General features: G+C 47.3%; 40 protein-coding genes and 1 pseudogene (2 of these 41 only partly in view). 21 read left to right on the top strand and 20 right to left on the bottom strand.

Annotated elements, in window-relative coordinates:
• Positions 1–282, top strand: the end of a protein-coding gene (locus RQM65_RS10765; protein WP_314014888.1) for a TonB-dependent receptor family protein. The gene continues 1,797 nt to the left of window position 1, outside the view; 282 of the gene's 2,079 nt are visible here — the last part of the coding sequence; its start codon lies off the left edge, out of view; the stop codon is at positions 280–282.
• A gap of 94 nt (positions 283–376) precedes the next feature.
• Here RQM65_RS10765 and RQM65_RS10760 read toward each other — a convergent pair whose 3' ends face one another.
• Both RQM65_RS10760 and RQM65_RS10755 read right to left on the bottom strand, forming a co-directional pair.
• Positions 377–1,924: a glycine--tRNA ligase gene (locus RQM65_RS10760; protein WP_314014886.1), complete on the bottom strand. Its 1,548-nt coding sequence runs from the start codon at positions 1,922–1,924 to the stop codon at positions 377–379.
• Between the two features lie 108 nt (positions 1,925–2,032).
• On the bottom strand, positions 2,033–2,929 hold the full coding sequence (locus tag RQM65_RS10755) for a DUF8428 domain-containing protein (protein ID WP_314014884.1): 897 nt from the start codon (positions 2,927–2,929) through the stop codon (positions 2,033–2,035).
• A gap of 45 nt (positions 2,930–2,974) precedes the next feature.
• Here RQM65_RS10755 and RQM65_RS10750 point away from each other — a divergent pair, with 45 nt between their 5' ends.
• Positions 2,975–3,694 (top strand): ComF family protein, encoded by a 720-nt coding sequence (locus tag RQM65_RS10750; RefSeq protein WP_314014883.1) that lies wholly within the window; start codon positions 2,975–2,977, stop codon positions 3,692–3,694.
• 286 nt (positions 3,695–3,980) lie between these two features.
• A complete protein-coding gene (locus RQM65_RS10745; protein WP_314014882.1) occupies positions 3,981–5,606 on the top strand; it encodes an Ig-like domain-containing domain in 1,626 nt (541 codons plus the stop codon).
• 173 nt (positions 5,607–5,779) lie between these two features.
• Here the strand turns inward: RQM65_RS10745 and RQM65_RS10740 are convergent, their stop codons facing one another.
• A complete protein-coding gene (locus RQM65_RS10740; RefSeq protein ID WP_314014880.1) occupies positions 5,780–6,553 on the bottom strand; it encodes an amidohydrolase in 774 nt (257 codons plus the stop codon).
• Positions 6,554–6,577: 24 nt separating this feature from the next.
• A complete protein-coding gene (locus tag RQM65_RS10735) occupies positions 6,578–7,051 on the bottom strand; it encodes an ankyrin repeat domain-containing protein (RefSeq protein ID WP_314014879.1) in 474 nt (157 codons plus the stop codon).
• Between the two features lie 212 nt (positions 7,052–7,263).
• On the opposite strand from RQM65_RS10735, the gene RQM65_RS10730 reads away from it, so the two are divergent.
• Positions 7,264–9,897 carry an MGH1-like glycoside hydrolase domain-containing protein gene (locus RQM65_RS10730; protein WP_314014877.1) on the top strand — a complete coding sequence of 878 codons (2,634 nt, stop codon included), beginning with the start codon at positions 7,264–7,266 and terminating at the stop codon, positions 9,895–9,897.
• A gap of 134 nt (positions 9,898–10,031) precedes the next feature.
• Here the strand turns inward: RQM65_RS10730 and RQM65_RS10725 are convergent, their stop codons facing one another.
• Positions 10,032–10,691 carry a metal-dependent transcriptional regulator gene (locus tag RQM65_RS10725; RefSeq protein WP_314014875.1) on the bottom strand — a complete coding sequence of 220 codons (660 nt, stop codon included), beginning with the start codon at positions 10,689–10,691 and terminating at the stop codon, positions 10,032–10,034.
• Between the two features lie 79 nt (positions 10,692–10,770).
• On the opposite strand from RQM65_RS10725, the gene RQM65_RS10720 reads away from it, so the two are divergent.
• The 4 genes from RQM65_RS10720 (at position 10,771) to RQM65_RS10705 (ending at position 20,518) form a co-directional block, all read left to right on the top strand.
• Positions 10,771–11,925 carry a lycopene cyclase family protein gene (locus tag RQM65_RS10720; protein ID WP_314014873.1) on the top strand — a complete coding sequence of 385 codons (1,155 nt, stop codon included), beginning with the start codon at positions 10,771–10,773 and terminating at the stop codon, positions 11,923–11,925.
• A 94-nt stretch (positions 11,926–12,019) separates the two neighbouring features.
• Positions 12,020–15,202, top strand: a complete 3,183-nt coding sequence (locus RQM65_RS10715; RefSeq protein WP_314014871.1) for a SusC/RagA family TonB-linked outer membrane protein — start codon at positions 12,020–12,022, stop codon at positions 15,200–15,202.
• A gap of 12 nt (positions 15,203–15,214) precedes the next feature.
• A complete protein-coding gene (locus tag RQM65_RS10710; RefSeq protein WP_314014869.1) occupies positions 15,215–17,065 on the top strand; it encodes a RagB/SusD family nutrient uptake outer membrane protein in 1,851 nt (616 codons plus the stop codon).
• Between the two features lie 75 nt (positions 17,066–17,140).
• Positions 17,141–20,518: a VCBS repeat-containing protein gene (locus tag RQM65_RS10705; protein WP_314014868.1), complete on the top strand. Its 3,378-nt coding sequence runs from the start codon at positions 17,141–17,143 to the stop codon at positions 20,516–20,518.
• 181 nt (positions 20,519–20,699) lie between these two features.
• Here RQM65_RS10705 and RQM65_RS10700 read toward each other — a convergent pair whose 3' ends face one another.
• Positions 20,700–21,674: a polyprenyl synthetase family protein gene (locus tag RQM65_RS10700; RefSeq protein ID WP_314014867.1), complete on the bottom strand. Its 975-nt coding sequence runs from the start codon at positions 21,672–21,674 to the stop codon at positions 20,700–20,702.
• Positions 21,675–21,805: 131 nt separating this feature from the next.
• Between RQM65_RS10700 and RQM65_RS10695 the strand changes: the two genes are divergently transcribed.
• From RQM65_RS10695 to RQM65_RS10675, 5 genes are all read left to right on the top strand, one after another.
• On the top strand, positions 21,806–22,411 hold the full coding sequence (locus RQM65_RS10695) for a TetR/AcrR family transcriptional regulator (protein ID WP_314014864.1): 606 nt from the start codon (positions 21,806–21,808) through the stop codon (positions 22,409–22,411).
• Positions 22,412–23,758: a TolC family protein gene (locus RQM65_RS10690; RefSeq protein ID WP_314014862.1), complete on the top strand. Its 1,347-nt coding sequence runs from the start codon at positions 22,412–22,414 to the stop codon at positions 23,756–23,758.
• 23 nt (positions 23,759–23,781) lie between these two features.
• Positions 23,782–24,966 carry an efflux RND transporter periplasmic adaptor subunit gene (locus RQM65_RS10685; protein ID WP_314014861.1) on the top strand — a complete coding sequence of 395 codons (1,185 nt, stop codon included), beginning with the start codon at positions 23,782–23,784 and terminating at the stop codon, positions 24,964–24,966.
• A gap of 93 nt (positions 24,967–25,059) precedes the next feature.
• Complete coding sequence (locus RQM65_RS10680) at positions 25,060–25,326, top strand: four helix bundle protein (protein ID WP_314014860.1); 267 nt, start codon at positions 25,060–25,062, stop codon at positions 25,324–25,326.
• 135 nt (positions 25,327–25,461) lie between these two features.
• The gene (locus tag RQM65_RS10675; RefSeq protein ID WP_314014858.1) at positions 25,462–28,971 is read left to right on the top strand and encodes an efflux RND transporter permease subunit; all 3,510 of its coding nucleotides are present in this window, start codon (positions 25,462–25,464) and stop codon (positions 28,969–28,971) included.
• Positions 28,972–29,045: 74 nt separating this feature from the next.
• Here the strand turns inward: RQM65_RS10675 and RQM65_RS10670 are convergent, their stop codons facing one another.
• A complete protein-coding gene (locus RQM65_RS10670) occupies positions 29,046–30,371 on the bottom strand; it encodes a RagB/SusD family nutrient uptake outer membrane protein (RefSeq protein WP_314014856.1) in 1,326 nt (441 codons plus the stop codon).
• An 11-nt stretch (positions 30,372–30,382) separates the two neighbouring features.
• The gene (locus tag RQM65_RS10665; protein ID WP_314014854.1) at positions 30,383–33,388 is read right to left on the bottom strand and encodes a SusC/RagA family TonB-linked outer membrane protein; all 3,006 of its coding nucleotides are present in this window, start codon (positions 33,386–33,388) and stop codon (positions 30,383–30,385) included.
• A gap of 214 nt (positions 33,389–33,602) precedes the next feature.
• Here RQM65_RS10665 and aspS point away from each other — a divergent pair, with 214 nt between their 5' ends.
• The 3 genes from aspS (at position 33,603) to RQM65_RS10650 (ending at position 37,904) form a co-directional block, all read left to right on the top strand.
• Positions 33,603–35,360 carry an aspartate--tRNA ligase gene (gene aspS / locus RQM65_RS10660; RefSeq protein WP_314014853.1) on the top strand — a complete coding sequence of 586 codons (1,758 nt, stop codon included), beginning with the start codon at positions 33,603–33,605 and terminating at the stop codon, positions 35,358–35,360.
• A gap of 303 nt (positions 35,361–35,663) precedes the next feature.
• Entirely contained in the window at positions 35,664–37,364 is a 1,701-nt protein-coding gene (locus tag RQM65_RS10655; RefSeq protein WP_314016826.1) for a chloride channel protein, read from the top strand.
• A 285-nt stretch (positions 37,365–37,649) separates the two neighbouring features.
• A complete protein-coding gene (locus tag RQM65_RS10650; RefSeq protein WP_314014852.1) occupies positions 37,650–37,904 on the top strand; it encodes a hypothetical protein in 255 nt (84 codons plus the stop codon).
• 120 nt (positions 37,905–38,024) lie between these two features.
• Here RQM65_RS10650 and RQM65_RS10645 read toward each other — a convergent pair whose 3' ends face one another.
• The 7 genes from RQM65_RS10645 to RQM65_RS10615 all read right to left on the bottom strand — a co-directional run bounded on the left by RQM65_RS10645 (position 38,025) and on the right by RQM65_RS10615 (position 45,339).
• On the bottom strand, positions 38,025–38,474 hold the full coding sequence (locus RQM65_RS10645) for a nucleoside deaminase (RefSeq protein WP_314016824.1): 450 nt from the start codon (positions 38,472–38,474) through the stop codon (positions 38,025–38,027).
• A gap of 249 nt (positions 38,475–38,723) precedes the next feature.
• Positions 38,724–40,088, bottom strand: a complete 1,365-nt coding sequence (locus RQM65_RS10640; protein WP_314014851.1) for a DUF5723 family protein — start codon at positions 40,086–40,088, stop codon at positions 38,724–38,726.
• Positions 40,089–40,240: 152 nt separating this feature from the next.
• Positions 40,241–41,776 (bottom strand): LytR/AlgR family response regulator transcription factor, encoded by a 1,536-nt coding sequence (locus RQM65_RS10635; protein WP_314014849.1) that lies wholly within the window; start codon positions 41,774–41,776, stop codon positions 40,241–40,243.
• A gap of 2 nt (positions 41,777–41,778) precedes the next feature.
• Positions 41,779–42,264 (bottom strand): hypothetical protein, encoded by a 486-nt coding sequence (locus RQM65_RS10630; RefSeq protein ID WP_314014847.1) that lies wholly within the window; start codon positions 42,262–42,264, stop codon positions 41,779–41,781.
• 38 nt (positions 42,265–42,302) lie between these two features.
• Positions 42,303–43,706 (bottom strand): hypothetical protein, encoded by a 1,404-nt coding sequence (locus RQM65_RS10625; protein ID WP_314014845.1) that lies wholly within the window; start codon positions 43,704–43,706, stop codon positions 42,303–42,305.
• Between the two features lie 292 nt (positions 43,707–43,998).
• On the bottom strand, positions 43,999–44,478 hold the full coding sequence (locus tag RQM65_RS10620; protein ID WP_314014844.1) for a hypothetical protein: 480 nt from the start codon (positions 44,476–44,478) through the stop codon (positions 43,999–44,001).
• An 18-nt stretch (positions 44,479–44,496) separates the two neighbouring features.
• Entirely contained in the window at positions 44,497–45,339 is an 843-nt protein-coding gene (locus RQM65_RS10615) for a zinc metalloprotease (protein WP_314014842.1), read from the bottom strand.
• Positions 45,340–45,604: 265 nt separating this feature from the next.
• Between RQM65_RS10615 and RQM65_RS10610 the strand changes: the two genes are divergently transcribed.
• Both RQM65_RS10610 and RQM65_RS10605 read left to right on the top strand, forming a co-directional pair.
• The gene (locus RQM65_RS10610) at positions 45,605–47,410 is read left to right on the top strand and encodes a 1-deoxy-D-xylulose-5-phosphate synthase (RefSeq protein WP_314014840.1); all 1,806 of its coding nucleotides are present in this window, start codon (positions 45,605–45,607) and stop codon (positions 47,408–47,410) included.
• 51 nt (positions 47,411–47,461) lie between these two features.
• Positions 47,462–48,637, top strand: a complete 1,176-nt coding sequence (locus tag RQM65_RS10605) for a DUF3078 domain-containing protein (protein WP_314014838.1) — start codon at positions 47,462–47,464, stop codon at positions 48,635–48,637.
• Positions 48,638–48,659: 22 nt separating this feature from the next.
• Here the strand turns inward: RQM65_RS10605 and dgt are convergent, their stop codons facing one another.
• Positions 48,660–50,000 carry a dGTP triphosphohydrolase gene (gene dgt, locus RQM65_RS10600; RefSeq protein WP_314014837.1) on the bottom strand — a complete coding sequence of 447 codons (1,341 nt, stop codon included), beginning with the start codon at positions 49,998–50,000 and terminating at the stop codon, positions 48,660–48,662.
• Positions 50,001–50,336: 336 nt separating this feature from the next.
• Here dgt and RQM65_RS10595 point away from each other — a divergent pair, with 336 nt between their 5' ends.
• The 3 genes from RQM65_RS10595 (at position 50,337) to RQM65_RS10585 (ending at position 55,009) form a co-directional block, all read left to right on the top strand.
• On the top strand, positions 50,337–51,539 hold the full coding sequence (locus RQM65_RS10595) for a porin (protein ID WP_314014836.1): 1,203 nt from the start codon (positions 50,337–50,339) through the stop codon (positions 51,537–51,539).
• Between the two features lie 87 nt (positions 51,540–51,626).
• The gene (locus RQM65_RS10590; protein WP_314014835.1) at positions 51,627–53,918 is read left to right on the top strand and encodes an inorganic phosphate transporter; all 2,292 of its coding nucleotides are present in this window, start codon (positions 51,627–51,629) and stop codon (positions 53,916–53,918) included.
• Positions 53,919–54,070: 152 nt separating this feature from the next.
• Positions 54,071–55,009, top strand: a complete 939-nt coding sequence (locus RQM65_RS10585) for a CAP domain-containing protein (protein ID WP_314014834.1) — start codon at positions 54,071–54,073, stop codon at positions 55,007–55,009.
• 251 nt (positions 55,010–55,260) lie between these two features.
• Here RQM65_RS10585 and RQM65_RS10580 read toward each other — a convergent pair whose 3' ends face one another.
• From RQM65_RS10580 to gmk, 4 genes and pseudogenes are all read right to left on the bottom strand, one after another.
• Positions 55,261–56,169 carry a transposase gene (locus RQM65_RS10580; protein ID WP_314012501.1) on the bottom strand — a complete coding sequence of 303 codons (909 nt, stop codon included), beginning with the start codon at positions 56,167–56,169 and terminating at the stop codon, positions 55,261–55,263.
• A gap of 150 nt (positions 56,170–56,319) precedes the next feature.
• Positions 56,320–56,481, bottom strand: a pseudogene (locus tag RQM65_RS19000) (hypothetical protein); the annotation flags it as partial.
• 312 nt (positions 56,482–56,793) lie between these two features.
• The gene (gene nadD, locus RQM65_RS10570) at positions 56,794–57,378 is read right to left on the bottom strand and encodes a nicotinate (nicotinamide) nucleotide adenylyltransferase (protein WP_314014833.1); all 585 of its coding nucleotides are present in this window, start codon (positions 57,376–57,378) and stop codon (positions 56,794–56,796) included.
• Positions 57,379–57,460: 82 nt separating this feature from the next.
• Positions 57,461–57,671: the end of a guanylate kinase gene (gene gmk / locus RQM65_RS10565; protein ID WP_314014831.1), read on the bottom strand. Its footprint extends 371 nt past the window's final position; 211 of the gene's 582 nt are visible here — the last part of the coding sequence; its start codon lies beyond the right edge, outside the window; its stop codon occupies positions 57,461–57,463.

Below are 57,671 nucleotides of genomic sequence, written 5' to 3'. Positions count from 1 at the left end.
TGGAATATCGCCCACCGCCACGTTTCCGAAATACCATTGACCGATGCCAACAGCCTACAAAGCGAAGCCTTTACCGTTTTTACAACTAGAATGGGTTATCGCAAACCCTTGTCGGAGAAATTTACTATCGGAATAGATTTCGGGATTAACAACATCTTCGATGAACACTACGCGGAATCGGTTCTGATCAACGCCGGCAGTTTTGGCGGGGAACCCCGATACTATTATCCAGGGAATCCTAGGAATTTCTATGGGAGCTTACGATTAGGGTACCAGCTGTGAAAAATAGCTATTGGTCAATGATTCTTTGATGAATTTTGAATAACCCTCAAGCTATCGGATCAACATCACTGCCAACCGCTACCGCCACTGCCCCCTAATCCACAATTCGCTTCAACCACGCCTTCATGTCAACCTCCTTGTGAATGATTCCTTTTAGATCCTCGATGGCTACCCGCTGCTGTTCCATGCTATCGCGGTGCCGAATCGTGACGCTGCGATCTTCGACGGTTTGATGGTCAACGGTAATACAGAAAGGGGTTCCGGCGGCATCTTGTCGACGGTAACGTCGGCCTACGGCATCCTTTTCGTCGTATTCGACGTTAAAATCCCACTTCAGATCGGCGACAATCTCCCGAGCGATTTCAGGGAGCCCATCTTTTTTTACTAAAGGAAAAACGGCGGCCTTGGTCGGGGCCAGCACCGCGGGTAGTTTTAATACCGTTCTTGTACTCCCGTTTTCAAGTTCCTCTTCTTGTAGGGATTTTGAGAACACCGCCAAAAACATCCTATCGAGTCCAATAGAGGTTTCTACCACATAGGGCACATAGCTTTCGCGGGTCTCGTGATCGAAATACTGCAGTTTTTTGCCGGAGTATTCCTCATGACTGGCCAAATCGAAATCCGTTCTGGAGTGGATTCCCTCCAGCTCCTTGAATCCGAAGGGGAAACGGAACTCGATATCGGAAGCGGCATCGGCATAGTGCGCTAATTTCTCGTGGTCGTGGAAACGGTAGTTCGCTTCGTCGAAGCCGAGGGATAAGTGCCATTTCATACGGTTCTTCTTCCAGGTTTCGTACCACTCCATCTGGGTTCCGGGCTTGATGAAATATTGCATTTCCATCTGCTCGAATTCGCGCATCCGGAAGATAAATTGCCGGGCGACGATTTCGTTGCGAAAGGCTTTTCCGGTCTGGGCGATACCAAAAGGAATCTTCATGCGACCGGTTTTCTGAACGTTCAGATAGTTGACAAAAATACCTTGGGCCGTCTCGGGCCGCAGATACAGGTCCATTGCACTACCCGCACTAGCACCTAATTTGGTGCCGAACATAAGGTTGAACTGTTTCACATCCGTCCAATTTTTTGAACCTGACATGGGGCAGGCGATGTCCAGCTCCTCGATTAGTTTTTTTACATCCTCGAGGTCCTCCTTTTCGAGGGATTTCCCCAGTCTTTTTAAGATTGTGGTAGCCCGTTCCTGATAATCGACCACCCGGGGATTGGTAGCGAGAAACTGCGCTTTATCGAATTTATCCCCGAAGCGTCTGGCGGCCTTGGCGACCTCCTTTTCGATCTTGTTCTCCAATTTGGCCACATAATCTTCTACCAGCACATCGGCGCGGTAGCGTTTCTTTGAATCCTTATTGTCGATAAGGGGGTCGTTGAAAGCATCTACGTGCCCTGAAGCCTTCCACGTAGTGGGATGCATAAAGATGGCCGCATCGATTCCAACGATATTCTCGTTGAGCTGCACCATGGCCTTCCACCAATAATCGCGTATGTTCTTTTTGAGCTCGGCGCCGTTCTGTGCATAGTCATAGACGGCGCTCAGCCCGTCATAAATTTCACTTGATTGGAATACGTAGCCATACTCCTTTGCGTGGGATATTACCCGCCTGAAATCGTCGTCTTGTTTTGCCATGCGGCAAAAATAGAATAATTAACCCCTGTCGGAAAATTTATTTGGGTTCAATTCGGAAGTGGAGAAAGTGATATTTCTATTCCGATTTACCGATGAGAGCAGAACCTCTTATTTCAATTCAAATTCGGAAGTGGAAAGCAATTTTTGGTTCTCGAAAATATTGATTCGGTAATTGCCCTCCTCCAAAGAACCTCGCGGAAGCGTAATATTATCGCAAACCTCGGTGTACTCGCCCGTGAATAGAAACTCCACCCGCTTACTGTACACGTTGCCGTTGACCGTAATGGTGTTGGCATTGTCTTCCAAAACGCGCATATTCGGATTCAAAAATTGAAAATAGATTACCTTTTTCGTATTTATGGCGGCAGAATCGCCAATAATCGTGACACAACCTCTAAGCTTTTCGATAACAGAGGCCTTATCGCTCTTTATGGGTCGGCCTGCTCGTAAGCGAAATCCACTGCCCTCTATATTGCTAAGCTTTAGGTAGGTTTTTTCCTTCAATTCTTCGTTCAGTTCCTTTACTTTCTCGCGCTGCAAGGCCTCGGCTTTGGCCAAAGAGCTGCTCTTGCGCCTGAGTTCCCTGATCTTTTTTTGTGCCTTACTATTTTTGTCTTCGAGCAGCAAATTGTTGTCATTCAATAAATTGTTCTTGAGTTTCAGGCTATCGTTCTTCGCCTCGAGCCTGCGGAGCTCGGATCTAAAACTCCGCAACCTTTTTACCGAAAAATTCAATCGCCCTATGGAATCCATCAACCGCTGCACGCGGTATTTAGAGCTCTCAAGTTCTATTTCGTTGACCTCGTTAAGGGCGGAAAGCCGGTCGACATCGGCTTTCATCATCGTAAGGTCCTTTACGAGCAGCTCTTTTTCGTGCTCCAGAAAACCAATCTGACTTTCTGATTGGGCGTAACTATAGTAGAACGCGATGAGTATGCCGATAATCACTATAACCATGACGGTCAGGACTATCTTAGCATTGAATTTCTTATCTTGACCATTCATACAGTGAAAGTAGGCTTTTAGGTAGGATTTTAAAGGCAAGTTATTATGGTCGGCAAAATTGCGTTAAATATACTGAACGATATCCATTCGGTCTTGATGCCACGGAGCTGTTTCGGCTGTTCCGCGCATCTATTTCGAGGAGAGAATGTTCTCTGTACCCTTTGTCGAAACGACATTCCGCTAACTGGATATAGCTACAACGAAGAAAACCCCGTCGACCGTATATTTTACGGCAGAATTAACATCAAAAAGTGCAGTTCATTCCTTTTTTTCTCGGAAAAGAGCAATGTACAACGGCTGATCCATCAATTAAAATATAAAAACCAAGAACGTGTGAGCGGTTTTTTGGGAGATTGGTACGGACAGCTTCTAAAGGGGAAGCGCGAATTGGAAAAAACCATCGATGTGGTGGTTCCAGTTCCTTTGCATCCTAAAAAATCGAGGATAAGAGGCTACAATCAAGTGGCGGGATTTGCCCGAAAATTGGCACTTCACCTCGAAGCGGAATATGTGGACCACATCCTCATTAAGACAGCAAATACCAAGACCCAGACCAAAAAGGGAAGAATTGGAAGATGGCATGACGGCAGGAAGCTGTACACCTTGTCGGATTCCGATTATATTAAAAATAAGAACATCCTTTTGGTAGATGACGTCATCACCACTGGCGCCACTATGGAAACCTGCGCGCGGACGCTGCAACAGGGCTCCGGCACAACCGTTTACCTGGCCAGTATGGCGGTCGTGCCGAAGTTGTGGAATTAGTTTTCCAATAGTAGTAGGTTTAAATAGAGCGAAGAGACCTTGAACTCATTTAGACTTTTTGTTCGGAACCGATCCCGAAAGCTTTCGGGAGGCTTCTGTGCCCTAATCAAGGTTTTTTTGAGCGGCATAGCGATAGCTACGGTGCGGTAAAACGCAAAATTAGGATATAAAATGTGAAATTTGCAGGTAAAAGAGAAAGTCTAAACGAGTTCTTTGTTAAAAAACCCTTTATCGTCTCGAACCCCTATCAAAATTATCGTTTCTTTGTTCCGAATTCGTTCAGATTATGGCCTGTATCCTCCGTCGTTTAACGGTGATTCTCTTTCTAGTGCTTTTGGCATCCGCCCTCTGGCAATGCGCACGACGTGGAAGTCCCAGTGGGGGACCCAAGGACATAACCCCGCCCCAACTTCTAAGGACAGAGCCCAACAGCATGACGGTCAATTTCGACGCCAATCGCATCCGACTTTACTTTGATGAGTTTATTAAGCTGCAGGACGTTCAGAATCAACTAATCGTCTCCCCACCTCTTAAATACCAGCCTGAAATCAAGCCCCAGGGGGCCGCAAGTAAATTTCTCGAACTAAAATTCAAGGATACCCTTCGGGAAAATACGACCTACACCATCAATTTCGGGCAGAGCGTACAGGACAATAACGAAGGTAACCCCAGCAGTTTTCTGACCTACGTGTTTTCTACGGGAGACTATATCGATTCATTGGATGTGGCGGGGGTTGTCAAAGACGCCTTCAAGAGAAAGGCAGACGAGTTTATCAGTGTGATGCTCTACGAAATCGATACCTCTTACACCGATTCGACCATTTTTAAAAGGCCGCCGAACTACATAACCAACACGTTGGACAGCACCGTGGTTTTCAGGCTAAAAAACCTAAAGGAAGGCCAGTATAAGCTATTCGCCCTTAAGGACGAGGCCAAAAACAACGTCTTTGACCAAAACGTCGATAAAATAGCGTTTATGGAAGATACTTTGACCCTGCCCACCGATTCGACCTATCTATTGACCCTTTTTAAGGAAGTACCTAACTACAACATGGCCGTGCCCAGTCTCACGGCCAAAAACCGCATTCAGTTCGGTTACTTTGGGGATGCCTCCGAGGTTGAGATCGAGCCGCTGACCCCGCTTCCCGATACGGTACGCACTAAAATACTGAAAGAGCGCAACAAAGACACCCTTAATTATTGGTTTACTCCTTTTGAGATGGATTCAATTCTTTTCAAGATAACCAATGAAAAGGCGAAGGTCATCGATACCTTTACCGTGAAAACTCGTAAAGTAGATATAGACTCTTTGCAATTGAACCCTAGCCAAAACGGTTCCCTTAATTTCCACGACCCATTTTATATCGCGGCCAATACCCCGCTGACAAATGTTGATACGACCAAGATCAGTATGATGGACCAGGACTCCTTGTCGGTGTCCTTTACAGCAGCCCTGGATACCCTGGAAAACCGGGTGGATTTCGACTTTAAAGTCGCTCCCAATCAAAACTACCAGATCGACCTGTTACCCGGGGCGATTACCGATTTCTTTGGGGAGACCAACGATAGCCTGTTGTACAATTTGACGACCCAAAGTTATGCCGACCTCGGTAATTTGAAATTCAACATCGAGGCCGATAGTTCGGCGTACCCTTTGATAGTTGAACTGACCGACGAACAGGGGAACCTCAAACGCGAAAGCTTTGCGACGGACCCAAAACCCATCAGTTTCAATAACATCGAACCGGCCAAGTATTTCATCCGCGTAATCTTCGACGAAAACGGAAACCAAAAATGGGATACCGGCGATTTCCTAAAGAAGAGGCAGCCCGAAAAGGTGAGCTACTACCCCGATACCGTAGAGGTGCGGGCGAACTGGGAGCTGGAGGAGACGTTTACGTTCAGGAACTGAAACTGTGCCGACGGGAGACGGCACAGGTGACCGCTGACGGAAGATGGAACTATGGTGATGGGTGACCCATGACGAGATACGGGAACACTGTGACTGTTGACTGGAATAGGTATTGCCCAGCTTTTTTAAGTCGGAACAACGGAGTGAATTCCAAACGCCTGTTCATATTTCGTTCAAAGAAGTTTAAAATGATCTCTATCCTCCAGAAACCGCAGCTTCTTTCTGACCGATCCGATATGGGCTTTGGATAAGATGGTATGGACAATTTCCTCCTTTTCGGAAAATGCCGTCCGCTCCCCCAACGGGTCATATACCGCGGAATGTCCGTTATACGCATGGCCGGACCCGTCCGTTCCTACCCGGTTGACCCCGATGCAATAGGCCATATTCTCGATGGCCCTCGCTTTCAAAAGGGCGTCCCAGGCCGTAATACGCACTTCAGGCCAATTGGCGACATAGATAAGTACGTCGTAATCGTCGGTGTTTCGCGACCAAACGGGAAAGCGCAGGTCATAACAGACAAGGGGGCAAATCCGGAAGCCCCTAAAATCCACAAGCATCCTATCCGCGCCTGCGTCGTAAACCTTGTCCTCCCCGGCCAAGGTAAAGGTATGCCGTTTGTCGTAAGAAGCGGTCTTTCCATCGGGCTGAACAAAAAAGAGGCGGTTCGTAAACGCTCCGTTCTCGTAAAATGGAATGCTTCCGGCGAGGGCGGCGTTGGTTTCCAGGGATTTTTGTAGCATCCAATCCACGGTCTTGGGACCTTCCTCTTTGGCCACGTTTTCGGGGGTCATGGTAAAACCGGTATTGAACATTTCGGGAAGCACGATAATATCGGTATCCGGGGAAACATCCTTCAAAACCTCCGAAAAACGGTTTCGGTTGGCTTCGGGATCTTCCCAGACCAAGGGGTATTGCAAGAGCGCAGTTTTCAAGATACCTTTCATTCGTTTGAGGGTTTCATTGATAGATCAATTGTTATTTTCCAGCAACGCGATCAGCTTGAGGTTTCCATGAATCCTGGCGTAATCCAAAGCGGTGTTGCCGCGGTTGTCCTTGATCGTGGTATCGGCACCTGCTTCCAACAGCAGCTTGGCGATCCTTGGCCGGTCGAAGTTTACGGAATAGATGAGGGAAGTAGCCCCCATGGCATTCTGCGCATTGATATCGGCCCTATTGTTTATCAGTTTTTCGGCACAATCTTCATAGCCTTTAAAACAAACCCCCATCAGCGCTGTGTTGCCCGCGGCATCTCGAGCTTCGATCTTGGCCCCATGCCGCAACAATAAATCGGTAATCTTGGGTTCGTCGTAATAGGTCGCCATGATCAGCGGGGTAGAGCCGCGTTGGTCCTTACTATCAAGTAGCAACGGGTTATTGGCCAACATGGTCTTTACCTTTTTATAATTTCCAATTCGTATTTCGTCGAAAAAAACTTCGTTCATCGCTCAGATGTTTCAAAATCAAAAGGGTCGGGCCGGGTCCATGGGTTCAATGTTACCTTGCCGTAAGTGCAAGATATCGTTTAATTCACGTACAAGCTATAGGATCCTATTGAATTTTGGCTTTTCCAAAAAAATTGTATCCCATTCGCATCGCAAGAAGGCGAAGAACTTTAAATTTTATATATTTCGAACTTAATTTCTTGCAAAAAAATATGTCCGAAAGCAATAAAGAAAAGCAAAGGCTCGACGAAAACTACTCCAAAAAGAAAGATTGGCACAAATGGGGCCCTTACCTCAGTGAGCGCCAATGGGGCACGGTGCGAGAAGACTACAGTGCCAATGGTGACGCTTGGAACTATTTTCCCCACGACCATGCCCGTAGCCGCACCTACCGCTGGGGCGAAGACGGACTAGCGGGCATTTCCGACCGCTACTGCAACATTTGTTTCGCGATTGCCCTTTGGAATGGAAACGATCCTATTTTAAAGGAAAGGCTATTCGGACTGACAGGCCCCCAGGGCAACCACGGCGAGGATGTAAAAGAGCTATATTATTATTTGGAAAACACGCCCTCGCACAGCTATATGAAACAGCTGTACAAATATCCGCAGAATGAATTCCCCTACGAACGCCTAGTCGCCGAGAATAACGAACGCGGCAAGCAAGACCCCGAATTTGAATTGCTGGACACTGGCATCTTCGACAATAACGAATATTTCGATGTCTATACCGAATACGCCAAGGCGGAAGAAGAGGACATCTTCATTAAAATTTCCATTGCCAACCGGGGTCCGAATCCCGCCCCGGTGACCCTGCTCCCTACCCTTTGGACCCGTAACTTCTGGAGCTTTGTCGGCATGCCCGAAAAGCCGGTCATCAAGAGAGAGGGGCCCGAGGATGCGCCCCATGTCTCGGTCGATCATACCTATGTCGGTAAATACAACCTGTATTTCGATACGCCCGACCGCCTGCTCTTCACCCAGAATGAGACCAATACGGAACGGGTCTTCAACCGGAGCAACGACCATCCCTTTAAAAAAGATCTGTTTCACGAAGCGGTGATCAACGAGGATTTCGAATTGACCGAAAAAAATAGGGAAGGCACCAAGTTTGCGCCCCTGTACCGGATGCAGATCGGGCCGGGGAAGACCAAGACCATCCGACTGCGGCTGACTCCGAAAAGTATGGACCATCCTATTGCCGAGGATTTCGATTCGGTCTTCTCACAACGTATGGATGAATCCCGTTCCTTTCTCGAGGCGGTCACCGAGAAATCATCCGAAGAACAACGTGAAATCCAAAAACAGGCTTTTGCAGGACTATTGTGGACGAAGCAGTACTACAATTATGACGTGGAACAATGGCTGCTAGGCGATCCAGGCACCCACCCGCCGGAAGAACGTTGGCACGGAAGGAACCACGACTGGCAGACGCTTCGCAATCACGATATTCTCTCCATGCCCGACGCCTGGGAGTATCCTTGGTTCGCAGCCTGGGATTCCGCCTTCCATTGTGTCACCTTCTCGATGATCGACCACGAATTCGCTAAAAAACAGCTGCTTTTGTTCACTAAGGAGTGGTATATGGCCGCCAACGGACAGATACCCGCCTACGAATGGAATTTTAGCGACGTCAACCCGCCTGTTCAGGCCTGGGCCGCCATTCAGATCTATCAGATGGAACAGCGCAAAACGGGCGAGGGGGACATCAAGTTCCTCAAACGCATGTTCAACAAATTGGCCCTGAACTTTACCTGGTGGGTCAATCGGGAAGACAGTTCGGAGAACAATGTCTTCGAGGGCGGATTTCTCGGCCTTGACAACATCGGGGTCTTCGACCGCAGCAACGGCATCCCCGGTGGGGGCACCCTCGAACAGGTCGACGGCACTTCGTGGATGGCGCTCTACTGCCTTAACATGCTTGAAATGGCCCTTGAGATTGCCTTGGACGATGACACCTTTGAGGACATGTGCCTGAAATATTTCGGACATTTTGTATTTATCGCGGAAGCCCTCAATAAAATCAGTGAAGGCTCATCGAGCTCTTGGGACGAACAGGAAGGTTTTTTCTACGACAAACTGATTCTGCCCGAAGGGCGTTCCATCCCGATCAAGGTGCGATCCATTTCAGGATTGCTGTCGATGACCGGAGTGCTGAATATCAGAAAAGAACACCTCGACCGACTGCCGCGCTTCAGGGCAAGTATGGCCTGGTACAGAAAATACCGGATGGAGACCAATAAATATCAGGTCGTCGAGGAATTTGCTACCGACAAAGACGTGCTCTTGTCACTGGTTCCCCGTGAACGTCTAAAAAAATTGGTGGAGAGTCTCTTGAACGAAGATGAATTTTTAGGCGATTACGGTATCCGATCGTTGTCAAAGGCGCATGGGAATCCGTACAACATTGAGATCAACGGGGCCACCTACGGCATTCAATACCAGCCCGCCGAATCGACTACCGATATGTTCGGGGGCAACTCCAATTGGCGCGGTCCCATCTGGTTTCCGATGAACTACCTGTTTATCAGCACCCTCAAGGAATACCACAACTATTTCGGCGACGACATTAAAATTCCCTACCCCTCGGGCAGCGACAATTACCTCGACCTAAAGGAAATTGCATTCGAGATCAGTAAACGGCTTATCGGTATTTTTAAGGAGGATGAAAATGGCCGGCGACCGGTAAACGCATTGCACCAAAAGCGCTATTCCGATGAGCATTTCAAAGACCTGATCCTTTTTTACGAGTATTTCGATGGCAATAACGGCCGTGGTGCAGGGGCCTCCCACCAGACTGGATGGACCGCACTGGTGGCCAATCTAATCGAGGAGATCAATCGGTAAGACAAGGCCGAGGTGACCAGATGAGTGACACATCGTAAATGCCCAGACCTCGCAAGCCTGCCAGAGGACCCGAAAATTCGAGACCGATGCCGACCGATGTGGGCCAAGGCTGCAATTGACGATAATGACAACGGTTAACCCTCTTCTACCTCGATGAATAGATTCGCCGCAATCCGTTCCGAAATCCGCATTTCACGGTTACCGACCTGAATGCCAAGTGAACCGTCGAACTGCTCTTTGTCCAAAATTCGGATTGGGCTCCCTATAGCAATTCGATTCTTCTCTAAAAAGTTAAGAAACGCAGTGGAAGCATCCTTGGTTGCCGTGCAGATGCCCGAGGCTCCCACGGGCAGGTCGCTCAAGAGCCTTTTTATCGACTTTTTGAACTCCCCTTCCCTTGACGGGATAGGCTCTCCCGAAGGTGCCACTGTCGGAAAATCCAAATGTGCCTCCAATTTATCGATAAGCGTTGTGTTTTGTACATGCTTCAACTGCCGAGCGATTTCGGGTACCGTATCCATTGCCAACTCCAGTTTCTGTACCAAAAAGACCTCCCACAAGCGCTCTTTTCGTAGAATTGACAAGGCAGCGGACCTTCCCGCTTCGGTAAGTCTTACCCCTCTATACATTCGGTGTTCGACAATATTCTTTTGCGCCAGTTTTTTGACCATATCGGTAACGGAAGCCGGTGTGGTGGCCATCCGCTCGGCGATGGCGTTCGTTGGCACCAATCGGTGACTCCCCCTGCCCAAATCGTAAATGGTTCTAATATAATCCTCTTCCGCCGATGTCACCTCACAAAGTTTTACATTTGTAAATGTATCGGTTTTTTGGACAACCCATTTAGAAAGTGCCGTACCGATTTAGAACATTATGACGCAGTACGACTATATTATCATCGGTGCGGGCGCCTCGGGCCTGATGTTGGCCGACGCTCTCGGAAGGGATGATTTTTTTGCCGGTAAATCCATTTTGGTGTTGGATAAATCCACCAAAAACAGCAACGACCGCACATGGTGCTATTGGGAAAGGGGCGAAGGCCGATTCGACGATATCGTATCCAATACCTGGCAGCACATATCTTTCGGGGGGCAACAGGTTTCAAAAAATTTCGATCTCGCTCCCTACACCTATAAGATGGTGCGGGGCATCGATTTCTACGAGTCGTACCTCGAAAGGCTGCGAGGTCATTCGAACATCGACTTTCGCCATGAAGAAGTGACCGAGGTGGCGGACTATGGCAACCGGGTCATCGTAACTTCGGACCAAGACCAGTACTCCGTTTTCAAGGTATTCAACAGTATTTTCGATTATGGGATGGCCACGCACCAGAATAAGTATCCCGTTTTACAACAACATTTTGTAGGATGGACGGTACGGACCAAATCTCCCATCTTTGACGTCAAGCGCGCCACGTATATGGATTTTTCCGTACCCCAACAAGGCAATACCCGGTTCATGTACGTACTGCCATTTTCTGAAAGGGAAGCCCTAGTTGAATACACCCTGTTCTCTCAAGAACTGCTTTCAAAGGAGGAATACGAAAGCGCCATCCGGCACTATTTGCAACACGACCTACACTGCACCGACTACGAAATTACGGACACCGAGCAGGGAAGCATCCCCATGACCTGCTATGATTTTAACGAACACCACACCCCGAATATCCGCTACATTGGCACCGCCGGCGGATGGGCCAAACCCAGCACCGGCTATACCTTTATGAGCAGCTCGAAAAAAGTGCCCGTTCTAGTGGAGTATCTTAAATCCGGAACGCCTTTGGACCGCCTGAGCTACAAGAACCGATTTTGGTACTACGACCTGTTGCTGTTGGATGTACTCGCAAAAAACAACGGCCAAGGCCATCGGGTGTTCGAGACCTTGTTCAAAAATCGCGACCCTCAGTTGATCTTTAAGTTTCTCGATGAGGAGACATCGCTCTGGGAGGACCTTAAATTTGTCATGGGATGTCCGACCGGACCGTTTGTTAAGGCGCTTTTAGCAAGAATATTCGGAAAATATTCCTGAAATTAACATAGCTTTCTGTAAATTTAACGCTGCTTTATTCTTTTTATGTTTTAATTGCTATATTTGGCCCAAAATCAACCTAACAGTCTTTTTTATGAAGAATTATTCACTATTACGGAGATGGGACCTACGCGACAATCCTGTTTTCCTCACCTTGTTCTTATTCTTGGCCGGAGTTTCATTTTCGGCTGTGGTGGCTCAAACCACCGTAACAGGTACGGTTACCGACATGTCCGATGTACCTTTACCAGGTGTGAGTGTCGTAATCGAAGGGACCTCAACCGGGGTTTCTACCGATTTCGATGGGCTTTACTCAATTGAGGTAGAAAATGACGATGCAGTTCTAGTGTATTCCTACATCGGTTTCCTGACGCAGAAAATTCCCTTTGACGGCCAGAGTACGATTAACGTTAGTATGCAAGAAGACGTTCAAAATCTTGAAGAGGTTGTGGTCGTTGGATATGGTACCCAAAAAAGGGCGACCGTTTCCGGTGCCGTAGCTTCGGTAAAAGGTGAGGAGCTTACCAAATCACCGACGGTAAATTTAACAAACTCCCTTTCGGGTAGGGTGGCCGGTCTATTTGTACAACAGGCCAGTGCAGAGCCGGGGTATGATGATGCCAATATTCGAATTCGTGGGGCAAACACCTATAATAATACCGGCGCACTGGTAGTCGTAGATGGTATTCCCGATCGCGACGGTGGATTGGCCCGTATCAACCCTGCCGATATCGAGAGTATTTCTGTGCTGAAAGATGCCTCCGCAGCCATTTATGGGGCACGGGCGGCGAATGGGGTTATCTTGGTGACTACCAAAAGAGGGAAAACCGGAAAACCGAAAATTACTTATTCTTCCCAACAGGGCTGGGCGGCACCTACCGTAATACCTGAATTGGCAAATGCACCTCAATATGCAGAATTACGCAACGAACTGGAAGTATACAACCTACCGGTAGAAGAATGGCAAGCTGCAACGGATGCCTTTAACTCTCCCTCAGGCACCTATACGAGACCTGACGGCTCAACCCGGGATGCAGTTTACACCCCAGATGATTTAGAGCTATTCAGAAACGGACAAGATCCTTGGGGCCACCCCGACACTGATTGGTTCGGCGAAACTTTTAAAAGAGGTGCCTCTCAAGAAAAACATACCATGCAGCTGACCGGAGGTACCGAGAACTTCAATTATTTTACTTCGTTAGGATATTTGAAGCAAGATGCCTATTACAAAAACTCTGCAACTGGTTACGAGCAATATGACCTTCGAATAAATCTAGATGCAAAGATCAGCGAAGGCATTCAGTTTAAAATAGGAGTCTTGGGAAGGGAAGAAAAACGCTATTTCCCTACGGAATCTGCAGGCGCCATATTTAGAATGTTGACTCGAGGAAGACCTACCGAACCGGCGTATTGGCCAAATGGCTTTCCAGGCCCCGACATCGAAAACGGTCAACAACCCGTGGTAATTACAACTAATGCGACCGGCTATGATCGCGATACGAGGGATTATTTTCAATCCAACGCCTCGTTGGACATTAAGATACCATGGATAGAAGGCTTAACCTTACAAACCACGGCCGCTATTGACAAGAGTTTCAATAATAGAAAAGTTTGGCGCACCCCTTGGGAACTTTACACCTGGGATGGCGTTAATCGCGATGAATCAGGTCTTACTCCAGTTCAAAGGGGGCCTGCCGAACCGAATCTGACCCAATATTCACAGAACAGGTTAAGTATCCTGCTAGGCGCGAACCTTCAATACGAAAAGTCAATTGGCGATCACAATGTATTGGTTCTCGCGGGCACCAGCAAGGAAACCAAAACCTATGAAGGCTTTCAAGCCTATCGCAGGTATTTTATCTCCCCAGCAATTGACGATCTCTTTGCAGGGGGCGCCGAAGAGCAAGATATAGACGGTTCGTCGAACCGCGCTGCACGATTAAATTATTTTGGCAGGGTCGGCTATGACTTTCAGGAAAAATACTTGTTGGAATTTCTTTGGCGATATGATGGCTCCTATTTGTTTCCTGAGGAAACCCGATACGGCTTTTTCCCCGGATTTACCGGAGGTTGGGTGGTGACGAAAGAAAATTGGTTCGACAACTTGAACAGCGATTCATTGTTCAATTACTTGAAGTTAAGAGGATCCTGGGGCCAGCTAGGAAATGATGCCTTCAATGATGCTGAGTTTCCGGCGAACCAGTTTTTGGCCACCTATGGCTTTGGGGAATATGTGATCAATAATGCCTTGGTGACCACCTTGAGCGAATCCAAAGTTCCGAATAGGGGCATCACCTGGGAGGTAGCAACAAATATCAACATTGGTCTAGACGCCCGATTTATTAAGAACAAGTTGAATTTAGAGTTTGACTGGTTCCTGAACAAAAGAACTGATATCCTTACGGCGCCCTCCGCCTCGTTACCGGCCTTATCGGGTATCACCCCTCCACGTCAGAATTTTGGAGAGGTAGAGAACACCGGATTTGATTTCATTCTTGGCTGGAACGATTTTATTGGCGAGGACTTCCAATACGGTATCACTGTTAACGCGGGATATGCCAAGAATAAAATTATTTTCAATGACGAAGCGGAGGGTTCTCCCGAATGGCAGAGACAAACTGGAAAAAGCATAGGTGCCCAATTAATTTACGGTTATGACGGAGTCTTTGCTACCCAAGCGGATATCGATGCGGAAACCTTGGATTATTCGGCACTGGTAAATACCCTTCGGCCCGGGGATATGAAAATTTTGGATTATGACGGGGATGGCCGAATCACTCCGGATGACCGCTATAGGAATGATAAAAACTTTAATCCCACACTTCAAGGTGGTATCAACCTAACGGCAAGTTACAGGAACTTTGATATAAGTATGTTGTTCCAAGGGGCTTGGGGTGGCGAATTCTTTTTCAACTTTAGCGAGGCGGGCACTATTGGAAATTATCTGGAAAGGGACTACAATAACCGTTGGTCGGTCAATAATCCCAGCAGTGTCTATCCGAGAATTACCAATCGAGCCGACCAATACTATAGCAACGGCAATACCTATTGGAGGAATGATACCGATTATATGCGCTTGAAGAACCTTGAAATAGGTTATAACTTTCCTGAAGAGATCATTGGCCAGATCGGCCTTAGCAATTTAAGATTCTATCTCAACGGTTCAAATCTGTTTACATGGACCGATGCCCTTTTCGATCCAGAAGGGGCGAGCACTAATGGTAGGGACTATCCAGTGTCCCGCATTTTGAGTATAGGAACTTCAGTTTCATTTTAAAAAAATAATTGTATGAAAAATAAAATAAAGATTTGGGGAGCAATCCTTCCTTTAATGGCAGCATTGAGCTGCAATGACGACTTTACGAGTATTACCCCGTTGAGCGAGGTCTCCGAAGAAAGTGTATGGACGGATGCGGGACTCGCGGAAGCCACCGTTACCGGTGCCTATAACGGTCTTGGTGCCGGCGGTCTAGATGAACAAATGTTGGCATCATTAACCGATGAAGCCATATTTACCCACACGGGAAGGGGCATAAATACCATAAACGAGTCACGTGCCAATTCAGCCGATACGGGATGGATCAATAACACATGGGATTGGAACAATATGTACGGCTACATAAGGGACGTAAATTTAGCGATTGCCAATTTAAACGATGGTGGTGTCGACGACCCTGAACTGGTAAATAGACTACTCGGGGAAGCGCATTTTCTACGAGCCTATTACTACCATCAACTGCTTCGGTTTTATGGCGGAATACCTTTGATCGACGAGCCTCTCGAATTGGACTCCGATTACAACATACCCCGAAATACTTTTGAAGAATGCGTGAATTTTATTGTTGCCGACAGCGAAAGGGCGTTTGAGCTTCTAGATGGTCGCGATATGGCCCCAGGCCGGGCCAATGCGACAGTTGCCCTCGCGCTGAAAGCGCGTATCTTGTTGTATGCCGCAAGCGACTTACACGATTTTCCGACGGCTTCGGCAAATTCTGAAGTTTTATCCGGTTATTCGAACCCCGAGTTGATTGCTTATACGGCGGGTGACCAGCAGCAACGTTGGATTCAAGCTCGAGATGCGGCAAAAGCGGCTCTCGATTATTCAACAGCAGGTTATAAATTCGGGTTAGCGGCACCGGTATCCCTAGAAGAGGGAGAGCAAAACTATCTCGATATCTCATTGGCCCGAAACGGGGGAGAAAACGATATTATTTGGGAACGGCAGTATGTCGAGAGTCAAGGTCCTGGGCGTCGAATAGGATTGTTCAACGGCCCCAATGGCTATCATAACTGGGCAGGAAACGCCCCACTGCAAAACCTTGTGGACGACTATGCCATGATGGACGGGTCTGAGTTTGACTGGGACAATCCTGCACACGCCAACGCCCCCTATGAAAACAGGGAAGCCAGGTTCTATGCCACCATTTTATACGATGGGGCCGAATGGAAACCCAGGCCTTCCGATGTAGCGGACAAAGATCCCGCGAATGAAATTCAAACTGGGCAATATGAAATCATTGGTCCTGATGGAAATACTACGACTCATTTTGGTCTGGATACCCGTAATAGCCCAGTAGAGGATTGGAACGGAACGCGAACGGGGTATTACTTTAAGAAATTTATTGAACCGGACCCGGCATTCGTGGATCAGAACGATTTTCAAACGATTCCATGGCCGTTCTTCAGACAAACGTCACTGGTACTGAACTATGTAGAAACCCTTCTGGAAACAAGAGACGAGGCGGAAGCATTGAACTGGTTGAACCAAATTCGATATAGAATAGGCCTCCCCGCTGTAATGGCATCCGGTGAAGAACTGATGGAGATTTACCGAAATGAACGACGGCTCGAGCTTGCTTATGAAAATCATCGGTACCACGATGCACGTCGGTGGATGATTGCCCCATCAACCCTTGGCGCTCCTGCGAAAGGCATCCAAATTACAGGTACCTTGAAACCTGGGGCTACGGTTACGACCTACGAGTATGATCCGGAAAAGTATGAATATACCTACATTCCCACAGTGGTAGATCCAGGATTTGAAAATCGCCTGTGGCTTGACAAATCATATTATGTCCCCATTCGGATCGCAGAACTCAATGCCAATACGGCTTTGGTTCAAAATCCCGGATACGATTAATAAAAACCACATTTTCAAACTGTAAAAGATTCTATTCTTTCTTGTAAAGGGTAGAATCTTTACTTTTATAAACCTATGAACAAGTATAGCCTCCACCAGTTGCTTTTGTACTTTATTATAACGTTCAGCGTCATCGCCTGTCAACGTGACGGTGACCAAAAGGCAGAAGTCGAAAAATCACTTAATGCCGATACCACACTGTCGCGATTTACACAACTGCCTCCTGATGAGACCCGAATTACTTTTGAGAACACCCTAGCGGAAAATTTAAATGCCAACGTACTTATGTACGAATACCTGTATAACGGGGGTGGGGTCGCCACCGGTGATTTTAACGGTGATGGCCTAATCGATATATACTTTTCATCCAATATGGGCGAAAATAAATTCTATCTCAATTTGGGAGAAATGAAATTCGAGGAGGTGACCCAAATTTCAAAAGTTGCAGGGAGACCCGGACCGTGGAAAACGGGCACTTCTGCCACTGATGTCAATGGTGACGGCAAGCTGGACCTTTACTTATGCTACTCCGGGATGCTCCCCCCTGAAAAAAGAAAGAACCAGTTGTTCATCAATATGGGTAACGATGCTGACAATGTCCCAATTTTTGAGGAAAGAGCTTCGCAATTCGGCCTTGACAGTCCCGCCTTCAGCAATCAAGGTTATTTTTTTGACTATGACCGTGACGGCGATCTAGACATGCTCTTGCTCAATCACAATCCGAAATCCTTACCGGTGCTCAACGAGGTCAGCACCCAAAAATTGCTGAAGGTCGATGACCCGTTACGGGGCATACGGTTATTCCGTCAAGAGGATGGAAAGTTTGTAGATGTTACAACAGAAACTGGAATCAACGGTTCGGAGTTGACCTACGGCCTCGGCATTGGAATCAGTGATATCAATAACGACGGATGGATGGATTTCTACGTGTCGAATGATTATACGGTGCCAGACTATCTATATTTTAACAACAAGGATGGAACCTTCACCGACAAATTGCAAGATCAAATGGGCCATACCAGCCATTTTTCTATGGGCAACGACATCGCCGATATCAATAATGACGGCTGGCAAGATATCTATACCCTTGACATGTTGCCCGAAGACAATCGAAGGCAAAAACTCTTACTGGCCCCTGATAACTACGAAAAATTCGACCTTAACTTGCGCAGCGGCTTTCATTTCCAATACATGCGCAACATGTTACAGCTCAACAATGGCAACGGCACCTTCAGTGAGATCGGACAGCTAGCGGGTATTTCTAACACCGACTGGAGCTGGGCTCCCTTATTCGCCGACTATAACAATGACGGGCTTAAGGATCTTTTCGTGACCAACGGGTACTTCCGTGACTATACCAACCTGGATTTCATAAACTATATGGACAACTATGTGAAGTCCAAAGGCAGATTGAAACGTGAAGATGTACTCGAAATTATCAAGCATATGCCTTCGTCGAACCTGGCGAACTATTTCTATATAAACCAGGGGGGTCTCACTTTTTCAGATGAGACAAAGAGCTCGGGCTTAAATCACCCGGCCAATAGTAATGGCGCTGCCTATGCCGACCTCGATAACGATGGTGACCTGGACCTTATCGTAAACAACATCAATTCACCTGCTTTTATCTATCGAAACGATACCGACCAAGACAATACCAATTATCTGCAGTTAAAACTCAAGGGTGCCGATAAAAATTCGCAAGGCATTGGTTCTAGAATATCGGTGTACACCCAAGGCAAACAACAACATTCGGAGCAGATACCTACAAGAGGATATCTCTCCACCGTATCGCCGGTACTTCATTTCGGTTTGGGCAATGCAAATGCGGTCGATTCCCTAACCATACGCTGGAACACCGGAAAACAAGAGACCTTGACCCACGTAGCGGTCGATCAGCGAATAATTCTCGAAGAAAAGAACGCCAACCGAACGAGACCAACGGCTCAACATTCGACCGAACCTCTGTTGAAAGGTATAAGATCGCCTATAGCTTACCAGAGTGTCAGCTCCCCCATCAACGATTTCAAGCGACAATCGCTTTTAACCTCACAACTATCCCATACGGGGCCGTGCATGGTAAAAGGTGATATCAACAACGACGGAATTGAAGATGTTTTTGTCGGAGGTAGCAAGGGGCAATCGGCGGCCCTATTTATCGGACAACAGAACGGGCGCTTTTCAGAACGTTCACTCGACGTATTTGAGGCAGATAAAAATCATCACGATGCCGATGCCGTCATTTTCGACGCAAATCAAGATGCCATTCCGGATATCTACGTAGCCAGTGGCGGTTACCACAATCTTTCGGAACAAGACCCACTATTGCAAGACCGACTGTACCTCGGTGATGGCAAGGGCAATTTTCGTAAGAATAATCAAGCCTTACCACAAATGCGAGTAAGTAAAGGCTGTGTTACGGTCGGAGATGTCAACGGTGACGGCGCCATGGATGTTTTCGTTGGAGGCAGGGTCGTCCCGGGCAGGTACCCTGAAATCCCCAAAAGCTATCTCTTGATCAATGATGGCCACGGCGACTTTTCGGACCAAACAGAGAACATAGCCCCAGAACTACGACGACCGGGAATGGTTACCGATGCCCTATGGTACGATTTGAATGGGGATAACCAGCAAGAATTGATCCTTGTTGGCGAATGGATGCCCATTTCCGCATTTTCCAATACCAAGGGAAAACTTCTAAACACGACCGAAACCTTTTTCGACAAAGCCTACAGAGGATGGTGGAACACCTTGACCATCGATGATTTAAACGGGGACGGCCGGCCCGATATAATTGCGGGCAACATGGGTACGAACACGCAGTTCACGGTTTCGGAGAACACGCCCGCAGAACTGTATTACAAAGATTTCGACCAAAACGGTTCCATCGACCCCCTGTTGACTTACTACATTGATGGCGTAAGCTATCCGTATTTGACAAGGGACGAACTCTTGGGACAACTATCGGGGCTACGCTCGCGGTTCAACAGCTATGAAAGCTATGCCGATGCGACCATAGTAGATATCTTTCCGGAGGAAGCCTTAAAGGATGTAAAGAAGTTACAGGCAAACCATATGGAAACCAGCTTATTTCTAAGTACGGCAAACCATACGTACAAAACGGCTCCGTTGCCCCTTCAGGCTCAGTTCGCCCCGGTTCACGCCATATCTATATCGGATTTAGACGGTGATGGGAAAAATGATATCCTTCTTTTTGGCAATAATGACCATTTTAAGCTTCGACTGGGAAAATTCGACGCCAACTACGGCATGCTCTTATCCGGGGACGGCAAAGGTCGGTTTGAATACGTAAATCAACTCGAATCGGGACTCAATGTAAGGGGCTCCGTACAGAGTGCCGTTCTTTTGAAAGAGCGGTTACTTCTTGGTATCTATGGAAAACCTATAAAAGCCTATCAAATTAAGGAAGCGGGTATCGAAAAGGGATTGTAGAGATCAATAGATAGTTACTTACTAATTATGTTCCCTTTTCGGTAAAAAGCAGGTCAAGCGTAGTCGAGACTTAGTTCGACGGACATCTCGAATTGTTTTTTCATTTTAATTATCAACAAATTAAGTAAATCTAGCTGTAAGCATTTAACTACCTACTTCTAAAGAAATGTTGTAGGTTCTATCATACTTTTCGCGCCATTAGCTGTTTTCCAAAACCGCGCAAGACCTTTTTCTTGTCCTCGGAAATATCCATGGTTTCCAAAATGGCGAATGCCTTCTCCGTATAATCCGAAATTGCGATTTGGGTCCGTTCCGCGGCACCGCTATCCAAAAACAGGTCTTTGACGGAATCGATTTTGATGCTCGGATTCTTCGGCTGTATCGAATAAAGGTCCAACAACTCCTTTTTCTGCTTATCGTTCCCATCTTTATGAACGTTAAGGTAAAGTACTGTCTTTTTATTCTCGATGATATCGCCTCCGACCTGTTTTCCGAACGTCTTTGGGTCGCCGAAAGCATCGAGATAGTCATCCTGCAATTGAAAGGCGATCCCTAGGTTCAGTCCGAATGCGTAAATCCTATTTTGTTCCTGTTCGGAAGCAGCCGCGATAATAGCTCCCATTTTCAGGGCAGCGGCCACTAAAACGGCCGTTTTGTATTGAACCATCATCATGTATTCGGGCAGCGTAACATCATCTCTCGTCTCGAAATCGATATCGTACTGCTGTCCCTCACAGACCTGAAGGGCGGTCGTACTGAACAATTTGGCCAAATCCCGAAACGTATCGGGCGCATAGTTTTCAAAGAGTTGATAGGCGGTTATCAGCATGGCATCCCCCGAGAGTATCGCCGTGTTTACATCCCATTTTTGATGTACGGTCGCCTTCCCGCGCCGTAAAGGGGCGGCGTCCATAATATCGTCGTGTACCAACGAAAAATTATGGAAAACTTCAATGGCCAGCGCCGCGTCCAAAGCTCTCTTATAGTCCACATCAAAAATTTCAGTGGCCATCAGGGTGAGCACCGGACGTAAGCGCTTACCTCCAAGATTTAAAATATAGGCGATGGGCTCATACAGATTCCGCGGCTCAGAAATCAAAATTTTGTTATCTAAATAAGATGTAAAAGCGGTACGATAGTGGTCGGTGGACTGCATTGATAAGGTTTAAGTACAAAAATACACCAAATCGAACAATGACGTCCGTCAGGGAACTGTGTTAAAATGACAAAAAACTTCAGAAACTTTATATGTTTTTAAAGTTTCCTCCCTTACATTTGCCCCCGATTATGAGAGAAAAAATTTTAGAAAAGGCAACGGATATGTTCTTGAAGCTCGGTTTCAAGAGCGTTACAATGGATGATTTGGCCCAAGAACTCGGCATATCTAAAAAGACCATCTACACGCATTTCCGAAATAAGACAAGGTTGGTCGAGGTGAGCACTGATCGGTTGTTTAAGATTATTTCAGGCGGTATCGACCACATATGTTCATTACAGAAAAATCCTATTGACGAAATCTATGACATCAAAAAGTTCGCGATGGCACATTTAAAAAATGGAAAATCATCGCCCCAGCACCAACTAAAAAAATATTATCCGAAAATATTCGGTACCCTTAGGGAGAAACAGTTCGATATCATGCAGACCTGTGTAGTTCGGAACGTTCGCAATGGAATCGAACAAAATCTGTATCGAGACGATCTCAACGTTGATTTTATCACCCGAATATACTTCTCTGGAATGCTAAGCATTCAAGACCGTGAACTTTTCCCCGATGAAACTTTCGACATGCAAGAGCTCGAAGACCATTATCTCGAGTACCACTTAAGGGGTATAGTGACCCCAACAGGCAGAAAGATCTTGAACGGCATCATCAACTCAAACCACGAATAAATGCGGAATAATTTAACGCTATTTTTTATCCTATTCTTTACGCTTCAGGGATTCTCGCAAGACACCGTTAAAAAAACCTATAGTTTCACCTTGGAGGAAGCTATCAACTTCGCCCTTGAACATAACTACAGCGCAATTAATGCCGGTCGGGACATCATTGATGCCCGGAAACAAAAATGGGAAACCATTGCAGAAGGCCTACCCCAGATAAACGGTTCGGTAAGCTATCAAAATCAGTTGAAACAACCGGTTTCGCTTATTCCCGCTGAATTTACTGGCGGCGAACCGGGCACCTATCTCCCGATTGTTTTTGGACAGCAGCACCAAGCTACGGCAACCGCTACCTTGAGTCAGAAAATTTTCGACGGCTCTTATATCGTTGGGGTACAGGCCACCAAGGCATTTTTGAGCTATAGCGCCAATACCGAGGAGAAAACAGATCAAGAAGTCCGTAAATCGGTCGTGGAGGCCTACGGCAACGTGCTACTTGCCGAGGAGAGCGTGGTTATTTTCAAAAAAAACAAGGCCAATCTCGAAGAGAACCTTTTTGAGACACGAAAACTCTTTGAAAACGGACTGGGCGACGAAGAAAGTGTCGAACAGTTACAGATTACCCTATCTTCGGTAGACAACCAATTGAAGAACGCCATTAGGCTTGAAACCATTACCCGCCAGATGTTGAACTTGGTCATGGGCATTGCCATTGACGCCCCGACCCGGCTGGAGGAAAGCCTGGACAATCTGGCCGAGGCCCAGATCGATTTATCGCTGATGGAAAACGATTTCCAGATGAAAAACAATGTGGACTATAAATTGGCCTTTAATCTGACCGAACAGCGCTACTACGAATGGAAACTGGCAAGAAGCCGTGCCCTACCTACTTTAAACTCCTTTATCAATTACGGAACGTCGGCCTTTGCCAACGAATTCAGTTTTTTTGATGGAGACCAAGAATGGTTCGATTCGGCAATATTGGGTTTTGACCTTAGCATTCCGTTATTCAGTTCGGGTAAACGCAGTGCCAGCACCGCACGGGCAAAGATTGCGATGGAAAAGGCAAAGACCCAGCTGACGGAGGCCGAAGAGCAGATACGCCTTCAATTGCAGCAGGCCAAAAGTGAGTACATACTGGCCATTGAAGAGTATCGAACCGCCGAAAAGAATCTAGGTCTGGCCGAACGTATCGAGAACAAAAACCAGATCAAATATACAGAGGGCCTGGCCAGTAGTTTTGAACTTCGGCAGGCCCAGACCCAATTGTACGACGCACAACAGGGATACCTGCAATCGATGGTAGAAGTGATAAACACGAAAACGAACCTAGAAGTCATATTGAACGAAGAATAAAGATGTCAACTTAACGCACAACGATGAAAACAACAATACCCATTCTTATTGCAGCGATTATTCTTTCTTCCTGCGGGGGCAAAGATGAATCCGTCGATTCCCTGATCGCCCAAGGAAATTTGGAGTCCTTGCGTGCCAAGAAATCCGAAATTGCGGATCGACGGAAAGAGATTGATGCGGACTTGCGCAAACTGGATTCCGTCATCGCGGCCAAATCCGGCGCAGAACGGCTTCCGTTGGTGAATACGATTGCCGCCGAACCCCAAAAGTTCGTCCACTTTCTCGAACTGCAGGGTGACGTAAAGACCAAACAAAACGTGCTAGTCTATCCTGAAATGGCCGGCACCCTACAACGGGTGTACGTTCAAGAAGGCGATCGAGTGACCAAGGGCCAAACCCTTGCCGTAATCGATGACGGGGGTATGAGCAGCCAATTGGCCCAATTAAAAACGCAGGCCGAACTGGCAAGGACTACCTACGAGCGCAGAAAACGGCTTTGGGACCAGAAAATAGGTTCGGAAATCGAATACCTATCCGCTAAGAGCAACTACGAGGCGGCCCAGAATTCCGTGGAACAAGCGGAGAGTCAATTGGGAAAATCTACTATAAAGGCTCCTTTTTCGGGAATCATAGACAACGTCATCAAGGATCAGGGCACGGTCGTTTCGCCCGGTCCGGGTTCGGAAGTGTTTCGCATTGTCAACCTATCCGATATGTACATTACCGTTGACGTGCCAGAAATTTATCTTGGTGACGTGTCCAAAGGCAAGAAGGCGATGGTCTATTTTCCGGTACTGGGTGACAGCGTGACTACTAAAATTCGAGAGACAGGCAACTTTATCAAGCCCTCGAACCGTTCGTTTAACGTCGAAATTCCCGTTCCGAACAAAGACGGAAAGATAAAACCCAATCTTACGGCCAAGGTAAGCTTGAACGATTATACGAGCGACGACGCCATTATGATCCCGTCGAGTATCATTTCCGAAAATGCGGAAGGGGAGCAATTCGTGTATCTGGCAGAAGCGTCCGATAGTGATAACGAGGCCGTTGCGAAAAGAACCATCATTACAACCGGGAAGACCCAAGGCGCACAGATCGAGGTGTTGACCGGCATCGAACCGGGCAGCCAAGTAATTAAAGAAGGTGCCCGAACGGTCAAGGACGGACAGAAGGTCAAGATAAAGGAGACGTTAGACGTTAGACGTTAGACGTTAGACGTTAGACGTTAGACGTTAGACGTTAGACGTTAGACGTTAGACGTTAGACGTTAGACGTTAGACGAAAAAAATATTATTATCTGTATGTCACAAATAAAATTTGCTTTTGAGGACCTAAAAGTATACGCGAAAGCTCTTGATTTGATTGATAGGGTCTATAAGGTTACCGATGCTTTTCTAAAGGAGGAGACCTATAGGTTGACATCGCAGTTCATTAGGGCAGCAACTTCTATTGCATTAAATATTGCGGAGTGCTCAGGCGACACGAACCCGCAGTTCAATAGATTCCTACAAATCGCAGGAAACTCTGTCAAGGAATGTGTTGTCTGTTCAAAAATTGCCGAACGGTAAGGCTACATAGCCCTTGAAACGGAAAACGAACTTAGAATGAAACTGCAAGAACTAGCCAAGATGATCCGGTCTTTACAAAAATATCTCAACAAAAGTACTAACGTCTAACGTCTATAGACTAACTGCTGAAAAAAAATGAGCAAAATTAAAAAGAACGCCGAAAAGGAATTCCGTCCCTCATCATGGGCCATCGATAACCCGTCGGTCATTTACGTCTTGATCGGCATCTTCCTGTGGTTGGGCTTCTCGGCCTATATGGCGATGCCACGGGAGGACTTCCCCGAAATTATCGAGACCAAGATTTACATTAGCACCCCCTTTCCCGGCAACACCGCCGAAGATATCGAGCGCCTGATTACCGACCCGCTTGAAGATCGATTGAAGAATGTAAGCAACGTCATCGAAGTCGTCTCCACCTCGCAAGAAGACTATTCCATCATAACGGTCGAGTTCGACGAGGATATTACAGTGGAATCCGCGAAACAAAAGGTCAAGGACGAGGTAGACGGGGAAAAAGCCAGCGAAGACTGGCCGCTTTTCAACGGGGCCAAGGTAGAACCCAATATTTTCGATCTCAACTTTTCGGAGGAGTTCCCGATAATGAATATCAATTTTACCGGGGACTACCCCGTACAGCGACTCAAGGAATTTGCCGAATACCTGCAAGATGAAATCGAGGACCTGCCCGAGATCAAACAGGCAGATATCAGAGGGGTTCAGGAAAAAGAGGTCGAAGTGGCCGTTGATGTTTATAAAATGATGGCCGCAAAAGTCAGTTTTCAGGACGTCATCAACGCCATAAGCAACGGAAATATGACCATGTCCGCCGGGAATCTTAAAATCGGTGGACAACGGCGCACCGTTCGTATTATCGGAGAAATCGAAAATCCTAAACAGCTAAACGACTTCGTGGTAAAATCGGAGAACGGAGCGGTATACTTAAAAGATATCGCCAACGTAACCTTCGATGAAAAGGATAAAACCACATACGCCCGTGAATTCGGGGAAAGTGTCGTAATGCTCGACGTGAAAAAAAGGGCCGGCCGGAACTCTATTTCCGCTGCGGATAAAATTAAGGAAATCATCAAGGAGACCCAGGCCAACTATTTTCCCTCCGATTTACATATATCAATAACCAACGATTCCTCGACCCGTACCTTGAACCAAGTCGACGATTTGGTGAACAACATCATTTTTGGAATTATTCTGGTCGTCACGGTACTCATGTTCTTTTTGGGCTTCCGAAATGCGCTTTTCGTCGGTTTCGCTATCCCCATGTCGATGTTTATGTCGTTCATGATCCTGAACGGCTTAGGCTACACACTAAATACCATGATACTTTTCGGTATGATCATGGGCCTCGGTATGCTGGTCGATAATGGGATAGTGGTCGTTGAAAACGTCTACCGCTTGATGGATGAGGGCATGTCGCGAACCGAAGCGGCCAAAAAAGGCATTGGTGAAATTGCCGTACCCATTATTATTTCGACCCTTACCACCGTAGCGGCTTTTGTTCCGCTTGGGCTCTGGCCGGGAATTTTCGGCCAGTTCATGAAATATTTCCCGATTACCCTGTCGGTGGTACTCGGGTCGTCGCTTTTTGTCGCCATCTTTATGAACTCGATGCTGGTTTCGAACTTTATGGAAACTGGGGAAAAGGAACTCAAATTAAGGCAATTGATACGTCTCAGTATCATATTGGGGGGGCTAGGCGCCATTATTCTTGCGTTCGGCGGGGCCCTACGCGGGCTGGGCACTGTCTTATTGGTCACCGCACTTATGTTCTGGGTCTATAAGTATTTCCTAAAGGGATGGGCCGTAAATTTTCAGCGGCATAGCATGGTCCGATTTGAAAACTGGTATGAAACAAGGTTAAAACACGCGCTGCGGGGCGGAAACGTGTACTGGTACTTCGGACTTACATTTCTTTTATTGATTGCCGTATTCATTCTGTTCGGGGCCTCCATCGGCGCCGGTAGGACTAAAATCGAGTTTTTTCCCGATAACACCCCCAACGAAATCTTCGTGTATTTAGAATATCCCGAAGGTACCAGTATTGAAAAAACCAATGCCGTTACCAAAGAAATCGAAGACCGGGTTCAAACCGTTCTCAATCAGGACGAGTATATGGAAGATGGAGAAAATTATATGGTAACCTCAAGGATATCGCAGGTAGGCGAAGGGGCTGGCAATCCTTATACCGACGGAGGTTCCAATGCCGAAATGCCACATAGGGGAAAAATTACGGTCAACTTTAGCGAGTTCAAGTTCCGTCAAGGAAAAGATACCGAGATCATCCGCCAGAAAGTTCAGGATGCCCTCGATGGCATCTACCCCGGCCTCGCCATATCGGTGGAGAAACAGCCCAGCGGCCCACCAGCAGGTTCCCCGATCAATATAGAACTCGAAGGAAAAGATTATGGGGAACTGATAGATGTCGGCGAGGATATCGTGAATTTCATCAATTCAAGAAACATCGGAGGCATAGAAGAACTTAAAATAGACGTGAACAAGAACAAACCATCGATGCGAGTAAGCGTCGATCGTGAAAAGGCAGGAGAATTGGGTGTGGCCGCCGGACAAGTGGGCAACCAATTGAGACGGTCGCTGTTCGGTGAAAAAGCGGGCGTCTACAAGGAGGACGGTGACGACTACGATATCAACGTTCGTTTTAACAAAGACCTTCGATATGACAAGAGTGCCCTCTTCAACCAGAACATTATCTTTAGGGACGCCGCTACCGGACAGATTAAGGAAATTCCTATTTCGGCCGTGGCATCTGAAAAGAACACTTCCGGGTTTAGTGCTATAAAACACCGTAACGGGAACCGGGTGGTTACCGTATATTCAGGTCTTAAACCTGGAGGCAACGCAGCAGCAATCGTTAGCCAGATCCAGGAGGAAATGAAAAACTTCGAAGGACTTCCCAATGATGTAAAAATCGATTACACCGGGCAGATCGAGGAACAGAACAAACAGATGCAGTTTTTGGTAGGCGCCTTCTTTTCGGGCCTGGGGTTAATCTTACTGATTTTAATCTTTCAGTTTGGGGGCATCTCTAAACCTATTATCATTATGTTGGCCATTTTTCTGAGTTTTATCGGGGTTTTCGGAGGACTGATGCTCACCGGATGGCCGTTTGTGATCATGATGACCATGATGGGTATCATTTCCCTGGCCGGTATTGTGGTGAACAATGGCGTTGTGCTGTTGGATTATACCCAGATTCTGATCGATCGTAAAAAGGTGAAGCTTGATTTGGATGATCGGGACCTTTTAAAAATCGACGACGCGACGGATGCCATCGTAGTCGGGGGTAAGGCAAGACTGCGCCCCGTAATCTTGACCGCTATCACTACGGTTCTGGGACTGATTCCCTTAGCCATTGGCCTGAACATCGACTTCTTCTCACTATTCTCGAACTTCGATCCGAAAATCTATATCGGAGGCGACAACGTCATCTTTTGGGGCCCCTTAGCTTGGACCGTCATCTTTGGATTGCTGGTGGCGACCTTTTTGACCCTGATTATTGTCCCAGTACTTTTTAATATAGTGTATCGGATAAAGATTAAGGTTCGAAGCCGTAGCAACAAGAAAAAGAAGCAGACGGCGAAAAAAGGAAAGGCGTTGGAAACAGCAGCATAAAGGATATTCACATAAAGAACAGAAAAACCTCGATAATCGCTATCGAGGTCCCTCTCTAAATCTTCCTAAACGACCTACTGATTTTCGGTCAACGGAATCGGAAACATCATCCAAACGTTGTCGTCCGGCCTATCAATAGGTAGCTCATCTAACCTATCGTACCTTCTTACATCGATCCAGCGATGCCCCTCCGCGAATAGGGAATATCTTCTTTGGTTCAACATCTCATCCACCAACGAAACGGTATCGGTCGGACCTGCGTAAGCCGGCAAACCGGCAGCTTCACGAATGGTGTTCAGGGCGGAGACGGCCTCAATGGGGTTCACGGTAATATTTGCTTCGGCATATAACAAAATCAACTCTTCATTGCGAATCATAGGAATGGGATCCGTATCCGTTTCGTATCTAAATACCGCATATGCGCCGGTCAGTCCATCTTGGGTCAGAGGTTCGCTACGCTCGGCCACCTTGTTCAGTCGGTTATCGCCGGTCTCTGCATCCGACAAAAAACTGGGCTGTACAATTCTGGCCCCCGCAGCCGTGGCTTCAACAGGAAAGAACATAGGGTTTAACATATCCGTCTGATCCTCGGAAAAATTGTAATAAATTCCGGTATCTAAATCCGTAGCGTTCAAATCCAGAAACGAATTGTCTAAAAACGATAAAGTGGCCTGGGCATCCCCTTGATAGGTGGCCACTCTGGCGGCAATGGCCTGATTTGCCTGCAAAAAAGAAGCGGGTGTATCAAAGCCGGTAAACCCCGAAGGCAAGAAAAAAGGAAAAGCACCCCCGCCACTGCCCAAGTCAACGGCCGCTTCTTCCAATAGGGTTCTAATACCGCTCAGAGCTTCTGATTTTGACACCAACGGCCCCAGATTATCCTCATCGGCCACGTCTAGCCGAATGCCGTTTTCATAGGTCAAGTTTAAATTCAATAATAAGTCATGGGCTATAAACGTTTTGAGGAAACCCCTGGTAGCGTTTATTTCCTGATTCGAGAACTGATCCGACAGATCTTGTCCTTCTAGAAAACCTAGAATTAAATTGGCGTTTTTGACCGTTCTGTACCTGGCGGACCACGGATTAGTGATGTAAAAGGTATTGTTGTCGAGAATGTTGGTTCCCCCTCCCAACAAATCGCCGGTAAATCGAGGGTCGGAGGCAGAAAATCGATAATATTCCCTTCCGATTACCCCGATATCGTCAAAATAGCCCCCGAGATTCACTCTAGAGCTATACAATATTCCACCCACAAGGTCGGGCAGGTCCCCTCTCGTAATGTTTTCTTGAAAAGCATTGACTTCGGGTCCGTTCAAGTCGGAAAACTCTTCGACCTCGCAGGAGGCAAGGCCTAAAATTATGAGGATACAGCTAATAATCTTATGTGTATATAATTTCATGGCTTTTTATATTAAAAGTTAATAGCAACGTTGAACATATATTTTTTCGAGGAAGGGAACGGGGTCACATCTACCCCGGTAAATATGGTTCCCCCGCCAAAATTCGATACTTCGGGGTCGTACCCATTGTAATCGAAAATATTGATCAGATTAGACCCCGAAAGTCCGAACTTAATGCTCTCGATAGTATCACCGAATGCATTCGGCATCATTTTACTATCCATGATGTAATACAGTCCGATTTCCCGTAAACGTACGTAGGAAGCATCCTGGACAAAAACCTCGGCATTCGCGTTCGGTCTAAATTTTCCATTGACGGTTTCTCCGGCAGGGTCCAAGGTAATATCATCGTAATCGGCGCTGGTTCCGTTCAGGTCCGACAACAGATTGGTCAGGTTGATGTTGTCACCGCCTTGTTTCCATTGCCATAAAAAGGTCAATTGAAGATTTTTATAGTTTAGGTTATTGTTAAATCCCATCTGAAAATCCGGTTCCCCATCTCCAATTACCCTAAGCCCGTCAGGATAAGAACCCACGATTTGGGTAGCACTTTTACCCTCTTCCAGTCTATAGCTTCCTAAACCAGCACCGAAGGCACCCGTATTATAGGCGGGAACGTTTAGCTCCGTAATTTCCGAATTGTTTTTAAAGAAATTGATTCCAAAATCCCAATGAAAATTTTCTGTTGTAAAGGGAACGGCATTCAGGGAAATCTCCACCCCTTTGTTCTGAAGGCTTCCCGCATTGACATATTGTTGGGTGTATCCGGTGGATGGCTCCAAGGATGCCAATAAGACCAAGTCATCAACGCTTTTGATATAGTAGGTGCCCGTAAGTCCTAACCGCCCGCCAAAAAAGCTTAGGTCGGTTCCGAATTCAAGTTCTTTTTGACGTTCGGATTTCAAATCGCTATCACCGCGAATTCCCCGCAAGCTTATTCCCAGAATTCCGTCCGTCGAAAAAGCGTTATAGGAAGTAAATAAGGCCCCCGAGGGTGGAAAGTTGCCCGCCTCACCATAAGCGACCCTTAGCTTGAACTGGTTCCATACTGAATTTTCATTCCAAAACCCGAACTCGTTAAGACTTACCGCCAAGGATGCCTTTGGATAGTAGGCGAGCTTGTTGGCATTGCCGTTGTTCGATGATTTATCGCCCCGAAGACCCACGGTAGCGATAACCTTATCCTGAAAATTGACTTCCTCCTGAACAAAAAACCCTGCATCCTCTTGTCTTACACGGGTCTGGTCAACTCCCGTATTGGCCGCTTGATCTACGTTGGTTTCGGAAGCTACTAGTCCGGTAGCCGTAATCAAATCGGTATTCCGGTCGAAGAATTCGTTGGTCAGGCCCGCCTGGGTCCTAAAATTGATATTGTTTTCGGTAAAAAAATTATGTACAAGAAAACCGGAAAGGTTATAGTTTTTGTTGATGGTCTCGCCCTGTACGGATACCCCGTTACGCCCCCCGTTGGAAGGTTTTTGAAACTGAAGCTCCTTGGGAAATATCGCCCGGGTCTGCAGTTGGTAAAAATCAAGTCCGCCCCGTAATATCAGCTCTAAAGTGGATTTTTCGGCCTTATAGATGTCGAGATTAGCGGTACCCCCCATAATGACCCGGTTTATCTTTTCATTGTTGGTCACCAGGTCACGGGTCTGAAGGATATTGGAGGCCCCTAGGTCATAATCGGGATAGACGCCATCCGCATTTGGGAACAAGTCGTACCACGGATAGGTTGATACCAGGGCAACCCCAATGGTCGTACCTGTATTGTCGTTATTGTAAAATCCCCTATCCGAGGAGGAATAGATGTAATTGGAACTCAAAGATAGTTTCAGGTAGTCTGTGGCCCGATGTTCCAGGTTTAGCCGTAACGAGGTTTTTTCGTATCCCGTATTTTTAACGATGCCGTTTTCGTTGTTGTAGGTTATTCCTGAAAAAAATCTAGTTTTCTCCCCACCGCCGCTCATGCTGAAATTGGTAATGCTGATCAGACCTTTCTCGCCGAAAATTTCCTTTTCGTAATCGATCAGGTTTCCTGAACTTCTCGCTTGTGTAAACAGGTCCACTTGGGCATTCGCCGCCTCGCGTGAGGCTTGGTCGTCAGCGGGGTTGTCGCTCGGGGAATAAAAAAAATCGAAGACCCGATCTTCCGTATAGTTCCTCAATCCGTACAGATTGATAGCTTGGGAAAATCCGGTCGATTGCGAAAACTTGAACTGTGTTTCGCCCGCTTTCCCTTTTTTCGTCGTGATAATGACCACCCCTGCAGCAGCTCTCGACCCATATATCGCCGCGGCAGAGGCTCCTTTCAATATCTCAATGTTGGCGATGTCTTCGGGATTGATGTCGGCAATCCGGTTCGACGGATTGTCCTGATTCGAATCGCTTCCCTGTCCAGCTGCTTCGGAAACCACATTGAGTCCGCCAGGAATGGACGAGTTGTCGATATATACCCCGTCCACTATATAAAGGGGCTGCGTATTGCCTGTTATGGACGTCGCACCCCGCAGTTTGACCGAGATACCGCCTCCGGGAGCCCCGGAATTGGAATTGACGATGGCTCCGGGAAATTTACCGTACAGAGCCCCGTCTATAGTGGAGGGTGGCGTTCTGCCCGTTAGTTCTTCCGCGGAAACCGAGGCAACGGCATTGGCCGAGTTCGATCTTTTCACCGAAGTTGCCAGCCCTGTAACCACGACCTCGTCGAGACCCGTGGCCGACTCGTCCAGGGCCACGTTTACTTCTCTAGCCGAGTTGACCTCGACTTCTTGATTGGCGTATCCCAAAGAGGAAAATACAAGGATAGCGGGGAAATCGTCCACTGTAATCTCATAATTGCCGTCAAAATCGGTGGTGGTGCCGACAGTGGTACCTTTTACTACCACATTGACCGCAGGTAAGGGCAGGCCATCAGCCGTTGCGGTTACTTTTCCGGTTATCGTACCCTGTGCCGCAATTAAAATTGGCAACATAAGGAACAACGCCGAAAGCACACTTTTGAACAAAGTTGGTCTCATTTTCATACGATTTAGATTAGCTGTTTCAACAGCCAATTTACGCAAGAAATACGGTAAACCTAAAATTATTGTTAAATTTTAGCATTTAATTTGAATTGTTTGGGACTCAATCCGCAGCTTCCGTCCTATAAGGAACTTCTGATCTGTTGGAAGCCCCGATTTTTTCCCCGATACCATGATAACTTCTTACATTTGCGCTTTAAAACCATTTTACATGTATAGGACCCACAACTGCGGACAGCTAAGCGAATCGGATATCGACAAAAAGGTCATCCTGTCGGGATGGGTGCAAAAAACCCGGGACAAGGGCTTTGTCGTTTGGGTCGATCTCCGGGACCGCTACGGGATTACCCAACTGGTTTTTGATGAGGACAGAACATCCTCCGAACTTTTGGCGCGCGCCCGGGAACTAGGCCGGGAATTTGTGGTACAGATCGAGGGAAAGGTGATAGAACGTGCTTCTAGGAACCCCAACATCCCCACTGGGAACATCGAGGTCTTGGTGGAAGAACTTACGGTACTCAATCCGTCCAAGACCCCCCCGTTCACCATTGAAAACGAAACCGATGGAGGCGGAGACTTACGGATGAGATACCGCTATCTGGACATCCGAAGAAATCCTGTTAAGAACAAGCTCATTTTTCGTAGTAAGGTGACAATGGAGGTCCGTAAATACCTCTCGGACCAGGAATTTATCGAGGTCGAAACGCCCTATCTAATCAAATCGACTCCCGAGGGCGCCCGCGATTTCGTAGTGCCAAGCCGGATGAACGAAGGTCAGTTTTACGCGCTTCCGCAATCCCCGCAGACCTTTAAACAACTATTGATGGTCGGGGGATTGGACAAGTATTTCCAAATCGTAAAATGTTTTAGAGATGAGGATCTGCGGGCTGACCGCCAGCCGGAATTCACCCAGATCGACTGTGAGATGGCCTTTGTAGAGCAAGAGGATGTTTTAGATGCCTTTGAGGGGCTGACCCGGCATCTTTTAAAGGAAATCAACGGAATCGAGGTGGAAAAATTCCCGAGGATGACCTACGATGAGGCGATGGGTCGATACGGCAGCGACAAGCCCGACATCCGCTTTGGGATGGAGTTCGGGGAACTGAACGCAGTCGCCCAACATAAAAACTTTAACGTCTTCAACACCGCCGAGCTCGTCGTGGGTATTGCCGTGCCCGGTGCCGCCAGCTATTCCCGAAAAGAAATCGATGCCCTCGTCGATTGGGTCAAACGGCCGCAGGTCGGGGCCAAGGGAATGGTCTACGTGAAGTGCAACGAGGATGGAAGCTATAAATCCTCCGTCGACAAATTTTATGATCAGAACGACCTGGCAAAATGGGCCGAAGCGACCGGGGCTAAAAATGGCGATTTGATCCTTGTGCTTTCAGGCTCGGCTGGCGAAACCCGCACCCAACTCAGCGCCCTGCGGATGGAGATGGCCCGGCGTCTCGAACTGCGGAAACCTGACGAGTTCGCCCCACTTTGGGTCACCGACTTCCCCTTGCTCGAACTGGACGAGGAAACAGGCCGTTACCACGCCATGCACCACCCGTTCACCTCGCCCAAACCGGGTCAGCTCGAACTTCTGGAAACCGACCCCGGCGCAGTCAGGGCGAACGCCTACGACTTGGTATTGAACGGAAACGAGATAGGCGGAGGTTCGATACGGATACACGACCGGGAAGTGCAAAGCACGATGTTGCGCCATTTAGGTTTTACGCCCGAGGAAGCCAGGGCACAGTTCGGATTTCTGATGGATGCTTTTGAGTACGGGGCCCCGCCCCACGGTGGCATCGCATTCGGACTCGACCGCCTCGTTGCCATCCTTGGCGGCCAAGAAACCATCCGCGACTTTATTGCCTTCCCCAAGAACAACAACGGCCGCGACGTAATGATCGATGCCCCGGCGCCTATCGACAAAGAACAATTAGAGGAACTGGGGCTCAAGTTGGAGGTGAAAAAAGTCTAAGTCCTCCGCGCCCGTCGATAGGGAGAAGTTGAAGGAGTAGGGGTTGATTCACGAACACGACCAACGCAAAACAGAAAAACCCGCCTTGTGTTGAGCCAAGCGCCAAATTTGTTTGGAGGGTTTGCATGAACTCAAAGAACGTCACTTTCGGGAGAATTAAATACCTTTGGGGACCGACACCTTTCCGAGAATGGAAGGATTTTTCAAAAAATTCACTCAGTGCCGCACCGAAAAAAATCATGGATTTCGCGATTTTTCAAATGGCGCTACAAGAACCTCAACCACAGGACCTTTATTTATATCATGAGTGTGGTAGTCGGCCTTTTGGCGGGACTGGCCGCCGTGGTACTCAAAAACCTGACCTATTTCATCGAGGCCTCGCTCGAGAGAGGCATCCTCATTTCTGATAATAGCCTGTACTTTGTGCTTCCCATTATAGGCCTCACCTTGGTCTTTATCTATGTGAAGTTCATCCATAAAGAAAAACTTAAGCTTGCCGTTTCGTCCATCTTGTTCTCGCTCTCTAAGGAAAAAGGCATTATTTCGCCTAAGCAAATCTATAGCCGTTTGATTACCGCCCCGTTGACCGTCGGTTTCGGGGGGTCGACAGGATTATTGGGCCCCGCCGTTGCCTCTGGCGCTGCGATCAGTTCGGTCTTGGGCAGTTCGCTGCGCATCAATGCCAAGACCCGATCCTTGCTCATCGCCTGTGCCTCCGCCGGGGCCATTGCCTCCATCTTTCAGTCTCCGATCGCCGCCATTATTTTTGCGGTAGAAGTATTCAGTCTCGATCTCACCATGCTTTCGATGCTTCCGTTGTTATTGGCTTCTATATCAGGAGTATTGACTTCCTACTTCTTTCTAGGCAACGAAATACTCTTCAGTTTTACCGTCCAGAAGTCCTTTGAAATCGAAGATACCCTGTTCTACATTGTCTTGGGAATAGGCACGGCATTTGCCTCTATCTACTTTACAAAAATGTATTTCGGTATCATCAAGCTTTTTGAGCCGCTGGGGAGTCCGATTTACAAGTTGCTGGTCGGCGGATTGGCCATCGGTACGATGCTCTATTTTATTCCGCCACTTTACGGCGAAGGTTTCGGATTCATCAACGACTTATTGCGCGACGATCACATTGCGGCCCTGGGCCACACCCCTTTCGACACCTACATCGACAATATCTGGGTCGTTGTTGCGCTATTGGCGGGCATTACCGTTTTCAAGGCCGTGGCCATGACCGCTACCTTGGCTGCGGGCGGGGCAGGCGGTACTTTTATCCCCACCATGGTCATGGGCAGTGCCTTGGGCAACCTGATGGCAAAGATCATCAATAATGCGGGACTGGGCTTCGACGTATCCGAAGCTAATTTCACGCTGATCGGAATGGCAGGCCTAATTTCAGGGGTGTTGCACGCCCCGTTGACCGCTATTTTCTTGATTGCCGAAATTACGGGCGGCTATGCCCTTTTTGTACCCCTGATGATCACGTCGGCAATATCGTATCTGATTACCAAGAACGTTATCGATTACACCATCTATACCCGTGAACTGGCCGAGAGCGACAGTCTGTTGACCCATGACAAAGACCGGACCGTGCTCAATTTTATGGATTTGGACGAGGTGATCGAAAAGAATTTCAAGCCCGTGCGCCCCGATATGACCTTAGGGGAAATGCTGCACGAATCCGTCTCGAAATCGACCAGGAACATTTTTCCCGTTGTGGACGAAAACAAGGCTTTGGTAGGCATTGTGCTGTTGGATGATATAAGAGAGTTCATGTTTGACACCACTAAATACTCCTCGACCACTGTAGCGACCTATATGCATACTCCGCCTGAACATATTTTTTATGGGAAGGACAACATGCGGCAAGTCATGCAAAAATTCCAGACCAGTGGCGCCTGGAACTTACCGGTCATCAAAAATGGCGAGTACGTCGGGTTTGTATCAAAATCGAAATTATTGACCGCCTACCGCCGAGAGCTGATCAACTTTACACGGTGAGGGGGATAGACGAAAAGAGCAAAGACGCAATGAGAAAGGATGTAAAAACTGTTGTTGAGGGCTTCCCTGTTCCAAACATAGTCACTTCAGTCTTGTGGAAGTAGGTTTCCCTTACTCAGCGTAACGGTCTTTCTACCTTTAGAAGCGGTCCTTCCTCCTTTAGCGCAGCGGTCTTTTTCCATATCTTTGCATCCTAGGAAATGAGCCATGAACATAATCGATTCTGTTCGTGGTAATTAGTGGTGAATTACATCTGACCTAGTAAAAAAAAATTAAAATATGCAGATGAAATACCTTATCATCCTTATTGTGCTAGCTTCTTTTGCCTCGATCATCTACGGCTTCAACATTCAGGAAGAGCAGTTGATGCTGGCGAACAAGTATATCGGTTTTGGAACGGTGGGACTTTTTCTGGTGGCCATGCCGCTTTTCCTTATTAAGTATTCCAAGGGAAAAAACATGAAAGACTACATGCTCAACGAGGAAAACATCCTCAAAATGCAAGGGAAAGAGAAGAAAAAAAAGGACGAAAAACAGTAACGGACCCGTGAATGGACTTGCCGAGCTTCTAACGCTGTTCTCATTGCCCCTCCCCCATTTTCACACCAAAAAAACTACTTCCTTACCTGTAGTTGGAAAGTTTTCCGGACTTAGCCCCTTTCAATTTAAACTCCGCCTTTGGATAAAGAACCGCTTTAATAGTGCACTGGCCTCGTTTTCCATTATTCCTCCTACCATTTCGGTCTTAGGATGCAGTTTCGTGCCCATAACACCACAGCCCCGTTGTGGATCCGCCGTCGCAAACACGATTTTTGGTATCTGGCTCCAATAAAGGGCTCCGGCGCACATTTGACAGGGTTCGAGGGTAACGTAGAGGGTACAGTCCCGCAGGTATTTGCCTCCCAAAAAATTTGCCGCAGCGGTGATGGCCTGCATCTCGGCGTGGGCAGTCACGTCGTTCAGCTGTTCGGTCAGGTTGTGGGCGCGGGCAATGATTCTGTCCTGCACGACAATAACTGCACCGATGGGCACCTCGCCCTTTTCAAAGGCGACTTCAGCTTCTTGCATGGCCCTTTTCATAAAATAGGTGTCGTCGTATGGAAGAATCATCGAGAATTTTTTGGAAGCAATGATACCGATTATTGCGTTGGACACAAAAAAGAAACCGTTTTTAAATCATAACTCTGTTCAATTTTGTGCTTTTTAGTCATTATACGGAGGAGACGTGCCATCGAATAAAGAATTCTTTTAGGATATTGAAACGGCTTCTCCGTACTCTCAAAGGAAAGAGCTTTTTTCCAATCGAGTTCACACCACAAACTAGCAGTAGAACGATTTGCACAAGAATAAAACCAAAAATTAATACTCGATATTCTTATACAACGGAATCTTAAGTCCCAAGTACACATCGGCGTTTTTACTGTTATCGGAAAATAGATTGGTCAATATCGAACCAGAACCCACGGTCAGGGGTCCCATCCTAAATCCGAGCCCCCAAGCGAAGTCGCCGTACTGCCGCAGTCCGATCGGGGAATACATACTGAACCATTTGCTCTCGAACCGAGGGGCTACCGTAGTCGTATTGACAAGATTATTGGTGTGGGAGTTGCCCGAACCCCGCATCGATAGGCCGGTATGCAACCCGACGTAAAATCGAGATCCGATGTAGTAGTCCGCCATAATCTGTAGGGCGGTAGGCAAGGCGATCTTTTGATCTCCAGTAACGGTCGTACCGGGATAGTTATCCTCCAAGACCTCTTCCAGGTCCTTGGTCTCGAATTCCAGGGCATTTACGTCACCATTGGCGTCATAAAGTGTATTCTCGCTATTTTTATAGTTGATACTGCCGATATCGGTCAGCGAAAGTGCCATCTTGAACTTATACTGTTGGACCCGTTGGCCTTGGATCCGCCCGTCCATAATCCGTTTTCTGTATTCGTAAACGACCCCGATATCGGCACCGAAGCCTCCCTGAAGCTCATTGAATTCGGGGGAGTCGGACTCAAATCCGGGGGTCGAGCCGTACGATAGGGAACCTTGCGTAACAAGCTGATTGGTCACCCCGTTAAAGTTTCCGCTCAGTTCAGGCGAGCTGGCGAACAGGCCTCCTGCGCCCATCAGGAACTTTAGGGTAATCCCCCCTTTCAGAAACTGGTCTTGGGTTCGTAGTAGCTCCCGGCCATAGGTGAACCCGATCTCGGAAAATACGTGGGCCGTAGCGTTCAGGTTTTTCGAATCGAACTCGAAATCGTTCCCGATATCGAAGCCATCGGAAATCCTTTCGTATAGGTTCCCGTCGATATTGTTCAAATTAAATAGTCCCCTAACCCTAGTGGTAAGGGCAATGCTCTGTTGGTCACCCAGGTTGATCAAGAACGAAGGGCCCAGGGCGTCGATAGTAGTAAAGAAATGATTGGTTTCAGACGGGAAGCGCTCCGCGTCGCTATCAAAATCGAATTCACCGCCCGAAGACAAAAACTCGGAAAAGGAAAGCCCGATAAAATCACTTCCCAAATATCCGCTGGCCGAGACCAGGTTGATGTCGGAACGAAAAGGGGTATCGAACACGTTGGCCGGATTGTAGGCCACGGCATGCACCCCGGCGTAGTTGTCCATCGTATGCCCGATATAGCTTTGGGCGAACAGTGCGAGGTGGCACATGACAAAAATCATTGAAAGTGCCAACTTGGAACAGGGGGTCTTAAAATTAAATTTTGCGAACATTGTTTTCGTTTGTTTTGGTTTGGTTCGGATTGATCAAAGTATGAAAGGATTGAACGTTTTACGGCCACCCACAGTACATATAGGGGGCAACAATGTTGTGAACGGACAAATATGCGATGTGAAGGCGCAAATAAATCCCATTGGCTTTGGATTTAAAATTCGTCGCGGTAAGATCGCGATAGCGGTATCTCGGACTTATCGAGAAGCGTTAACGACTTGTTGTTAATACGCTTTACGAAATTGCGGTTGACTATATAGGAGCGGTGGCACTGGATAAAATTAGGGGGCAGCTCTTCGCGAATCTTCTTCAGTTTGCCCCTTACAAAATGGCTTTTATCATCGGAGGTATGGATGTTCAGATAATGGTCGTCCGATTTGATATACATCAGGTCGGAGATATAGACCTTGGTTTTATCCTTTAGAACGATGTGGTTTTTGATGACGATATTCTTCAGTTCGTCGAGTTTTTGCAGGGTTTCCGATTTTTCGGATTCCAGTACCGTGCTTTTCTTCCGATAGCGACGGTACAAGAAAAACAACAGGACTAAAATCACGGCTGCAATTCCTAGAAAAGGCAGCAATGTCAGGATATTATTTTGAAGCTCCGAGTTTTTGTCTTCCAGTTCTTGGATGGCGATTTCCTTGTTCTTAACATCATATTTGACATCGATATCCCGTATTTTTTCAGCGAACGCATAGTATTTGACACTGTCCAAGGCACTGATCTTTAGTTTTAAATACGCATTGCTCTCGGTCGGCTTACCCATTTTTTCATGGGCCTTTGAAAGCCAATCATAGATTAGGTATTTCAACTCATAATCAGTCTTTACATTGTCGTTCTTAAGGGTCTGCTCGAGTTTTTCGATTGCTTCCTTGTAATTGCCATCGTTATAATCCATAATAGACAGCGCAATTGCGGTCCTAATTTTTCTTTTAAAGGAATAATATTCATGATCGTTATAGCTTTGGAGGGCTAGCTCGAAATATTTACGGGATTTTGCACTATCGCCGCCCGGGTAGGTGTAGAAAATGCCGGTCATGTGATACATGACACTTCTAAAATAAGAATGCGCCGGGGTGTCGACGACCAGTCCCAAAAACCGGTCTTCCAAATCCCTGAATTCCGATTCGGAAAAGCCGGAATACGACATATCGTACACCAAACGATAGTATCTTTTCCAAAATTCATCGATGGAATCCTGTGCATACTTTGAGAGTTCCGAGACATATTTGGTATAGAGCTTTTTGTCATTAAAGTTCTTCAAAAAATAGCTGTTGATACGCTGCAAGGCCTTGTTGATTAAAAGCGTGTCATTTCTTTTTTTCGATAAGTCCAAGGCGTTCAGGTAGTGTTTGTACGCAAGGGAATCGATCGGGCTTACCTTGTTAAAAAAGTAGTCTCCTTGATGGATGTTGTACAGCACCTTATCGGTATGGTTCATCCTGGCCATTTGGTCGGCAGTCGGTTCGATCTGCGTCAAATCTCCATTTTTCAGGTAAGCCAGCCTTTTTTGCAGCGCGGACCCGGCAACGGATAGGTCGTCGTTACGGTCGACAAGCTCTAGGGCATCTAGATCGAACCGTTTTAGCGACTTGATCTGTGATCGCACCGACTGCTCCTGTTGTGCCGCTAACTGTGCCAATGGCAGAAGGCAGAGAATCATAAAAAGAGTAACGCCCGAGTTCATGCTCATTTGCTTACAAAGGCCCTTGTGTTGCAAGGTATCCCATTTCTTGTCAGACGATTTTCATCGCCTGCTGCCGGCATTAAGTGGAAGTCGATCATCTTTCCGTTCTCCACCAAAAACAATTTTTTCAGGGTAAAGTCCACCCCGACCTTCTGCCGCTCTACCCTGTCAATAACAATATCACAAACAATATCCCCATCGCTATCCCTAAGGTCTGTCTCTACAATGGTGTACTTCGGATCTTCGTCCCTCCCTAGATTTACCAGCTTGAAATCCACTTCCTTGATTAAAAATTTGACGGTTCCGTCGGTCGTGGATAATTTTTCGCCCCTGACCCTTCCATAGGTCTGGAAAAAGTTTATTCCTTGGGTGGATTCGTTATGTAGTAATTGAAAAATATCCTCTTCTTCCAAATGCAAAAAGGTATAGATACATGCATTGATATCTTTGGGGTCTTCGGGTATTCCGCACTCATCTCGGTTTTTCATAATTGTCGGTTTTAATCTATATTATGGTTCTCAGTTTTTTATTCTTTTCTGGATCTGGTCACGTTATAGGTAATCCCGATAAAGAACCCAGTTTTGATCTTTGATGTCAAAGGGGGGCTTTCAAACGGGGACAATTCGGAGGTGCCGTCGTAGTTTTCGCCATCGCTAGAGACCTGGTTTGAAAGTACCTGTTGCTTTCCCAAATTGGCGCCGAGCGTGAGGGAAATACTCCGCTCCTTCCCAAAGCTTCCGGACAGGCCCAAGATATACCGGGGTTTCTCGTCAATCAGGGAAAAAGAGGCACCCAAGGCAGGCCCGATAGCCAACCAGGTACGCACTTTCCAATCCAGATGCACCAAGGCCGCTATCCCTAGATCCAACCCGGCACTTTGTTCGCTATCGATATCGGTCACCACATCGGCGGACTTGGTAAAAAAGAACTCCCGCTGTACCAAGGTGTTTGCCGAAAGGCCGGTGGAAAAGTCGATTCTGAACCTATTTCGTACGAAGAGGTCCGCCGTGGCCCGGGTCAAGGTGTCTGCAGGATTGAACCTATTGACCAAATAAATTTCGACATTGGTCAGGTCCTTCTTGGGAAAATGCGGCTCGGATATGGCCTTGCTCTCGATCGTTCCTCCGGCTCCTTCGATGAGTGCCGCAAGCGCCGACATGATTTTTGGTCTGACTGTCTTGAGCGAGGTATAGAAGGGCTCCAACCTGGCCAATTCGTCGGCGGCCACTCGATTGATCCCTGAAACCCCTTGGTTCTGCTCCTTCAGGTTTTCATAGTAATTCAGCACATGCCCCGTCTTTTCGAGTGTAAAAAAGAAAAAATTGCTGCGGTCGACATCGCCATATTCTTTTATGACATTTTTATTAAGCATGCTAATCCAATCGTTGATTCGGGTTTTACTCTTTAGGATTATTAAATCTTTTTTTTTCGGGATATCCAATTTAGGATTTTGCCAAACCGTGTCGATTTCCTTTCCTGTTTCAAGTAGGTCATCATACCCCTCGATAAACAGTTTGGCGATTATCGGGAAGTCGGATGTCTTTATCGACTCTGTTGTCGCCATAATCTTGTACCCATTCGTTCTTTGATTGCTGTCCATCCCGGGCACCAAAATTTTAAGTCCCTCCGGAAGTTTCGATACCCATTGAAAATCCTTGAACTTGAAGGCGGTATGATGCAAAACGGAATTGACACCCTTGACCTGTACCCGAAAAGCCTCGTCTTTATCGATACCCTTCTTTTTGAAATCGATTGTTTTACCGGTAAATTTGGATTTGATGGTATCCTGTCCGCTTACCGGTAGAGCATAAAGTAAAAGGACGACTACAAATAGGAAGATGGTGTTTGGCCCGATGCTGTTACCACGACCCCAATTATTGTGATCATTGGCCAAGGGATGGATGAAGCTGAACGGTGAGGTATTTTTCATGGTTTTCGGTTTAATCGGTTCGTACAAGGTATAATAAATTATTCATTGTTGGAATGAAAAAAGAACACATATATGTCGATATAACTTGTTTATATGTAGGTTTTATCTTAAAATAATTAATTATTGCTTTATATAAGATTGAATATCTGTCTAATTCTTACTCATTTTTTATAGATGGGAGTCCGTTTTTGCAGGACCTTCGAGCCAGATCATAGAAATATTGGTCCCTGACCCGTGGTTTAAGTGTCACGGTATGGCTGTTTTAGTTTTTAGCATGATGTAATCCATTGAATTAGTTATCGTTTACCATAAAATAAGTTCTCCAAGTGAATTTTTTTGGAGTTTGACGGACTGCCCTAGTTGCAAGCCTGGGGGACTTTACTGCGGTAACTGCACTCTTGAACAGTCTTGGAAAACCCGCTGAGAACACTATAACCGTAAAGAACTCTTTTGTCAGGTTTTGGAACGTTAAACCTGCATACTCCGCGAAGTAAAAATAGGATGCAATTGAAAAGAATAGCACTGCAATAATAGTAATGGTCCAATATGTTTTTGAAAATAGTTTAATCGGAAGATCACTCTTTGCGATGTCATGTCTAAGTTCGTACCAATAAATAACTTCCTGTAAAATACAGCCCATCAAACAAAATGCGTATAGACTCCAATTCCAAGTAAATGACTCCCCGGCATCTGAATTTAATTCTGGTTGTCCCCTTACTATCCATGGTAAAATCACTAAGGTCAGCCACAGTATTTTTTGTGTTATTTTCATCTTATTAATTTTTATAGTTTAAATGGGATGGTTTGACGTCAACCCGGTTCTGTACATTAATATCTGCTCTTTTATCCTCCCAGCTTGGGCATCGGACAACTCGCTCATCCATTCATCGTCTACATAGTTCATATAATTATGAATCGGAGCAAATTCTCCCTGTTTACAAGCATTATGCCTTTTGTTCTTCTCCGGTTTACCGTAATTTGCCTTAGAATGGGCATGGGTATCGTGCACATGATCACCTATGCCATCACAACCACCTTGAAAGGTATGATAAAGACCAAGCCAATGACCTACTTCATGTATGCCCGTCATGCCCAAATTGAAAGGTGCCGCATTTCCGTTAGGTAAGGATTCATCTAAAACCACCACCCCATCCATTATTGGGTCGCCCGCTAGGTCGAAAGGAAAAGTAGCCCAGCCAAGCAGCCCTTTTTGAAGTCCTCCAGTATAAAAGTTAAGATACTTTGAAGTGTCGGTCGATAAGTTAGATTTTGCCTCACGTTCAGAATAGCTTCGATAGCCCATTTTATACCAATTGTAATTATCGACAAATACGACCTCCGATTCGTCATAAACAAATTCAATTCCCGCGTTTTGAAAAGCCTTGTTCAGTAAATGAACCTGCTTTTCTCTCTGTTCCGGAATGATGAGCCCTTTAGACCCATAAGTAAAATGGACAAACTTTAAAGGGATTGTTAATTTCTGGAACAAAAATCTCTGTGATTTGTTTCTTTCAATTTCCTGATCTACCCTTAGAATTTCAATTGGTGCTGGGGTTTTGGTAGCACAACCTCTTCCAAACCTCGTAAACTCTTCTTGACTTTCGAACGACTTTCCGTTAATTGTAAATGCCATAATAATAACGTTTTGATTTGTTGAACATGTAATAAACTTTGATAAAAGTATCTGGAAACCAATCTATTGTCCAAAAAAATGTCGTGAACGACATTACATATAACGTGAGTTGCAACAAACTTTCACCTCCGCGCCAGAAAGAGTTGCCCTCCCCTGTTTAAAAAGCTACTTTTGCGGGGGGGCGAATGCCCAAAAGACTCCTTCGGACGATTGCCTGGCGGATGGAGTTCATGTGAACTCAAACGGGTTTGGGAGAGTTAAAGAGATGAGCCACTTTTCCGACCGAATTCAATTTTATCCATTGAAAAACCTATTGGAACATATTTCCTCCCCCGATGAGCTTCGTCGCCTAGACCCCGACGACCTGCCCAGGCTCGCCAAGGAAACCCGAGGATTTATCATCGATATCGTCGCTACCAAAGAGGGGCACCTGGGCGCCAGCCTGGGCACTGTCGAACTGACCATTGCCCTGCATTACGTTTTTGACACCCCCGACGACAAACTCATTTGGGACGTCGGGCACCAGGCCTACGGACACAAGATACTAACCGGTAGAAAATCTATTTTCGATACCAATCGCCAACTGGGCGGCATCAGTGGATTTCCCCGTCGTACGGAAAGTGAATACGATGCCTTTGGCACGGGACACAGTTCCACCTCGATTTCGGCGATTTTGGGGATGGCCATCGCATCGCGCTTGCAGGAAAATACCGAAAGACAACATATCGCGGTCATCGGAGATGCCTCTATCGCGAGCGGGATGGCGTTCGAGGCACTGAATCACCTCGGTTCTACCGATGCCAACGTGTTGGTGATACTCAACGACAATGCTATTGGGATAGATCCGAGTGTGGGGGCATTGAAAAAATACCTGACCAACGTTAAAAAAGGCACCGCGAAGGAAGAGAATATCTTTGAATGTCTCAATCTCGCCTACACCGGTCCCATAGACGGGCACGACATCTCTCAATTACTTCCGGAACTGGAACGTCTCAAATCGGTTAGAGGTCCACGACTGTTGCACGTGATCACTACCAAGGGGAAGGGACTTGAAAAAGCGGAAATCGACCAAGTTACCTATCACGCCCCGGGCAGGTTCGATCGGTTTTCGGGCGAAAGAGAGCCGAGCACCGATAACGAGCTGCCGTTGAAATATCAAGATGTTTTCGGCCATACCTTGGTCGAACTGGCCGAAAACAATCCTAAAATAACGGGCATCACACCCGCCATGCCCACCGGAAGCTCCCTGAAATACATGATGGCCGAATTCCCAAAGCGGGCCTTCGACGTGGGTATCGCCGAGCAGCATGCCGTAACCTTGGCCGCGGGCATGGCGACCCAAGGCTTGATGCCTTTTTGCGTTATTTACTCCACCTTTCTCCAACGTGCCTACGATCAGGTCATTCACGATGTCGCCCTTCAAAACCTACCGGTTATTTTCTGTATCGACCGGGCCGGTATCGTCGGACAGGACGGGGCCACGCACAACGGGATCTATGACATGGCCTATCTGCGGTGCATTCCCAATTTGGTCCTATTCGCGCCGATGAACGAGACGGAACTTCGCAACGGAATGTTTACGGCACAATTGGGACTGCCGCATCCTATTGCCATTCGGTATCCTAGGGGACGGGGAGTTCAGCAAGAATGGAGAACCACATTTGAGACCATCGAAATAGGAAGCTCAAGGGAGCTCCGTAAAGGTTCAAAGATTGCTATCCTATCCATAGGCCATATCGGGAATAGCATCGCCGAGGCCATCGAAGCCTTTGAAGCCGGGCAAATAGGACATTACGACATGCGTTTTGTTAAACCTTTGGACAAAAAACGCTTATACACTATCTTCGAACATTATGATTTTGTGATCAGTATCGAAGATGGATGCAAGGCTGGGGGTTTCGGAAGCGCCGTTCTAGAGATTGCGAACGAAATGGGGCACGCGAACAAACTGATTATTATGGGCATCGATGATTTATTTTTGGAACACGGTACTGCGGGGGAGGTACGACATTTGGCCAAAATCGATGCCGAAGCATTGAAAAATCGTATCAAAATCCTTCTCGATGAATAACCCGATTGCAGAATTCCAACCATACATTCAAAATTTCAAATTCCAAAAACTATGATACGCGTTTGGAGGTCGGCCAGAACGGCTCTTACCGTCCTGTTTCTATTTTGCCTTAATTTTTTATCGGCCCAAAAAAACGACTCCCTCCCCCCGGGGCGGGAAGTGGACACGGTTGCCATCGACACAGCGGCCATAGATCGTATGGTCGAAGCCATAGTGGTCGATACGGTGGTGGTCGATACTGTGGTCATCCGAAGGATACAGAATAAAATGGAAGTGGTTCCCCGGAGTGTCAATCTGACCAACCCCGTGATATCTTTCAGGCAGACCAAGGCTTTGACGGAAGAGCCAAACCGGTTCCGCATACCCTCATTTTGGACTAATGTGAACAGGCTAGGCATCAACTTTAACGAAGTTGCTTTCGTCAATTGGAACGCAGGAGGAAACAATTCCATCGCTGCCCTGGGCAACGCACGTTTCGAACGCAATTACAAATTCCGCTACACAAGATGGGACAACTATATGGAGTTACGTTATGGGTTGAACCTACAGGAGGGCCAAAAACTCCGGAAGACCGACGACGCCATTCGTCTGAGCTCCACTCTTGGTTTTCAAAGAGACACAATCAGTAATTGGTACTACTCGGCCAAGGCGAACCTCAACACGCAATTCTCGAACGGCTATAAATATCCGGATAGGGAAACCCCGGTTTCAGCATTCATGGCCCCAGGTTATACCTTTTTAGGGGCGGGAACCTCTTATATAACTAAAGATCAAAAATTCAATCTCTATATTTCCCCCATAACCCAAAAATCGACCTTTGTGCTCAATCAGGAACTTGCCAACAAAGGTCGGTTCGGGGTGCAAAGGGCCATTTTAGATGCCGAGGGCAATGTGGTAAAACCGGGCAACAACGTATTTCTCGAATTCGGTTTTTTGGTCACCAATAGTTGGGAGACCGAGGTGTACAAGAATGTTGCACTCGAACACCGACTAAGTCTGTACACGGATTACCTCCAGGATTTCGGAAATATCGATGTCGATTGGGAACTTAATATCGGATTTAAGGTCAACGATTTTATCTTGACTAAAATCGGATCGCATATCATCTTCGATGACAACGTGCTCTTTGGTGAAGAAATCAACGAACAGGGAATAGTGGTAAAACCCGGAGAGAGCCGCATACAGTTCAAACAGCAGCTGGGGGTCGGAATTTCGTACGCCTTCTAGCGTCCAGTACGCCCCGTGGGGCCTATAACTGCCTGCCCATAATCTTATTGTGAATATGTACCGCGGCACTGTCCGAAAGGCTGGCAACATAGCAACAGGCATTCAATAGAATGTCGTAGATCGAAGTCTCGGTATTCCTGTAAGATTCCGGCAATGTCTTCAGCATCAAGGCGTCGTAGTTCGAAGCTTTGTGCGCTCTCTTCCGAATCAGGGCGTCAGTATAGACCTCAAGTATATCGGAGATAATACGGTACCCCGCTATTTCTTTCTCGATGACTTCGGACGACCGATATATCTTGTTGACACTAAGCGCTATGATATCCTTGATCTGGGCTTGATACTTGCTTTGCTCCAACAGTGACGTATTAAAAGTACCGTTGAGTATTTTTTCTTCGTTGGTATCAAAAACCGAAATCGCGTCGGAAATCAAGGTGCTTATAGCTAATGCTCGAAGGTAACTCAGCCGGTCTTCCTGCAAATGCAGTAAATTATACTTTTTGGTATTAATATTGTTCTGTACCAATTTGATGAGATATTCCAAAGCGTAATCCTCTGAAATCAGTCCGAGGTTGATGCCGTCCTCGAAATCGATAATGGTATAGCATATGTCATCGGCCGCCTCTACCAGATAGGTCAAAGGATGCCGGGCGTATGACGTCTCTTCCACCTTGTTTCGAGTCAGCAGTTCCAATTCACCGGCAATTTCTACGAAAGCTTCTTGTCCGGATTGAAAAAATCCGAACTTTTTATCGGCAACGTGCGAACTCGGCCTTTTCGGAAGCGATGCCTTCGGGTACTTCATGAAAGCCCCCAGCGTAGCGTAACTCAATCGCAATCCGCCCTCGACCCCTTTTCGCGATTGGGTCAAGAGTCGGAAACCATTGGCATTGCCTTCAAAATCGATCAGATCTTGGTACTGTACATCTGAAAGCGCCGACCGGTATTTTTTTCCTTTTCCGTTTACAAAAAACTCCCCAATGGCCTTTTCTCCGCTATGGCCGAAAGGCGGGTTTCCAATATCGTGGGCCAAAGCGGCGGCTGCCGTTATGGCTCCAAAATCATTGAAGCGATATCCCAGTTCCTTTAGTTGCGGGTGTTTCTCCAATATTTGTTTCCCGGCAACCCGGCCCAGGCTGCGACCAACCACGGAGACCTCTAGACTGTGGGTGAGCCTAGTATGTACGAAATCCGTTTTGGAAAGAGGAATTACTTGAGTCTTGTCCTGCAAACTGCGAAACGCGGCCGAAAAAATAATACGGTCGTAATCGACCTCGAATCCCAACCGGGTATCATCCTGCTCCTTTCGCAAGCGTATGTGGGTGTCGCCGTGGCGTTTTAGGGAAAGTAGTGTCGACCAGTCCATAACCATGATTTTTACGAATGCCGCAAGATAGCCTTTTCACATCTTTTTTCGGCGCACCGACTTTTGCTTTGCCCCATTAAGAGATCGAGTCCGTACTGAGACCTGTTTCTGAAATACGCAACCGTTCACAGATCGGCAACCGTTCGCAAGTATTGCAGCGGTTTGGGAATAATAGGCAGTTTCGAACCGCCTCCTGTTGTGGAATCATTCAGATATTACAAGGGATTACGTTCAGGGTAAACTGACATTTGTTTGTATTTTTGGAAGATATAACCTTAACGAAACATTAAATTAACATAAGTAGAAGTTATTTGTAGCCCTAAAATCGATGCCTGAATGAAAAATCTATTTTTAGTCCTTGCCGTTCTGCTGCTACCTTTCACGACCAATGCCCAAGATAGCAAGGGCCCAACTTTCGGACAGGGCATCTTTGATCGCGTAGGGAAGGACAGCACTTGGGGCATGGAAATCGGCGCCCGTATGCAGTTGTTGTCCATCGCCCAATGGGACAAAGCCGAGGACGGGGGACTCACAAATCCCGAACAGAACTTTTTAGTGCGGCGGGCGCGGTTGAAGTTCGACGGATTTGCGTATTCGCCCAAATTAAGGTACAAGATCGAATTGGGACTCTCGAACCGCGATATCTCCGGGGCCACTGAATTCACAGCTAACGCACCCCGGTATATCTACGATGCCGTGGTCATGTGGAATTTCTACGACAACTTCGAGCTGTGGTTCGGCCAGACTAAATTACCGGGCAACATAGAAAGAGTCATCTCTTCTGGAAACTTACAACAGGTCGACCGTTCGCTTTTGAACAGTCGCTTTAACATCGACCGTGACCTCGGCTTTCAGCTGCGACATCATTTCGAGTTGACCGAAAAATTTTTGATACGCGAAAAATTGGCCTTTTCCCAAGGGGAGGGGAGAAACGTAGTCAGCGGTAACCTTGGTGGTCATCAGTATACGGCACGGCTCGAGCTGTTGCCGTTCGGAAGCTTCACCGACGAATCCGAATACAGCGGAAGTGCCCTCAAACGCGAAGAAAAACCCAAGTTGATGTTGGCCGCTACCTACGACACCAACCAAAACGCCGTGAAGAGCAGAAGCAATCAGGGGGCATACATGAGGAGCGATGTCGGATTCTTTGAAACAGATATCAACACCCTTTTTATCGATGCCATGTTTAAATACCAAGGGTTTTCGTTTATGGCGGAGTATGCGCAACGAACCGCCGACGACCCGGTCGCCAAGAATTCCGATGGCTCCCCCACTGGGGATATCGTACAGGTCGGGGAAGGATTGAACCTTCAGACAGGCTACCTTTTCAAATCAAACTGGGAAATCTCGGGAAGGTTTACAAACATTGATATGGATAAAGACTTAGCTGCCTTAAATCGCCAAAAACAGTATACCATGGGACTCTCTAAGTATATTGTCGGGCATAAATTAAAGGTTCAGACCGACGTAAGCTATCTTTCTGCGGACACGGGAATAGACGAGCTTATGGCCCGTCTACAGCTCGAGCTGCATTTCTGAGATTAACTAGGGCTAAAATATAACCTTTTGGTAACTTAGCACTTAGCGTTACGATAGATATTTGCAAACGTAATATTTCCGACAACCATGGATAACATTTACTTGATAATGATCGTCGCGCTGGCCTTTCTTGCGGTAGCGGACCTTGTGGTAGGCGTCAGCAACGATGCGGTCAACTTTCTGAACTCTGCTATCGGCTCAAAGGCCATTTCGTTTAGGACCATAATGATCGTTGCCAGTGTGGGCATCGCCTTAGGGGCCATTTTTTCCAGTGGTATGATGGAGGTAGCTAGGAAGGGAATTTTTAACCCGGGGGAGTTCTATTTCAACGAGATCATGTTCATTTTTATGGCCGTGATGATTACCGATATCCTGCTGTTGGATTTCTTCAATACCCTGGGTATGCCCACCTCTACTACAGTTTCCATCGTCTTCGAGCTGTTGGGCGCATCCGTTGCCATGGCATTGATTAAAATAGGCGTCGACAACGGCTCCTTTAGCGACGTGGTAGAGTACATCAACACCTCGAAAGCCACCGAGATCATCTTGGGCATACTGCTATCCGTTATCATAGCTTTCACTGTCGGAGCCTTGGTACAGTGGGTATCACGGTTGCTACTTTCTTATGATTACGAGAAAAAGGCCAATTGGATAAGCGCCCTTTTCGGTGGGGCCGCCCTCTCGGCAATGACCTATTTTATATTGATAAAAGGCATAAAAGGCACGGCTTTCGCCGATGAAAGCATCGCCCTGATCGGCAATATGACCATTGACGCTTTTCTGGAGACCCAATGGATGCTATTGATTGCGACAAACTTCATATTGTGGTCCGTCGTATCTTTTTTCCTGATCCGTTTCGCCCGGACCAACATCTATAAATTGGTTATCGGGGTGGGCACTTTCGCTTTGGCTTTGGCTTTTGCCGGGAACGACCTGGTCAATTTTATCGGGGTTCCGATTGCCGCGTGGCAGTCTTACGAAGCTTGGCAGGCCTCCGGGGCCTTGGCCACCGAATTCAGCATGGGGGTATTGGCTTCAAAGGTACCTACCCCCACTTTCCTACTCTTCGCCTCGGGTATGGTTATGGTAACGACCTTATGGCTGTCCAAAAAAGCCAGGTACGTCTCCGAAACCGAAATAAACCTAGCGCGGGAAGGCGAGTCAAAAGAACGCTTTCAACCCAATTTTTTATCCAGAAGCATCGTTCGCATATCGATGGGCATGTCCGAAGCCGCCCGGACCGTCTTACCGACCCGAATAAACCAAAAATTGGCCCATCGCTTTGAAAAGCCGGTTATCACGCTCGCACGGGACAAAACTTACGAGCGACCCGCCTTCGATATGGTCAGGGCCGCCGTCAATCTCATGGTAGCGGGCATATTAATTTCGATCGCAACATCATATAAATTACCCCTCTCCACTACCTACGTCACTTTTATGGTCGCTATGGGCACCTCATTGGCGGACAAGGCCTGGGGCGCCGAAAGTGCCGTTTACAGGGTCGCCGGCGTACTGAACGTCATCGGCGGTTGGTTCGGAACGGCCATCATCGCTTTTATTGCATCCGGCATCATATTGACCCTCATCAGTTTTGGCAAGGGTGCCGCACTGGCCATTCTCTTGTTCGCAGCGGTCTTGATCCTAGCTAGAAATTATATTTCGTACAGTAAAAAATCCAAAGAAATTCAAGCTGAAGACAGCCTGCACAAGGCCGAGAGCAGTTCGATTCAGGGCGTGATCGAAGAAAGTGCCAAGAACATCTCGAACGTTATGAAGCGTAGCAAAAAAATATATGCCAATTCTATCAACGGCCTGGCGAAACACAACCTCGACCAACTGAAAAAAAATAAGAAACAAGGTGCCAAACTATCCTCTGAAATCGATGAGCTCCGCGATCATATTTTCTATTTCATCAAAAATCTAGACGAGGCCAGTGTAGGTGCGAGTAATTTCTATATCAACGTTTTAGGCCATTTGACCGATATCGCACAGTCACTGGAATACATCGGCAAGGTCAGCCACAAGCACGTGCATAACAATCACAAAAAATTAAAATACAACCAAATTAAGGAGCTGAAAGAAATCGACAATAAGCTGGCAGAAATCTTCAACAACACCAAACAGGCCTTTGACGAGCGCTCATTTGAGCAAATCGGGAATATTCTGGAGCGCAAACAGGAACTTTTCGACCTAGTTTCGCAAAAAATCGAAAAACAGGTAGCCCGGACCCGTACCGAGGAGTCAAGCCCTAAAAATACGACACTTTACTTTTCGCTGCTGTTGGAGACCAAGGATCTGATGAACGCGGTCATCGAACTCCTGGAAATGTACTATCTGGAATATGATGACTCTATTATTCCGGCCAAGGTTATGGAGTAGAAGCTGGAAATGCGTCATGTCTTTAGTGTGGGATAAGAAAATTAGTTCCGTTCATCGAAAATAATATACGTTGGTCGTGTTCCATACGTTAAGAGAAAGAGAGCATTCTTATCTTGTCTTCGATGCGTATATGTAAATTTCCATGGCTTTTCATGGCCGTAATTTTGCTGACATTTTCCTGCAGCAAAGAAAATTCGATCGACAACGATGACTCCCAGTCGCCGGATACCGATAATACTACGGACAAAACCGTCGATGAAGCTTCCCGCTCGGCCGCAATACAGTTGTATGAGGATTACTATGTATCCTCGAGCGCGTCTGCATCTGATGTATCATGGACCGGTAGCGAGCCCGATTGCCAACCCGGGGAGGTGCCCCAAGAAACCATGGACAAGATTTTTATGCGGTTGTTGTATTTTAGAAAAGCAGCGGGACTTCACAACAATATCGCCGAAGATAGCTCGAAAAGCGAAAAGGCACAAAGGGCAGCCTTGATGATGCACGCGAACGGCGCCCTCGACCACGACCCCCCGACCGATTGGAAATGTTATTCCCAAGCTGGGCACGAGGGCGCGGGCAATTCGCTTTTGGCCTCTACCAGAAACGCAGATGCCATAGACACCTACATCCGGGACCGGGGTAACGAGAATTATCCGGTCGGGCACCGCAGGTGGTTGCTATGGCCAAAGCTTCAGGAAATTGGGGTGGGAAATACTAGCAGCTACAATGCAATATGGGTCTTGGGCAATTCGGGGGAACCTCCCTCCGATGCCCCGGAATTTATAGCTTGGCCCCCACCTGGCTACCTGCCAAAACAACTCGCCTACGCTCGCTGGTCTTTTTCTATTGCTAAGGCAGATTTTGAGAGGACGGAAATTACTATGACAACGGATACAGGAGAAAATATAGCCATGGAAACCGAAGAGCTGACCGGCATTTACGGGGACAATACTATCGTTTGGAAACCTGAGATAAACACCAGTACATTCAGCGAGGACACTACCTTCATGGTGCGGGTCACCAATGTCGGCATAGCCGGGGAAATGAGGGATTTTGCGTATAAAACGGTGCTTTTTGATTCCACAAAATAAACGGGAAAGTAGATGTCTAATCCAAAACAATAGAACCCTTCATTTCAGACTTGCATTTTTTCGGGATATTCAGGAGTAAGCCCTTTTTTCGGTAAAATTTAAAGTCGGTGCCGTTCGACCGTAGAGGTCGGGCGGCATTTTCGATTTCCGGTGTCGCCTTTGAGGTCTTTTCGGTTCGGGAGGACGGATTTCGGGCCCTTCCGGTCCCGTCGGGACATAGGTCTCCCTCGGGCCTCCTGGCTGCTGGAGGCTCAGGCTGCTTTTGCCAGGCGGGCCGAGGCCATGCGCCTGCCGATCTCAAGGGCGTTGGCGGTGTGGATGCCGAAAAATATCCAGAGGATCTCCGTAGCCTTGGTGCGGGCCCTTATTCTTTTGAGGCCGTAGTGTTCCTTGTCGTTGCCGAAGCTGCCCTCCAGGCGGGCGGCCCTTTCCTTGGTGATGGCCGCCGCCAGTTTCTTACGGTGCCCCTCGTGTTTGCCGGCCCTTCCCTTGCGCTTGAAGTCGGTACGGATACCGTTCCCGGTGGCGAACTTCCGATTTTTGTTGGTCGCGTAGATGGCATCGGCCCCTACGATCTTGACCTTGGTACGGGTCAGGCCCTGCGCGTCCAGGACGGTCTTGCGGAAGCGTATCCCCTCGTGGAAGGCGTCGAAGGATAGGTGCTCGATAAAGCCGATGCCGCCCACCTGGAACTTGTGCACCTTGGCACCGAACTCCACCGGCTTTTTCTCCTTGCCCCTGACGATCGGCCTGACATAGGGCCTGTCAAGGCTGACGATGCGGCCCTCGGGCCGCACGCCGTGGTGGAACAGGGCGTACTGTTGTTCCCGTACCTTCCTGGCCGCGGCCCTGCGCACGTACTGGTCCACGGTGAACGCCAGGCCGTGCTCCCCTTCCATACGGTCCAGTTCCGCCGAGAACTTTTCGGTCAGCAGGAGCAGGGCCCTGGTCAGCGCATCCCGCTTCTTCTTGGTCTTCCTCTTCATCTTGCTGTAGGACACGTACCGCTTTTTCCATTTCAGGTACTTGCTGCGCGGCATGGCGACCTTTTTTTCCCCGCATACCTTTTTGAGCAGCCGGTGCAGCCAGTCGGTACATTCCCAGAGCAGTTTTACATTTGTAGGGTACCGCATGTTGCTCTCGTAGCAGGTGGCGTCCATCGTGACGGAGCCCTTGTCCCCCATGTGCGGGGACCAGTGTCCGTAGAGGGCCTTCTGCAGGGCGTCGATGTCGAGCTTTCCCCCCAGTTCCGACCGTATCTCGCTCACGATCTTGAAGTTTTCCAGACGATCGGCACCGATATAGATGCCGCAGAAGAACTGCCAGTCCAGGTTGCCGTTGAGCCCTTCGACAAGTTTTCTGTCGGAGCAATCCGCATAGTGCTTGAGGAACATCAGGGCGACCTTGCCCCGGGGGGAGAAGATCGCCTTCGGGCCTTTTTTCGCCTCCTTCACACCGAGGGCCGCCACCATGTCGTCCCAGGGCACCGCCCGGTAGATCTTGCCCAGATCGGATTCCAAAAAACGGTCAAAGAAAACTCCCAACTGTTCCTGTTGGGAGGAAAATGAAAAAGTGTGCTGGAAATCGCGGATTCTTCGTATCTTGGACATAACATCTTAGATAAAAACCCCGTTTTTCGAGCTAACGACTCATTCTCGGGGTTTTGTTTACTCTAAGATACGGATTATTACGCTGATAATCAATAGGTTATTTAACTTCTGAATGTCCCTTTTTCGATGTTTTGAAACAGCATTTCGTACCTCTAGACGCTTTGTATCAAAACATCACTTGTAAAAATTCATCTCATCCATATATTTCCAGACTTTTCCGGGAAGCAACGGCCGCACATTTTTGCCCATCTTATAATGTTTTCGGATAAAGGTGGATGAAATTTCCATTATCGGTGCCTCGACCATCTGAATCTTAGGATGACGATCAAACAGGTTTGCGCGGCGCTCCCGAGAGATTCTCGGATATACATAAATATCATGGTGTTCTAAAATAACTTCGTAATTCTTCCATTTGTGGAATCCCTTTAGGTTGTCTTCGCCCATAATCAGCGAAAAGCGATGCCCATCACCGTATTTTTCGTTTAAATGCACTAAGGTATCCACCGTATAATTGGGTTGCGACAAATCAAACTCGATTTTGCTGGGTTTCAGCTTTGGATAATCCTCTACGGCCTCATAGACCATCTGATATCTGTGATTATTATCGAGCAGGGATTTCTTTTTCTTAAACGGACTCTGTGGGGTGATAACGAACCAGACCTCATCCAAATCGGAGAACTCGACCATATGGTTGGCGATGACCATGTGCCCGATGTGGATCGGGTTAAAGGTTCCAAAATAAAGTCCCGTTTTTATCATATTCTGAAAAGTATTTGTAACCTGCTTGGACGGTGCTGCCGCAATTGAAAAAATCCGGTCGTTTTTGGCTGTTGAATACCGTTTAGTCAGCTTCCTCGGCAATAAACTCGGCAACCAGATCATGGGCTTCCTGCAGCGCGGTGTCCAGATCGTAATTTTTGATGATCTTATCGAACTGCGGGGCGGTGGCCAGCTCTACGGAGGCCTTTGCGATACGCATATTGATTTTATCATCGCTTTCGGTACTCCGCTTCTTAAGTCTAATCTTGAGTTCGTCTACACTGGGGGGCTTT

The organism is Pricia mediterranea, assembly GCF_032248455.1.
GTDB classification, from domain to species: domain Bacteria; phylum Bacteroidota; class Bacteroidia; order Flavobacteriales; family Flavobacteriaceae; genus Pricia; species Pricia mediterranea.
The sequence above is the reverse complement of the archived record's forward strand: the minus strand, read 5'-3'. Positions and strand labels throughout refer to the sequence as shown.

Bases quoted from the DNA above. Each gene is read 5' to 3' on its own strand.
- RQM65_RS10650 (WP_314014852.1), top strand. From the start codon at position 37,650: ATGAAATACCTTATCATCCTTATTGTGCTAGCTTCTTTTGCCTCGATC.
- nadD (WP_314014833.1), bottom strand. From the start codon at position 57,378: ATGATAAAAACGGGACTTTATTTTGGAACCTTTAACCCGATCCACATC.
- RQM65_RS10755 (WP_314014884.1), bottom strand. From the start codon at position 2,929: ATGAATGGTCAAGATAAGAAATTCAATGCTAAGATAGTCCTGACCGTC.
- RQM65_RS10640 (WP_314014851.1), bottom strand. From the start codon at position 40,088: ATGTTCGCAAAATTTAATTTTAAGACCCCCTGTTCCAAGTTGGCACTT.
- RQM65_RS10595 (WP_314014836.1), top strand. From the start codon at position 50,337: ATGAAAAATCTATTTTTAGTCCTTGCCGTTCTGCTGCTACCTTTCACG.
- RQM65_RS10715 (WP_314014871.1), top strand. From the start codon at position 12,020: ATGAAGAATTATTCACTATTACGGAGATGGGACCTACGCGACAATCCT.
- RQM65_RS10695 (WP_314014864.1), top strand. From the start codon at position 21,806: ATGAGAGAAAAAATTTTAGAAAAGGCAACGGATATGTTCTTGAAGCTC.
- RQM65_RS10670 (WP_314014856.1), bottom strand. From the start codon at position 30,371: ATGAAATTATATACACATAAGATTATTAGCTGTATCCTCATAATTTTA.
- RQM65_RS10605 (WP_314014838.1), top strand. From the start codon at position 47,462: ATGATACGCGTTTGGAGGTCGGCCAGAACGGCTCTTACCGTCCTGTTT.
- RQM65_RS10625 (WP_314014845.1), bottom strand. From the start codon at position 43,706: ATGAAAAATACCTCACCGTTCAGCTTCATCCATCCCTTGGCCAATGAT.
- RQM65_RS10580 (WP_314012501.1), bottom strand. From the start codon at position 56,169: ATGGACGCCACCTGCTACGAGAGCAACATGCGGTACCCTACAAATGTA.
- RQM65_RS10735 (WP_314014879.1), bottom strand. From the start codon at position 7,051: ATGAACGAAGTTTTTTTCGACGAAATACGAATTGGAAATTATAAAAAG.
- RQM65_RS10655 (WP_314016826.1), top strand. From the start codon at position 35,664: ATGAGTGTGGTAGTCGGCCTTTTGGCGGGACTGGCCGCCGTGGTACTC.
- RQM65_RS10630 (WP_314014847.1), bottom strand. From the start codon at position 42,264: ATGAAAAACCGAGATGAGTGCGGAATACCCGAAGACCCCAAAGATATC.
- RQM65_RS10610 (WP_314014840.1), top strand. From the start codon at position 45,605: ATGAGCCACTTTTCCGACCGAATTCAATTTTATCCATTGAAAAACCTA.
- RQM65_RS10760 (WP_314014886.1), bottom strand. From the start codon at position 1,924: ATGGCAAAACAAGACGACGATTTCAGGCGGGTAATATCCCACGCAAAG.
- RQM65_RS10585 (WP_314014834.1), top strand. From the start codon at position 54,071: ATGGCCGTAATTTTGCTGACATTTTCCTGCAGCAAAGAAAATTCGATC.
- RQM65_RS10620 (WP_314014844.1), bottom strand. From the start codon at position 44,478: ATGAAAATAACACAAAAAATACTGTGGCTGACCTTAGTGATTTTACCA.
- RQM65_RS10690 (WP_314014862.1), top strand. From the start codon at position 22,412: ATGCGGAATAATTTAACGCTATTTTTTATCCTATTCTTTACGCTTCAG.
- RQM65_RS10685 (WP_314014861.1), top strand. From the start codon at position 23,782: ATGAAAACAACAATACCCATTCTTATTGCAGCGATTATTCTTTCTTCC.
- RQM65_RS10645 (WP_314016824.1), bottom strand. From the start codon at position 38,474: ATGATTCTTCCATACGACGACACCTATTTTATGAAAAGGGCCATGCAA.
- dgt (WP_314014837.1), bottom strand. From the start codon at position 50,000: ATGGACTGGTCGACACTACTTTCCCTAAAACGCCACGGCGACACCCAC.
- RQM65_RS10730 (WP_314014877.1), top strand. From the start codon at position 7,264: ATGTCCGAAAGCAATAAAGAAAAGCAAAGGCTCGACGAAAACTACTCC.
- RQM65_RS10710 (WP_314014869.1), top strand. From the start codon at position 15,215: ATGAAAAATAAAATAAAGATTTGGGGAGCAATCCTTCCTTTAATGGCA.
- RQM65_RS10705 (WP_314014868.1), top strand. From the start codon at position 17,141: ATGAACAAGTATAGCCTCCACCAGTTGCTTTTGTACTTTATTATAACG.
- RQM65_RS10615 (WP_314014842.1), bottom strand. From the start codon at position 45,339: ATGGCATTTACAATTAACGGAAAGTCGTTCGAAAGTCAAGAAGAGTTT.
- RQM65_RS10680 (WP_314014860.1), top strand. From the start codon at position 25,060: ATGTCACAAATAAAATTTGCTTTTGAGGACCTAAAAGTATACGCGAAA.
- RQM65_RS10740 (WP_314014880.1), bottom strand. From the start codon at position 6,553: ATGAAAGGTATCTTGAAAACTGCGCTCTTGCAATACCCCTTGGTCTGG.
- RQM65_RS10675 (WP_314014858.1), top strand. From the start codon at position 25,462: ATGAGCAAAATTAAAAAGAACGCCGAAAAGGAATTCCGTCCCTCATCA.
- RQM65_RS10590 (WP_314014835.1), top strand. From the start codon at position 51,627: ATGGATAACATTTACTTGATAATGATCGTCGCGCTGGCCTTTCTTGCG.
- RQM65_RS10700 (WP_314014867.1), bottom strand. From the start codon at position 21,674: ATGCAGTCCACCGACCACTATCGTACCGCTTTTACATCTTATTTAGAT.
- RQM65_RS10720 (WP_314014873.1), top strand. From the start codon at position 10,771: ATGACGCAGTACGACTATATTATCATCGGTGCGGGCGCCTCGGGCCTG.
- RQM65_RS10745 (WP_314014882.1), top strand. From the start codon at position 3,981: ATGGCCTGTATCCTCCGTCGTTTAACGGTGATTCTCTTTCTAGTGCTT.
- RQM65_RS10665 (WP_314014854.1), bottom strand. From the start codon at position 33,388: ATGAGACCAACTTTGTTCAAAAGTGTGCTTTCGGCGTTGTTCCTTATG.
- aspS (WP_314014853.1), top strand. From the start codon at position 33,603: ATGTATAGGACCCACAACTGCGGACAGCTAAGCGAATCGGATATCGAC.
- RQM65_RS10635 (WP_314014849.1), bottom strand. From the start codon at position 41,776: ATGAACTCGGGCGTTACTCTTTTTATGATTCTCTGCCTTCTGCCATTG.
- RQM65_RS10750 (WP_314014883.1), top strand. From the start codon at position 2,975: ATGGTCGGCAAAATTGCGTTAAATATACTGAACGATATCCATTCGGTC.